Here is a 57671-nt window from a genome sequence, read left to right on the forward strand (position 1 = left end):
TTCAGCTTTGGCGGAGCACGCCATGCTTGAGGATCGTAATCAGCGTGTCGGCATAAGCGTCGGCGATATCGGGATCGGCCATATCCATGCCTGCCAGCGCACGCGAGTTGGCGCTTTGGGCGAACGGGCCGAGTGCGGCGTTGGTCGACAGGATGAAGGCAAAATGGGGGTCTATGCCCGCAGCCCGCCTTTCCCCGGTCAGCTGGTGAAACGGTTCCAGTGCGAAAGCGTAGGCCGGGCGCAGGTGCTTTTCGACCATCCAGTCATAGCGCGGACCGCCGGCGATCCCCGCCTGCATTACGAAACCGGCCAGATGCGGTATCCGCGCCGCTGTCCGCACGGTGGCGCGCACCTGGGCGTCAAGCCGGGCAACGGCGTCGTTCAGGTCCACGGCACCGAGCGCTTCTGCCATGGCGGCTTGCACCTGGCCGAACAGAAAGTCTGCCGCAGCCTCCCATAGCGCATCCTTGCTGCCGAAATAATGCCGGATCAGGCCGTGGGCGAGCGCGGCCTCGTCGGCAATGGCGCGCAGGGAGGCACCGTCAAAGCCAGCCCGTGCAAAGTGCGCCGAGGCGACCTCCAGCAACGCCCGGCGCTGATTTTCTCCGTCCGTATCCAGCTTCGCCGGGCGTCCCGGGCGGCGGGCCGGCTCCTGGCTTGATGCGGGCATAGCCGACATGGGGCGTTCCGATTTCTGGCTGGACACGGGCATTCTTTTAATTATACAGTCGTATAATAACAAGTCCGCCGGCCCTGACAAGCCCGCCGGGGCACGATCAGGCAAAAGCGTGGATAGACGGGGAGGGACAGGCATGCGGATCGGACCGTTCGGACCGGTAATTCTTTCAGTTTTCATGGTGCTGGCGGCGACCTTTGTGGTCGGGTGGCTGGCGTTTGACCGTTATGGCGACCGCATTCCCGGCCTTGTTCAGGACTGGCAGGATCCCATCGGGCCGTACCGGGAGATGGTCTGGGAGGCTGGGCCGGAGACCGGCATTGATCGCGGGGGCAGGCCGAACATCATCCTTATCGTGGCTGATGATCTGGGATGGAATGATATCACGCTGCATGGCGGCGTGGCGGGCGGCACTGTCCCCACCCCCAATATCGACCGGCTGGCGCGTGAAGGCGTCCAGCTCACCAATGCCTATGCGGCCAGCGGCACGTGCGCGCCCTCGCGCGCGGCGCTGATGACGGGCCGCTATCCCACACGTTTCGGCTTTGAATTCACGCCCATGCCCGCAGCCATGCCGGTGATCATCGGGCGGGCGCAGCGGCGGCAACCGCAAGACCCGCCATTTGTATTCACAGGTTCGGGCGGTCCGGCGCTCGACTTCGCCGAAATGGGCCTGCCCACCAGTGAGGTAGCCTTGCCGTCATTGCTGGCGCAGGGGGGATATCATTCGGTTCTGCTCGGCAAGTGGCATCTGGGTGGCGCCAACGGATCCGACCCGATTTCCCATGGATTTGACGAGAGCCTGGAGTTGGCTGGCCTGTTGTATGCGCCCGCCGGCGACGAGCGGGTTGTCGAGGCGCGCCAGGCGTTTGACCCGATCGACACGGTGTATTGGGCCGCTGGCCGGGCCGCCGTGAGGGAGGGGACAGGGCCGCGCTTTGAGCCCGATATCTACCTCACTGACTATTTCACCCGCGAGGCGGTGAGAGTCATCGAAACCAACCGAAACCGCCCGTTTTTCCTGTACCTGGCCCATTGGGCACCCCACTCGCCTCTGCAGGCGTCGGTGGAGGATTACGAGGCTCTGGCACATGTCGAAGACCACGCGCTACGTGTATACGGGGCCATGATACGTGCACTTGACCGCAGCGTTGGCGCCGTTCTGGACGCGGTTGATTCTGAAGGCCTGGCCGGCGAAACGATCATCATCTTCACCTCCGACAATGGCGGTGCCCACTATATCGGTTTGCCTGATATCAACCGGCCCTATCGCGGCTGGAAGGCGACGTTTTTTGACGGCGGGGTGCGGGTGCCGACATTCGTGCGTTGGCCGGGCGTGATCGAGCCGGGTGGCGAGATCGCGGGTCTGACGCAACATGTCGATCTGCTGCCGACACTGGCTTCTGTCGCCGGGGTGCGCATCCCGCAGGACCGGGTGATCGACGGGCGCGATCTGACACCCTTCCTGACCGGAACGGCGCAGGGCTCGCCCCACGACACGGCGTTCTGGCGCAGCGGTCACTACCGCGCGGTCATTCACCAGGGCTGGAAGCTCCAGATTGCGGATCGCCCCGATCAGGTCTGGCTGTTCGATCTGGAGCGCGATCCGGGCGAGCAGGACAATCTGGCGGAGCGCGAGCCCGAACGCGCCGCCATGCTGCGCGCGATGCTGGAAGCGCATGGGGCAGAGCTGGCCGAGCCGCTCTGGCCCTCCATCGTGGAAATGCCGGTCAATATTGACAGGCCGCTCGGACGGCCGCGCCAGGAGGAGGACGAGCATGTCTACTGGCCCAACTGATTGCTGGCGCGCGGCTACGCTCGGTGCCGCCCTGACCCTGCTCGCTGCACCTGCCTTCACGCAAGAACCGGGGCAGGTGCCAGAGCAGGCACAGGTCCCCGTGAGGCCGAACTTCCTGATCGTGATCCTGGACGATATCGGCTTCACCGATCTGGGTGCCTATGGAAGCGAGATGCGCACGCCGCATATCGACGCGCAGGCCGAGCGGGGGCTGATGTTCTCCGGTTTCCGGGTGGGGCCGACCTGTGCGCCCACGCGCGCCATGCTGATGACGGGGGTCGACAGCCACCGCACCGGCGTGCCGACGCTGGAGCACCTCATGCTGCCCGAGCAGCTGGGCCAGCCCGGTCATGAAGGGGAGCTCAACCAGCGCGTCGCCACCATTGCCGAGCACCTGTCTGCGGCCGGATACACCAGCCTGATCACCGGCAAATGGCATCTGGGCCGCTCACCGACCAGCCTGCCGTCTGCACGCGGATTTCATCGCAGCTTTATTCTGGATTCTTCGGGTGCCGACAATTGGGAGCACCGGACCTATCTACCCCACTACACCCACGCCGAATGGTGGGAGGATGATGCCCCGGTGGAGAGCCTGCCGGAGGATTTCTACTCCTCGGCTTTTCTCGTGGACCGGATGATCGACTATCTCGATGAGGTCGCGCCCGATCAGCCATTCCTCTCGGTTCTCTCCTTTCAGGCCAATCACATTCCGTTGCAGGCACCGCGCGCCTATGTGGAGCGTTATGACGGCGTCTATGACCAGGGCTGGGAGGCGCTGGCCGCCGAGCGTCACGCCGCTGCCATTGCGCTGGGCCTTGTCCCCGCTGATGTGCCCATGCCGTCCATGCCCGAGGGTCTGAGGCGCTGGTCGGATCTGCCGGCGCGCGAACGCAGGCTGAGCGCCATGAGCCGTCAGGTCGCCGCAGGCATGCTGGAGGCCGCTGACCATCATTTCGGACGCCTGGTGGAGCGCCTGCGCGAGACCGGGCGCTATGACGACACGGTGATCATCATCCTGTCCGACAATGGCGCGGAGTTTAATGATCCGGGCCGCAGCCGTGCCTTTTTCGGCTGGCTTGCCATGCAGGGCTATTCGCGGGACCCCGAGCGTCTGGGCGAGCGCAGGACCTATACCTGGATCGGGCCGGAATGGGCGGCGGCGTCCACCTCGCCCCTGTCCATGTTCAAGTTCCACGCCGGCGAGGGCGGGATGCGCGTACCGCTGATCATTGCCGGTGCAGGTGTCAGTGCAGGCGGGATCGCGCCAGCCTTCTCCACGGTCACCGATATTGCCCCGACCCTGCTTGATCTGGCCGGGGCGAGCCCGGTGGAGGGACGCGAACCCTTTGCCGGGCGCAGCCTGGCACCGCTCCTGTCCGGCGCGGCGGACCGCATTTACGGCCCGGAGGAAGCCATCGGTTTCGAGATGTCAGGCCAGTCCGCCTTGTACCGGGGCGATTACAAGCTCACCCGCAACATGCCGCCCTATGGCGACCGGCAATGGCGGCTGTTCAACCTGGCCGCTGATCCGGGCGAGACGCGCGACCTGTCGGCAGAACAGTCCGAACTGATGGCCGAGCTGATGGCGGCCTATGTTGCCTATGAGCAGCGAGTCGGCGTGCTGCCCGTACCGGCAGATTATGACGCCCAGCGCCGCCTCGACGCGATGGGGTGGCGCGCCTTCTACGTCAATAATGCGCTCGCCATCTGGCTGGCGGGACTGGTCTTGCTGGGGCTGCTGGGAGCCGGAGTGATGGTGCTGCGGCGGGGCAGGCAGGGGCGTTGAGGCGGGCGTCTGCCTGAGTCACGCTCCTTCACGCTTGCGCCGCCGCATAGGCGCTGGCCCAGGCCCACTGGAAGTTATAGCCGCCGAGCCAGCCGGTCACGTCGACGCATTCGCCGATGAAATAGAGCCCCGGCACAAGCCGGCTCTCCATGGTTTTTGACGAAAGGCCGCCGGTGTCGACGCCGCCCACGGTGACCTCCGCCGTGCGCCAGCCTTCGGTGCCCGCCGGCTTGATGGTCCAGCGCGACAGATGGGCCGTCAGAGCGTCGATCGCGCCGTGGGACAGATCGGCCATGCGCGCCACGTCCGCAATATCGCCGCGTGTCTGGAGCAAGGCCACCAGCCGGGCCGGCAACAGGGTTTCCATCGCGGTGGTCAGGGATTTTTTCGGGTTCTGCGCCTTGAAGGCGGTCAGGGCTGCATTGGCATCCAGTCCGGCCAGCAGGTCCAGCGTGACCGGTTCGCCCGCATTCCAGTAGGACGAGATCTGGAGGATCGCCGGACCGGACAGGCCGCGATGGGTGAACAGCATCGCTTCCTCGAACGCGGCGCGGTCATTGTGCGCGCGAACCGGGCAGGCAAGGCCGGAGATGGAGGCGAAATCTTCCTTGTCGCGGCCTTCAAACACAAAGGGGACGAGGGCCGGGCGCGGATCAATGATGGCGTGTCCGAACCGGCGCGCCACATCATAGGCGAAACCTGTCGCCCCCATTTTCGGAATGGACAGCCCGCCACTGGCGATGACCAGGCGCGCCGCGTCAATCACACCGCCTGACGTGATGACGCGGAAGCCGGCTCCGGTTTTCTCGATATCGCGGACAGACGTGTTGAGGCGAAGTTCGCCGCCCGCCGCCCTGAGCTCGCTGAGCAGCATGTCGATAATCGCACCCGACCGGCCATCGCAGAACAGCTGGCCCAGCGTCTTCTCGTGCCAGGTGATGGCGTGACGGGCGAGCTGATTGATGAAATCCTGCGGGGTGTAGCGTGCCAGGGCCGACTTGGCGAAATGCGGGTTGGCGCTGATGAAGTTTTGAGGCGCAGTGTGGATATTGGTGAAATTGCACCGGCCGCCGCCGGAGATGCGGACCTTCTCCGCGGGCTTGGCGGCATGATCGACGATCAGGACCCGCAATCCCGCTTGGCCCGCGCGCGCCCCATAGAACAGTCCCGCGGCACCGGCCCCGATGACCAGCGCGTCGCATGAGTTGGGTGTATCGGTGTTTGTCGCCATGGCGCACGCTGTCGGGCGTGACGCGCCGCCGGTCAAGGCCCTGGCACCGGTGGCGGCAACCCGTTGGTAATTTCAGGAACCGGCTGCCCTGCCGGGACCGGGTGGGCGAACATGGCCCGGCACATGAATCCTGCCGCCGTGCCTGAGGGTGTGACAGGGCCGCGCCATCCAGACACGTCAATCCTCTATCAAAACGCGTTCAAAAAAATATAAATCGTTCGCGAGTGGACATTTTTATATCGCGTTACCTAAACTGTAAAAATTAAAGCTCTTATGGAACGGTGTGGTCCGCTCCGGGTTGTTAGTCGAGTGTCCTTGAAAACAGGATGTACGAAAAACAGATGGAGATACCCATGAAGAAGTTTTTGCTCAGCACCGCCCTTGCCGCTGTCACCACTTTCGGCATGACCGCGCATGCCAGCGCCGCCCAGACTCCGGCGCAGGCGCAGGCCGACACCCGCGCGGCCGCCCAGTCCAACTCCAGCACATCCGTGCCGGCCTTCCTGTCCAGCTCGTTCACCGGCATGTCGGTCTATAATCTCGACACCGATACCGATAGCGCCACGGCGCTTCGTAACCGCAATTCGGATTCCGCATCGCCGCAGAACACCTCGCGCTGGACTCGTTCGGACACGTTCAGCTCTGATCGCGACGACTGGAATGATATCGGCAATATCAAGGATATCGTCATGACCCAGGACGGCGAGATCCACGGCATCCTGGTGGATGTCGGCGGCTTTCTCGGCCTTGGCGCGCATACCGTGCTGGTCGATATCGACGAACTGTATTTCGTGTCCGACAGTGACCAGACCGATGAGCTGGAAGACTTCTTTGTTGTGATCTCCATGACGCGGGACGAACTCGAAATCCTGCCCGAATGGAATGACGGCCTGCTCAGCGCCGGTTTCGGTACGCGCAACGGTACGGCCCAGGGCAGCGCCAGCATGCAGACCGAAATGTCGCAGACACACCGCACTTCGATGACGCCGGCCCAGACCCAGGCGACCCGCGCGCCGACCACGTCAACCTCCGGGATGACCGAGGGCAATAACGCCCGCATGGAGGCTGCTGACGCCCGCGCCGACGCCCGCGCCGAAGTCACGGCGTTGCGCGCCGAGCGTAGCGACTCTCCGAGCAATCGGTCCGAGGCTGAAGCCGAAGCGGTTGCCGAGCGCAATGAGCGCACAAACGCTCAGGCCGAAGCCGCTGAAGCCCGTGCGGAACGCGCCGCCGCCCAGGCCGAGACGACGGCAGCCCGCGAAGAGGCCGCCCGGGCTGATCGCGCCGAACGCGATGAAGCACGTTCGGATGCGGTGTTCGCCGACAATTACGAGATGCTCGGCACCGAAGAGCACACCGTAGATCGTTTGATGGGTGCTGATGTGTTTGACAATGCCGGCAACAAGGTCGGTTCGGTCAAGGACGTGGTCATCGGCGGCGACGACGATGTGCTCAGCCTTCTGGTTGATGTCGGCGGTTTCCTCGGGATGGGTGTGCACACCGTGAACCTTCCGATTGATGACGCCGAAATCGGCTGGAGCCAGAGCAATGACGACGTGCGTGTGCAGGTCTCCATGACCCGCTCGCAGCTCGAGGCCATGCCGGCCCACGAAAGCTAGTCTTTACTGCAGATCAAACGGCGAGGGGGTCCGCGCGAGCGGGCCCCCTTTGTCATTTGGGGTGCCATGGGGTCCGCGCGAGCGGGGCCCCTTTGTCATTTGGGGTGATCGTGTTTGCATTGAGCGCCATGGCGTTGGGTGCCGTGATCGCCGATAAGGCCATGAGCCATCCGGTCAGTTGAGAAAAAGGCCGCACAATCACTTGTGCGGCCTCGTCTCGTTTAGTGCAGGCTCAGGCTATTTGGCGTCGTGGTGCGGCATCGCCTTGAGCTGGTCTTTGGTGGCGTCCAGGTGGACGCGCACATCGTCACCGTCGGTCTTGCGAAGGACGGCGAGCTGGCCGAACGGGAGCTGGACGGAGTGGGCACCCATGCCGAGGAAGCCGCCGACATCGATGACGGCTTGGGTGATCTTGCCGTCCGGGCCGACCTTCAGATCGGTGATCGATCCGATGGAATTGTCGGTGCGGTCATAGACTTTCGCACTTTCAATGTCGGAGGCAGTGAGAGCATGGACCTCGGCCCGGTGATAACCATCGCGGGCGAACCCGAAGGCGCCGCCGTGATCATGTCCGTGCGGCGTGTTGGCTGGATGTGTCATGGGAAGTCTCCTTGATCCCGGGGGGCGGGATGATTGACGCAGGGGCCTCCTGCAGGGTTGTGGCCGGTTCGGCGAGCGGCGTCGCCGCGACCGGGGGGCGTTGCGCGGCTGGGATCGCTGCGAGCATGAGCCGGCCACAGACAAGAAACGCCGCAGTGCGTTGGACGTTCCCGCGCGAACACGGCGATTGGCGTCAGCGCTGCTACCCGGCACGGGGATCGATGTCAGCGCGCGCGGCGTGGTGCCATGTGGGCTGGCAAGAGCGCACCCAGGGAAACGCGGGCGCGCGACACTCGGCTTTTCACGGTGCCAATGGCGCAGCCGAGGCGAAGCGCGGCCTCTTCCTGGCTGTACCCGGCGGCACCCACCAGTGTCAGGGCCTGACGCTGGCTGTCGGGCAGGGCCGTCATGGCTTTCATCAACTCGGACAGCGCAACCGCGTGATCCTGCGAGGGCGGTTGAGACAGTTTCGCGGTCAGATGACCGTCCGCATCCTCGACCTCGCGCCGACGCTTGCGCACATCGCTGAGGAAGGTATTGCGAAGAATGGTGTGCAGCCAGGCGCGCAGATTGGTGCCCGGCGTGTAGCGGGCCCGGTTGGCCCAGGCCTTGGTCAGGGTCTCCTGCACCAGATCCTGTGCGCGATGCCAGTTGCGCGTCAGGCGGATCGCGTGCCGGCGCAGCTCGGGTGTTTGGGTTCGCAGCTGGTCGTGAAACGGGTGTGGCCCGGCCGGGCAGGCGGAAGGCGGCGGGGTGTGGGCGAGGGCATGCTTGGGTTTGGACATGACAGTGTCTTGGTTCATGGGGCCACTCTCTTCCTGAGGCTGAATGTCAGGCTAGCGCGCGCCCTGCCGCGGGCGGCTAACCTCGATCAGGCTGCCTTGGCAGAGGCCTGAGACCGGCTCTTTGCGCATCGGGGGGAGGGGTCTGTGAGCGCGCACCCCGTGACCTTCGCCGCGCGCGACCTAGAACGTGCTCATCAGGCCCTTCGGGTCAGGGAGCGCGTCATGGCCGACAACACACCGCGCGGCGTCGCCACGCCGTCAGGACGCATCAGCCGCACCGCGCGAGTGGCGGGCCTGGGCGTGGAGCTGGCCGGACGGGCGCTGATCACCGGTGCCGGTGCTCTGGCGCGCGGCGAGCCGTTTGCGCCGCGCGATCTGGTGCTGACGCCCGGCAATCTGAACCGTCTGGCCGACGAGCTGGCGCGCCTGCGCGGCGCAGCGATGAAGGCAGGCCAGCTGGTATCCATGGATTACGGGGCGGTCTTGCCGCCGGAGCTGGCTGGGCCGCTGGCCCGCCTGCAGGAGAGCGGTCCGCCCATGCCGCCGCGCCAGCTGCGCCGGGTGCTCGACCGGGCCTGGGGGCCGGGATGGATGGCGAAGTTCGAGCGGTTCGAGACCCGTCCCGCCGCGTCGGCCTCCATCGGCCAGGTGCATCGGGCGCGCCTGCGCGGCGGGCGTGATCTGGCTGTGAAGGTCCAGTTCCAGGGCGTGCGCGACAGCATCGATGTGGACCTCGACACGCTGGCCTTCATGGTGCGCCGGTCGGGCTTTTTGCCCAAAGGTGCTGATCTGGATCCATTCCTGGACGGCGTGCGCACGCGCCTGCACCGCGAGGCCGACTATGTCAGCGAGGCGGCGAGTTTGAAGGCCTATGCAGATGCGCTGGGTGCCGATCGCGACTTTCTCACGCCCGGTGTCCTCGAAGACCTGAGCGGCGAGAGCGTGCTGGCCATGGACTGGCTGGAGGGCGGGCCGCTCTCCACGCTGGACGGTGCCGATCAGGCCGTGCGCGACCGGGCGGCGCAGGCTCTGGTGCGGCTGACACTGCGCGAGGTCTTTGTGTTCGGCCTGATCCAGTCTGACCCCAACCCGGCCAATTTCCGCTTCCGCGCCGACGGCCGCATTGCCCTGCTGGATTTCGGGGCCACGGAAACCGTGACGCCAGAGCGCGCGGCGAGCCTGCTGATGGTATTGCGGGCGGGGCTTGCGGGCGATGATGCGGCGTTGGGCGATGCACTGACCCGGGCGGGTGCCATCGCCGACGTCCAGCCTGCGGAGGTGCGGGCCCGCGCCATAACCGCGGCACGGATGGCGCTGGCACCGCTTGGCAGTGCGGCCCCGTTCGATTTTGCCGGCGCCGGGCTGGTGGACCGCCTGCGCGAGGAGGGCACCGCGCTTCAGGCAGGCGGCTTCAACCACACCCCGCCGGTGGATTTGGCCTATATCCAGCGCAAGGTGGCGGGTGTCTATCTCATCGCCGCGAGGCTGCAGGCGAAGCTGGCGTTGAGGCCGCTGGTGGCGGACTGGCTGTGACGCGGCGCACTGGACGCCGCCGCGCCGATAGGAGAGGCTGAAGTGTCAACCAGACTGGACGCCTGACTCGCGAGGACTAGCGGCCGCATGGACAAGACACTTCTCATAGCGGCGGTCGTAATTGGCATGCTGGTGGCCGTGGGTGTCTGGCTGTGGACGCCGGATCTGTCGCGTGAGCGGCTGGAGGCGGCGTATTTGCGTTCTGCCTCGGACATGATGGACGTGGAGGGCGCGCGCCTGCATGTGCGTGTCGACGGGCCGGACGCCGGGCCTGCGCTCATCATGATCCACGGGTTCGGCTCAAGCCTGCACACCTGGGACGACTGGGCTGCCGCGCTGTCGGACCGGTACCGTGTGGTGCGGTTCGATCTGCCCGGCTCCGGCCTGTCGCCGCCGGACCCGACGGGCCGCTATGACGATGCGCGCGCGTTTGAACTCCTCCTTGGACTGATGGCCCGGCTGGGCATTGGCGAAGCGGCGATCATCGGCAACTCCGTCGGTGGCCGCATCGCCTGGTCGTTCGCCAGCGCGCATCCGGACCGGGTGTCGCGGCTGGTCCTGGTCGCGCCTGACGGTTTTGCCAGCTTGGGATTTGAATATGGCGAAGCACCGGAGATCGGCGCGGTAACCCATGCCATGCGCGTGATCCTGCCGCGCTTTCTGGTGAAGATGAATCTGGATCAGAGCTACAGCGATCCCGGCAAGCTCGAAGCCGATGTGGTGACGCGCTATCACGCGCTGCTGCGCGCGCCCGGTGCGCGCCTGGCCCTGATCCAGCGCATGGAGCAGACGATCTTGACCGACCCGCTGCCGCGCCTGCGGGCGCTGCAGACGCCGGTGCTTTTGCTCTGGGGCGAGGATGACCGTCTGATCCCGATGTCCAATGCGCAGGACTATCTGGGCGCGTTGCCGGACGCGCAGCTGACCGCATTGCCCGGAGTGGGGCACCTGCCCCAGGAGGAGGCGCCGGATATGAGCCTGGTTTCAGTCGACGCTTTTCTGCGCGCGTTAAGGGATGGCTCATGACCGGCGCAGGCTTGGGGAAGGGGCCTGACGCTGACGGTGTCACCGCGCCGGCGGTGCGCGAGCCGGTGGCGCGTCATCTGTGTACCGATTGCGGTGTATCGAGGATGGAGGACCCGAAAGCCTGCGGGCGGGCCTGCCAGTTCATCAAGCCGGACTATGAGCGCTTGGAAACGAAAGTGCATGGCCGCACCCGCGATCCGGCGCGTCCCGACGAGCTGCATTTCGGGCCCTTCCGCCGCATGGTTCGCGCTTCGCTGAAAGCCCCGCGTCCGGGTGCCCAATGGACCGGCATTACGACGCGCCTGGCCGAGCGCCTGCTGGAGCGGGACGCCGTGGATGTGGTGCTGACCATGGCACCGGACCCCGAGGACCGGTGGAAGCCGGTGCCGGTTCTGGTGACCAAGGCAGAGGGCATGGCGCAGGTGCGCGGCATGCGCATGGGCTATGCGCCGCTTCTGGCGCTGCTCGAACCGGTGCGCGAGCGTGGTTACAGGCGCGTCGCCGTCATCGGCATTCCGTGTCAGGTCTATGCGCTGCGCGAACTTGAGGAAGAGCTAGGCCTCGAGAAGCTGTATGTTATCGGTACCCCGTGCTCGGACAATACCACCACCGAGCGCTTCCATGATTTTCTGGCGCTCCTGTCCGACCAGCCCGGGACCATCACCTATCTGGAGTTCAGGGCCGATTATCAGGTGGAGCTGCGGTTCGAGAACGGGCAGGTCAAAACCATCCCCTTCCTGAAGCTGCCGATCTCCAAACTCCCGCCCGATTTCTTCCCGCTCACCTGCCGCACCTGCGTGGATTACACCAATGTGCTGGCCGACATCACTGTGGGTTATATGGGCGGGCAGGGCGAGCAATGGCTGCTGGTGCGCAATGAGACCGGCGAGGAACTGATCTCGCTGATCGAGGGCGAGGTGACGCTGGCCGAGCCGGGCTCGGCGGGCAAGCGCCAGTCAGCCGTCACGGGTTTCATTGCCAATACCGAGCGCGCGGCGGGCGGGCTCCCCTTGCGCGGCATGCCGGACTGGGTGCGGCCTCTGGTGGCCTGGCTGATGCCAAGGATCGGGCCGCGGGGCCTGGAATTTGCCCGCGCGCGCGTCGAGATGAAGGCGTCAGAGACGGTGCTGCACCTGCGCCGCCAGGAACAAAGGCGCATGAAGTCCATGATCCCCGATCATGTCTGGCGGCTGGTGGCACCCTATGGGCTCACGCCCGAGCCCGGCGAGCAGGCCGGCAATGATGCGGATGCCGCACAGGACGCGCCGCCAGATGTAGTCGGGTAGTGGCCGCCGCGCAGACTGGCCGCGCCCGTGCGCCGACCTATGTTCTGGCTGAGGCGATCAGCCACGCTTGCTTTTTTTCACGCGCGCCATAAGCGCCTGATGCGAGGTGGGCTTGATGATCACGGGCACTGACAGGGGGCTGACAAGCAATGAGTGTATTTCGGGCCATCTACACTTCCCGGCCCTTCGGATTCGACACCGGTCTGTTGCGCAGCGTCCTGATGGACGCCCGCCGCTGCAATACGCGCGACGGCATCACCGGTGCCCTGATCTGCCGCGCGGACATTTACCTGCAATGGCTTGAGGGTCCGGAAGAGCTGGTTCGCCGCACGCTGGAGCGCATCAAGCGCGATGACCGCCATCTCGAGGTCAAGCTTCATGTGGCCGAGACCGTGCCCGGGCGGGTGTTCGGCGAATGGGCCATGCTTCACGATCCGTCGACCACGTGGATATGGACCCAAGATGAGGTGACGGCGGGGGCCGCAGAGCGCGCAACCCCTGACGAGGTAACCGGCTTTTTCCTGAAGCTGCGCGAAGAAAGCCGGACGCCGGAAGCGGGCTGACGTGATCAGGCGGCTGTGTCCGAAGTCAGACCGGTTTTGTTGCAAAGCAACAGATGGACGGATGAACTCACGTAAGCTAGCGTTTACGAAAGTTTCGGCCTGCCCGGGCGGACCAGCCCGAATGTGGCGGGCAATAAAAAGCGCCGCCGGCCATTCTTGTCTGGCATAGGCGCGACCGGGGGGACGAGCTTTGACCAACAAGATTGCAGTGCCTCCTGTTGCCGCGCGCAATGAAGTCGTTGACGCCAAGGCCTGGACCGCCATGCGCGAGGCCTGCCTGGCGGATCCGGGTGCATTTCATGGCGCGCTGGCCAAGCGCCATCTGGCCTGGCTGATCCCCGATCAGGGCGAAAGTGGCGTCTGGGCGCAGCTCGACCGCGATAGCGGGACCTGGCGGGGATGGGATGCGGCGACAGCAGCGCCAGTGACGCTGGACCTGCCCGAAACGTTCGAGCCCTGGGATCAGGCGTTCAATGCCTCGGACGCGCCGAGCTGGCGTTGGTTCGAGGGCGGGCTGACCAATGCCGCCTTCAATGAGGTGGACCGCCATGTGCTGGCCGGTCATGGTGATGAAGCGGCGCTGATCTTTGAAGGCGACCGCTGGAACATGTCCAGCGATGGGGGGCGCGGCGGACCGGTGGACAGCTATCCGGTGTCGCGCAAGACCCTGCTTCTGGAGAGCGCCAAGTGCGCGCTGGCGCTCAAAGCGCTGGGCCTGAAGCCCGGCGACCGCATCGCGCTGAACATGCCCAATATCCCGCAACAGATTTTCTGGACCGAGGGCGCCAAGCGCCTGGGCGTGATTTACACGCCGGTGTTCGGGGGCTTCAGCGACAAGACGCTGTCGGACCGCATCGCGGACGCCGGTGCGCGCGTCATCGTGACGGCGGACGGCACGTATCGCAACGCGCAGCTGGTGCCGTTCAAGCCCAGCTATACCGACCCGGCGCTGGACAATTTCATCGCGGTTAGCGTCGCCAAGTCGATCTTGGCCGAAACCCTGGCGAACCCGGCGCTGCAGATCAGTGCCGAGGATGCTGCGCGCATCACCGCCGCCGTGGACGAGACGCTGGCGGGAGAAGTGACGGTGGAGCGATCCGACGTCATGCGCGGCGTCGGGCGGGCCCTGTCGGAAATGGGCCAGACCGGATCGATCAGCGCCCGGCAGGCTGCTGATCTGCGCATTGCGGCGGCGGCCGCGCTGGTGGATTCGCCCGCGCGCGCGGATACCGTCATCGTGGTGCGCCATACCGGCCAGGCGGAGCTCAACTGGACCGCGTCGCGCGACCGCTGGAGCCATGAGCTGACGGATGCCGCCGGCGACACCCTGCTCAAGGCCGCGCGCGCCGCCGGGTTTGATGTGGCCGATGAAGCGGCCCTGCTGGCGCTGCCCGATGGCGAGTTTGTGCGGGCGGTCTGGGCCGCGTCCAGGCCGCTGCCGGTGGACGCGGAATACCCCAATTTCATCATCTACACTTCGGGCTCCACGGGTAAGCCCAAGGGCGTGGTCCATGTCCATGGCGGCTATTGCGCCGGGATCGCGGCGACCATGGAGGTCGCGTTCGATGCCGCGCCGGGCGATGTCATGTTCGTGGTGGCTGATCCGGGCTGGATCACCGGCCAGTCCTATCTGATCGCCGGAGCGCTGCTGACGCGCGTCACCTCGATCATCGCCGAGGGCTCGCCGGTGTTTCCTCATGCGGGGCGCTTCGCCTCGATTATCGAGCGCCACAAGGTCAACATCTTCAAGGCCGGGGTTACCTTCCTGAAATCGGTCATGCAGGACCCGGAAAACCTCAACGACATCAAGACCTATGATCTGTCAGGCCTGAAGGTCGCCACGTTCTGCGCCGAGCCGGTCTCGCCCGCCGTGCAGGCCTTCGCCATGGAGCATGTGGCCCCCTGGTACATCAATTCCTACTGGGCGACCGAGCATGGCGGGATCGTCTGGACGCATTTCTATGGTGCGCAAGATTTTGCCCTGCGCCCAGACGCCCACACCTATCCGCTGCCGTGGATTGTCGGCGATGTGTGGGTGGAGGACGCCGGTGCCACCAAGCCGGACGCGGGCGCAGACGTGCTGACGCGCGGCGAGACCCAGGGTGCGCCCTGGCGGCGTGCAGACAAAGGCGAGAAGGGCGAGATCGTCATTGCGCTGCCCTATCCGTATCTGGCGCGCACGATCTGGGGCGACACACAGAATTTCGTGGTGGAATCCGACGGTCCCGGCGCGCGCGTGCAAGCGGGCTGGCGAGGCGATTCCCGGCGCTATGGCGACACCTACTGGCGGCGCTGGCGCGGGGCATGGGCCTATACGCAAGGCGATTTCGCCATTGCCCATGATGACGGCTCGTTCTCGCTGCATGGCCGCTCGGACGATGTGATCAATGTCTCGGGTCACCGTATCGGCACCGAGGAGATCGAAGGCGCGATCCTGCGCGACAAGGCGCTCGATCCCAACTCGCCCGTGGGCAATGTGCTGGTTATCGGCGCGCCGCACCGCGAGAAGGGCGTGACCCCGGTGGCCTTTATCACCCCGGCGGCGGGCGCGAAACTGACCCTGGACGACAAGCGCCGGCTCACAGACCTCGTTCGGACCGAAAAAGGCGCGGTCGCCGTGCCGTCAGACTTCCTGGAAGTGCCGGAGTTTCCCGAAACCCGTAGCGGCAAATATATGCGCCGCATGGTGCGCGCGATCGTGGAAGGCGGCGAGGTGGGCGACATCTCCACCTTGCGCAATCCCGAAAGCCTCGACGCCTTGCGCCGCGTGGTGGAGGACTGGGCGCGCCGCCAGAAGCGCTCTGAAGAGCAGGCTTTGTTCGAGCGTTACCGCTATTTCCTGGTCCAATACAACGCCGCCGCCAAGGGCAAGCGGGTGGCCACGGTCACGGTCAACAACCCGCCGGTGAACGCGCTGAACGAACGCGCCATCGACGAGTTGGCCACCATAGTGGAGCACTTGTCGCGCAAGGATGATGTGGCCGCCGTGGTGTTCACGGGTTCCGGCTCCAGCTCCTTCGTGGCGGGCGCGGACATTCGCCAGATGCTCGAGGAGGTCAACACGCTGTCCGAGGCGATGGCCCTGCCCAGCAACGCCCAGCTGGCCTTCGGGCGCATCGAAATGATGAACAAGCCTTGCATCGCGGCGATCCAGGGCCTGGCGCTGGGCGGGGGCATGGAGTTTGCGCTGGCGTGCCACTACCGCATCGCCGAGCCGACGGCGCGTTTCGGCCAGCCGGAGATCAATCTGCGGCTTCTGCCGGGCTATGGCGGCACGCAGCGTCTGCCGCGCCTGCTGGCCGACCGCAATCCGGAGACCGGCCTGCGCGATGCGCTGGACCTGATCCTGGGCGGACGCGCGATTGACGCCGGTGCCGCCCTGTCATTGGGTGCCATCGACGCCGTGGCGGACGGCCCAACAGATGCCCTGTCGCTGGCTCATGCTGCCGTGCGCGATTTCGTACGTGATCCCGATGGCAGCGCGCTGGGCCGGGCCTTCACTGAACGCCGCGCTGCCACGGAACGCTGGGCCAAGCCCGGCGAGGCCGATCTGGATGCGGCGCTGGCCGATGATTTCGTGCAGCGCATCCTGCGTCAGCTGGACTGGGCCGGGCGGGGCAAGGCGGGAGCGCGCGCGCTGGACGCCATCACCACCGGCTGGCGCTCGGGGATGGCAGAAGGTTTGCAGCGCGAGGCCGAGGCCTTCGCCGAAGCGATCATGGACCCCGAGGGCGGCAAGACCGGCATCCGCCTGTTCATGGACAAGCAGGCACCACCTTTGCCTGTTCGCCGCGATGGCGTGTGGATCGATGAAGCGCATGAACCGCGCAAGGCCGCGCTGATCGGGGACGGCGAGATGCTGGCGCTGGGCGCGCCCTTCTATCCCGGCATCACGCCGATCCCGCCCTACCAGCTGGCCTTCGGGATTGCGCGCGACCCTGAGACCGGCGCGCCGCGCTTCGGTCCGCCGGCCACGCACGAAAAGGAGCTGATCGTTCCGGTGCGCCTGCCCGAGCCCAATGAGGCGCTGGTCTACATGCTGACCTCGGAGGTCAATTTCAACGATAACTGGGCGCTAACCGGCATTCCGGTCTCGCCGTTTGACGGCCATGACGAGGACGTCCAGATCACCGGCTCGGGCGGTCTGGCTCTGATCGCAGCCCTGGGGACCGAGGCCAAGGCCGAAGGCCGGCTGAAAGTCGGTGACCTGGTCAATGTCTATTCGGGCACCAGCGAGCTGTTGTCCCCGGCGGCGGGCGAGGACCCGATGTATGCCGGCTTCGCCATCCAGGGCTACGAGACCAAGACCGGCAGCCACGCCCAGTTCCTCAATGTCCAGGCACCCCAGCTCCATGTTCCGCCTGCGGACCTGACGCTGGAGCAGGCGGGCGCGTATACACTGAACCTGGGCACGATCACGCGCTGCCTGTTCACCACGTTGCAGATCACGCCGGGCAAAACGATTTTCGTCGAGGGTGCCGCCACCGGCACCGGACTGGATGCGCTCAAAAGCAGCGTGCGCACCGGGCTGGCGGCCACGGGGCTGGTGTCCAGCGAGGACCGTGCGGACTTCATCAAGACCCAAGGTGCCGTTGGGGCTATCAATCGCAAGGACCGCGCAATCGCGGACGCTTTCACGCCGGTCCCCGACGATGCCGAAGAGGCCAGGGCCTGGGAAGCGGCGGGACTGCCGATCCTGGAACGCTACAAGGCCATGAATGATGGCAAGCTTGCCGATTATGTGGTGAGCCACGCCGGCGAGCGTGCCTTCCCCAGAAGCTTCCAGCTCCTGGCCGAGGGCGGCGCGCTGGCCTTTTACGGCGCGTCGTCGGGGTATCATTTCAGCTATATGGGCAAATCGGGCGAGGCCTCGCCCGCCGACATGCTGGCGCGCGCCGGCCTGCGCGGCGGGGAATCGGTGCTGCTCTATTACGGGGCGGGGTCCGGCGAGCTGGCCGATCCCAAGGGGCTGGAGATGATCGAGGCGGCGCGCCTGTTCAAGGCGCGCATCGCGGTGGTCACCTATTCCGACGCCCAGCGTGAATTCCTGCAATCGCTGGGGCTGGAAGATGCAGTCGAGGGTGTGATCTCTATTGAGGGCCTGAAACGCCGGGACGCTGATTTCCACTGGCCGCTCACCCTGCCGCGCCTGCCGGACGCCAAGACCGAGACCGAAGCGTTCAAGCGCGGCGTGCGCGACTACCAGCAGAATACGCTCAAACCCTTCGGGTCGGCGGTGGGCAGGCTGTTGCGCTCACCGGGCAATCCGCGCGGGGCACCGGATCTGGTGATCGAGCGTGCGGCGGTGGATACGCTGGGCGTCTCGTCTTCGCTGGTGCGCCCGTTCGGCGGCCGTGTGGTCTATGCCGAGGACATGTCCGGCCGGCGCTTCACTTTCTACGCTCCCCAGGTCTGGACGCGCCAGCGGCGCATCCTGATGCCCACCGCTTCGATCCTGGGCACGCATTTGTGCAACGCCTACGAGGTCACGGTCATGAACTCCATGATCGCGGCGGGCCTGCTGGACGTGACCGAACCGACCATGACCCCTTGGGAAGACCTGCCCAAGGCCCATCAGGCGATGTGGGACAATGCCCATTCGGGGGCGACCTATGTGGTCAATCACGCCTTGCCGGCGGCGGGTTTGCGCAGCCGGGACGAGTTGTTGGAGCATTGGGCAGCGGCCGGGGATTAAAGGCCGCCCGCCATACCGATTTTTTGAGTGACCAGGAGAGCTTTCATGGCCGGCAAGACCCGCGACGTCGCAGCGCCTCAATCCCGCTCCTCCGGCGCGGGCCGATTGGATGGAAAAACCGTCCTGATCACGGGTGCAGCGGGCAATCTTGGCAGTGAGATGGCGCGCCGCTTCGCCGATGAAGGGGCCACGCTGATCCTGACCGGGCGCACGCGCGACCGCATCGAGGCGGCATGCGCGGATGTGGTGGCCCGGACCGGCGTTCCCGCGGAGCGCGTTGCCCCTTTGGTGCTCGACGGTGGTGATCCGGGGTCTGTGCGTGCGGCGATGGACGAGGTTAAGGCGAAGTTCGGCCGCATCGACGTGCTGGTCAACAATGCCGGATCGGCTGGTCCCAAGCAGCCCCTGGACAATGTCCCGCTGTCGAAAGCCGAGATGGAGGCCAATGGCGATACCGAGACGGTCGGCGACGCCATGCGCAACATTCTGGCGGTCACCTGGAATCTGGCGCGCGCGGCGGCTGATCTGATGCCCGCGGGTGCAGCGATCATCAATATCTCCACGATTTTCTCCCATACGCGCTATTACGGTCGCATCGCCTATGTGGTGCCCAAGGCCGCACTGAATGCGCTGTCGCGGCAGCTGGCCAGCGAGTTCGGCGCGCGCGGCGTGCGGGTGAACACCGTGTTCCCCGGCCCCATCGAGAGCGAGCGCATCCGCACGGTCTTCGCGGCGATGGACAAGGTTCAGGGCAATGAGGACGGCGAGACCGCCGACTATTTCATGGGCCGCATGTCGCTACGCCGCAGCGTCGATGGCGCGCCGCCCGCGCGCACCCTGCCGACCCCGGCCGACATCGCCCAGACCTGCCTGTTCCTGGCGAGCGAGGATTCGGCTGCGCTCAACGGCGCGGAGATCGATGTCGCTCACGGCATGAGCGTGCGCAAGGAGTCGCGCTCCACCTACAAGACCCGGCCCTCCTTGCGGGCGCTGGATGGGGCCGGCCTGACCGTACTGATCGTGGCGGGCGAGAGCTGGGATGATGCGCTGGAGACGGCGCGCATCCAGATCGGCTGTGGCGCGCGTGTGCTTCTGGGCATGGCCCGTGAAGCCGACGTGGCACAGGCCAGGGCCCGCACCCAGGCGCAAGGCCTGGTCGACGGCCTGACCATTGTGCGCTTCAACCGCACCGAGCCGGAAACCATGGGCGAGACGCTGGACGCCTACAGTGTGCAGCACGGCCCGGTGACCAGCGCCATCGTGCTGCCGCTCAAGCCGGCGCAATACTTCGCCGGGGCCCTGCTCGACGCCGAAGACGCGACCGTGGACGAGTTCATGGATGTGGAGCTGGTGGGCGGTATCGCCATCGCCCGCGCCCTGTCGCGCTACTGGAAGACCCGCAGCGATCTTGAACAGCCGCCGCGCTATGTCTTCATGAGCAACGCCAGCGACGGCGCGGGCGATGTGTACAGCCAGGTGCTCACCGCCGCGATGACCCAGCTGATCCGCATCTGGCGCGACGAAGCACGCGTGGATGTGGAGGCAGGCCGCTTCCCCCATGCTGTATGGGGCAATCAGATTGTGCGCTTCTCCAATCGTGAGCGCGAGAATATCCGCTTCGCCGCCGGCCATGCGACCCGCATCGTCTTCAAGGAGCAGAGGATCGCCAATATCGATCTGCATGTGCCCGAGAAGATCGGCGAGGAGACCGGTGCCACCAGCGCCATGGTCGGCTTTGCCGAGAACATTACCGGCCTGCATCTGGGCAAGGTCGCCCTGATCACCGGCGGCTCTGCCGGGATTGGCGGACAGGTGGCGCGCCTGCTCGCGCTGGCCGGTGCCAAGGTGATGATGGTCGCCCGGCGCGCCAGCGAACTGGAAGCGGCGAGAGATCGCATCATCGGCGAGCTTCAGGATATCGGCTTTTCCGGCGTGGAGCGCCGGGTGCGCATCATGGCCGATGTGGATGTCAGTGATTTCGCGTCGCTCAAAACCGCGCTCGACGCCACGATCGCGGCGTGGGGCCGGGTGGACTATCTGATCAATAATGCCGGGGTCGCCGGAGCCGAGGACATGGTCGTCGACATGGACCTCGACGCCTGGCGCTTCACCCTCGATGCCAATCTGATTTCCAATTATTACCTGACACACCATGCGGCGCCGCTGATGAAGGCGCAGGGCGGTGGCTATGTGCTGAACGTATCGTCCTATTTCGGGGGCGAGAAGCTGCGCGCCGTGGCCTACCCCAACCGGGCCGACTACGCCGTCTCCAAGGCCGGCCAGCGCGCCATGGTGGAAAGCTTCTCGCAGTTTCTCGGCCCCGTGATCCAGCTAAATGCCATTGCGCCGGGCCCTGTGGATGGTGACCGCCTGTCCGGCGTGGGCGGCAAGCCGGGCCTGTTCCAGCGCCGGGCGCGTCTGATCCTGGAGAACAAGCGCCTCAACTCGGTCTATGCCGAGGTGATCAAGTCTGTGCGCGAGGGCGCGTCTGTGGCCACTGTGCTCAACCGGCTGTCGCACAATACCGCGGGCGTTCTGTCCCATGACATGCTGGCACCGGCTGGCCTGCGCAAGCTGGCGCTGAAAATCGCCCGGGAAGGCGATGGCGTCTGCACATGGGATCAGTACATCCTGACCCCGGCGCTGGCCGAACGTCTCCTGTCGCGCTTGCGTCTGGGCGGGTATCTGCTGGACGTGCCGGCCTGGCGCGACCTGCCCGGGGACAAGGCCAAGGGCGGCTGGCTGCGCATTACGCCGCCGGACGATGCGCCCTTCCTGCCGCAGGGCCTGATCAACAAGAACGCCGAGCAGATCGGAGAGGGCGTGTTATCCCAGTTGCATCTGGGCAAGATGCCTACCGAGGCCGATGTGGCCCAAGCGACGGTGTTCTATCTGGCTGACCGGGCGGTCAGCGGCGAGACCTTCATGCCGTCCGGCGGTCTGAATGTGGAGCGCTCCACGGTGGAGCGCGACATGTTTGGTGGGCCGCGCCCGGAACGTGTCGAGAAGCTGCGTGGCAAAACGGTCTGGTTTGCCGGTGATCATCTGGCCGACTACATCGCTGCGGCCTCCCAGCGCCTGATCGACGAATGCGGTGTGGCCGGGGTGGTCGTCCTGGCGCGCACCAAGGTGGGCGGCAAGGCGGTCACGGACATGATCACCGGCGAGGCGGCCAGGTCGGTCCATGTGGTCGTGTCCGGCGATATTATCGAGGATGCCATGGACACTGCGCTGGCCAAATGGGGCCGGCCCGCCACCGTGGTGTCGCTGCCCGGCGACGCGCTGCCCGACCGCCTGTTCGAGGATGATGCGCCGCTGACGCCTGAAGCCTTCAGCCAGGTGGTGGAGGACAATCTGACCCGGCATTTCCGGGTGTCGCGCAAGGCCTCTCTCTATGACGGGTGCCAGCTGGTACTGGTGTCGCCGGATGTGGCGGTGGGCGCCAATGCCCCGGCCCACGCCATCGCCAATTTCATCAAGACAACCCTGCACGCCTTCACGGCTACGCTGGCGGTGGAGAATGAGCGACTGGTGCACAATGTGCCGACCAATCAGATCAACCTCACGCGCCGCGTGCGCTCGGAAGAGCCGCGCAACGAGGAAGAGCACCAGGAAGAGCTGCGCCGCTTCGCCACGGCCATTTTGCTGGTCGGGGCACCGCTGCCCGATTCCCAGGATTCACGCTATCGCTCGCGCATCTATCGCGGCACGTCGATGACGGTCTAGGCAGGCGGCGCAGGGCCTTTAATCGGCCCGGGCGACCTCGATCATCACCTCGTTGCGCCGCATCGGGGTGGGGGTCCAGGGCGGGTTGTAGCGGGCATAGACCGGCTCGCCGATGATCTCGTAGCCCTCAGCCGCGAGGAAAGCGGCGAGCTCTTCAGCCTTGCGCGCAAAGCGTGACTCGTTTGGACCGCCCGAAAAGCGGATCGCGGCCAGGCGTCTGGCCGGTTGCTCGCGGATGATCACATCGGGGTCGTTGGGACGGGGCAGCGTCTCCATCGTCCAGCTTTCCGGCATGATGAACGCCACGCGCCATGTTTCGCCGTCGCCCGCTGTGCGGCTCTGCGTAACGGGAGAGGTCATGGCGATGCGCTCTGACCTGGACTGGATCACCGGGGTTGTCATGGCGATATTGGCGCTGCTGTCTTCGCCGGGTGCCTGATTGTCGCCGAAGATGAACCCGGCCAGCGGGCGGAAGCCCTGATTGCCGGCCCTGGTCATGTCGCCGCTGACTTCGACTTCCGCGAGGATCAGAGCGGGATAGTCACGAACCTCGATGGCACCCTGCGCGCGCACCAGCACATAGGACGGTTCATCAGAGGCTTTGGCTTGGGATGAGGCGGCGGTGACCATGATAAGGACCAGAATTGAGCGGAGCATGTGGATCATTGGCGATCTCCTAAACAAACCCCTTATACGTCAAACGCGTCCCGCCGGATCGCGTTCCGCAATCAATGCCCATGGGCACCCCACACCCCCAGAGCGGTGAGCAGAGCGAGCCCCCCCAGCAAGGCGGCGGCCAGATAGCGCCAGACGGGGCGGCGCAGCAGGGCCGCCATGGACGCTGCCCCGCCCGCCAGTGCAGTGAGGGCGGGAATGGTGCCGAGCCCGAACCCCGCCATCACCAGCGCGCCCTGAACTGGACTGCCGGTCAGGCCCGCATAGAAGGTCGCCAGATACACCATGGCGCAGGGGATCAGCCCCCAGGCAAGGCCCAGCCCGGCCGGGCCCAGCCGGTGGAGATGATGCAGCCGGCGCGTCATGGGCGAGAACAGCCGTCCGGCCAGCCGGCCGCCCGCGCCGCCGAACACAGGAATATCCAGCACCGAGAAGGCGGCGGCCATGAGTACCGCGGCGCTGAGCCAGCGCGCGATGGTACGTGCAAGGTCCGGCGGCTGGCTGTCGTGAAATCCCCATCCGATGGCACCCGCCGCTGCGCCCAGCGCGATATAGACGCAGACCCGGGCCACCTGCGCCTGGGTCAGCACCACAAGGCGCCGGCGTGCGCCCGTGCTGCCCGCGCCCTGAATGGCAATGGCCGCCGCGATGCCGCCGCACATGGCCAGGCAATGAACGCTCGCCGACAGCCCTGCGATGAAGCCCGCAAGCATGTCGAGTTCCAGCCGGCCCTCCAGGGCGGGGCCGATATCCATGCCGGGGTGGGTCACGCGTCAGCTGCTTTAGGCATACAAATATAACCTTTGCCGAGTTGCGTCCTGAAACTGTCAGGCCATGCTGACGCCGAGGCGTAAACCTAGCCGGACTGCATGGGCCGGCAAGATGAGACATAATGCCCTACTGCTATTGCGGATATTTATCCGCACAAGGGGTGTGAGTTTGAGTTCCGGCCAAGGAGGGGCGGATGACCACGGTCGCTGCAGGCAAGAAAACTGGTTTTGATTACAATGCGATGGTGGTGCTTGGCATCTGCATCGCGGGGGCAGTCTGGGCGATTCTGGCGGCTGCCATTGGTGCCGATGCGGCCATGCGCATCCATGCGTGGCTAATCCTGGCGGGCTTTCTGACCGGGATTCTGATCCTGGTCGGTGCCTATTCGAATGGCGGCGTGGACGTCGACAAGCGCGAGTACAACGAATCAATCGTGCGCTATGGCGTGATTGCGTCCATGTTCTGGGCCATTGTCGGCATGCTGGTAGGGGTGATTATCGCCGCCCAGCTCGCCTGGCCGACCCTGTTCCAGTTCGAAGCCTTCCCGCAGATCAATTTCGGGCGCCTGCGCCCTGTGCACACGTCGGGCGTGATCTTCGCCTTTGGCGGAAATGTGCTGATCGCCACCAGCTTCTACGTCGTCCAGCGCACCTCGCGGGTGCGCCTGGCGGGCGGGGTGTGGCCCTGGTTTGTTTTCTGGGGCTATCAGTTCTTCATCGTCATGGCGGCCACCGGATATCTGCTGGGCATCACCCAGTCGAAGGAATACGCCGAGCCCGAATGGTATGCTGATATCTGGCTGACGCTTGTGTGGGTCGCCTATCTCCTGGTCTTCCTGGTGACGCTGGCGCGGCGCAAAGAGCCCCACATCTATGTGGCCAACTGGTTCTACCTCGCCTTCATCGTCACCATCGCGCTGCTGCATGTGATCAACAATCTGTCCATGCCGGCCGACTGGTTCGGATCGCGCAGCTATTCGGCCTTCGCCGGAGTGCAGGACGCCATGACCCAGTGGTGGTACGGCCACAACGCCGTGGGCTTCTTCCTGACGGCCGGCTTCCTGGGGATCATGTACTACTTCATCCCCAAGCGCGCCGAGCGGCCGGTGTTTTCATACCGCCTGTCCATCGTGCACTTCTGGGCGCTGATCTTCATCTATATCTGGGCGGGCCCGCACCACCTTCACTACACCGCGCTGCCCGAATGGACGCAGACGCTGGGCATGACCTTCTCGATCATGCTGCTTATGCCCAGCTGGGGTGGCATGATCAACGGCCTGATGACCCTGTCGGGTGCCTGGGACAAGCTGCGCACCGACCCGGTCATCCGCATGCTGGTGGTGTCGGTGGCCTTCTATGGCATGTCGACATTCGAAGGCCCGGTCATGAGCATCAGGGCGGTCAACTCGCTCTCGCACTATACTGACTGGACCATTGGCCACGTGCACTCGGGCGCGCTGGGTTGGGTGGGCTTCATCTCCTTCGGGGCGATCTACTGCCTGGTGCCCTGGCTATGGAAGCGCAAGTCTATGTTCTCGCGCGCCCTGATCGAATGGCACTTCTGGCTCGCGACGCTTGGCATCCTTCTCTACATCACGTCGATGTGGGTGTCGGGCATCATGCAGGGCCTGATGTGGCGCGCCTATAACGAGCTCGGCTTCCTGGAATACTCCTTCATCGAGACCGTCGAGGCGATGCAGCCCTACTACATCATCCGTGCCGGGGGCGGGCTGCTGTACCTGGTCGGCGCACTGCTCATGGCCTGGAATGTCTACAAGACGATCCGGGGTGATGTGGCCGACGTCGAGGAAGTCGCCGCCCAGCAGACGCTCCAGAAGCCTGCGGAATAGGGGAAAAACACAATGGCCAAGAAACCCAATCCGATCTGGAACTGGCACAAGCGGGTGATGGAGAAGAATTCGCTTCTCCTCACTGTGGGCATTATCGGCGTCGTCTCCATCGGCGGGCTGGTGGAAATTACCCCGCTCTTCTATCTCGACGAGACGATCGAAGAGGTCGAAGGGGTGCGCCCCTATTCGCCGCTCGCACTGATGGGCCGGGACATCTACATCCGCGAGGGCTGCTACACCTGCCACTCCCAGATGATCCGGCCGCTGCGCGACGAGGTGGAGCGGTACGGGCATTACTCGCTGGCCGCCGAAAGCATGTATGACCGGCCGTTCCAGTGGGGGTCCAAACGCACCGGCCCGGACCTGGCGCGCGTGGGTGGCAAGTACTCTGATGAATGGCATCGCGATCACATGCGCGATCCGCGCTCGGTGGTGCCCGGCTCGATCATGCCGCCCTACGCCATGCTTGAGCGCACCCCGCTTGAGCTGGAGGTGATTCCGGGGCGCATGCGCGCGCTGCAGCGCCTGGGTGTGCCCTACACAGACGAGATGATTGAGCTGGCCATCGACGATGTGCGCACACAGGTCGATCCGTTTGCATCCGGCTATGACGCTTTCCTGGCGCGCTATCCCGGTGCCCCGGTGCGCAATTTTGATGGCAATGAGCGCGTGGTAACCGAGCTCGACGCCATGATCGCCTATCTGCAGGTGCTCGGTACCATGGTGGATTTCTCCACCTATGAAGCCGACGCCGACGTCAATCTGAGGTGACCGGCGATGTATGAAGCCCTTGCCAGTTTCGCGCAGTCTTGGGGCCTGGTCGCCTTCATGGCCTTCTTCATCGGGGTCATCGCCTACGCCGTCTGGCCGAAGAACCGCGAAAAATTCAATGCCGCCGCCCATTCGGTGCTGGACGAAAACGCTCGCCCCGCCGAGGCCGACAAACCGGCCGACACGAAGGAAGACCGCCATGGCTGAGCATGAGAAAATGCCTGTCGACGAGATCACCGGGGTCGAGACTACCGGTCATGAGTGGGACGGGATCACCGAGTTGGACAATCCGCTGCCGCGCTGGTGGCTGTGGATTTTCTACGCCAGCATTGTCTGGTCCATCATCTACATGATCTTCATGCCGGCCTGGCCCGCGCTTCCGGGCTTTGACGGCCACACGCGCGGCCTGCGCAATCACTCTGAACGTGCCAATGTGGCGGTGGCCATGAGCGAGCTGGAAGCGCGCCGCGGTCCGATGTTCGAGCAGTTGCAGCGCGTGGTCGATGACGGCGGTGTCACGGCCATTCTGGACGATGGCGATCTGTTGAACTTCACCCTGGCGGCGGGTCGCTCGGCCTTTGGAGACAACTGCGCCACCTGCCACGGCGCGGGCGGCGGCGGCGGTCTTGGCTATCCCAATCTACGTGACGACGACTGGATCTGGGGCGGCTCCTATGACGCGATCCGCCATACCATTGTGGGCGGCGTGCGCTGGGACGCGCATCCCGACACGCGCTTCTCGCAGATGCCGGCGTTTGGGCGCGACGGGCTTCTGACGCGTGACGAGATCAGCGCGGTGACAGATTATGTGATGACCCTGTCGGCGCTGACCGTGTCGGCAGACGCCGATCTGGCGCTGGGCAGCGAAATCTATGCGGCTCAGTGTGCCAGCTGTCACGGCGCTGACGGCCGGGGCGACACGACGCAGGGTGCGCCGAACCTGACCAATAATATCTGGCTCTATGGCGGATCGCGCGAACAAATCCAGGCCAGCATTCATCGCGGACCGTATGGTGCCATGCCGTCCTGGGACAACCGCCTGCCCGAACCGGTGATAACGGCGCTGGCGGCCTATGTGTATCTTCTGGGCGGTGGCGAGACGCTGGCGTCCATGGAGGAGGCGTCTCTCCCGGCGCCTCAGACCGGTCAGCCCGGCTAGCGGACGAAAGGCGCGCCGGTCGCCGGCGCGCGGAGGCAGGTCATGAACCTCATCCATAACAGGCCGGACGCCGGTGGCGACGCCGCCGAAGGCGTGGCGCGCAACGATGTCGAGGCCGTCAACGCTGCCGGTCAGCGCGACCTCTACCAGAAGCGCCAGCAGATCTATCCCAAGCTGGTCCATGGCAAGTTCCGCATGGCCAAATGGGTGTTTCTGGTGCTGGCGCTGGGCGTGTACTACCTGTTGCCCTTCGTGCGCTGGGACCGGGGCCCGGATGCACCCAGCCAGGCGGTACTGATCGATTTTCCCAACACGCGTTTCTATTTCTTCTTCATCGAAATCTGGCCCCAGGAAGTCTACTACATCACAGGACTGCTGATCCTTGCGGCGCTGGTACTGTTCCTCGTGACGGCCCTGTTTGGTCGGGTCTGGTGCGGCTATGCCTGCCCGCAAACCGTATGGACCGACCTGTTCATCGCCGTGGAGCGCCTGTTCGAGGGTGACCGCAACAAGCGTATCCTGCTGGATCGCGCGCCGATGAGTTTCAACAAGGCCTGGCGCAAAGGCGGCAAGCATGCCGTCTGGGTGCTCATTGCTGCGGCCACAGGCGGTGCGTGGATTCTCTATTTCCACGACGCGTTCGATCTCCTGCGCGATTTCTTCACCGGCCAGGCGCCACTGACAGCCTATCTGTTCTGTGCCGTCCTGACCTTCACCACCTACTCGCTGGCCGGCCTCATGCGCGAGCAGGTGTGCATCTATATGTGCCCCTGGCCGCGCATCCAGGCTGCGCTGACCGATCGTGAATCGCTCAATGTCACCTACCGCACCGACCGGGGCGAACCCCGCGGCCGCCATAAGAAGGGTGAGAGCTGGGAGGGCCGGGGCGATTGCATCGACTGCAAGGCCTGCGTGGCCGCCTGCCCCATGGGGATCGATATCCGGGACGGGGCGCAGCTGGAATGTATCGGCTGCGCGCTGTGCATCGATGCCTGTGATGACATCATGGACAAGATCAGCCGCCCGCGCGGCCTGATCGCCTATGACACTGACGACAATGTGACGCGGCGCAGCCAGGGCGAAAAACCCCGATTCAGCTTCATCCGGCCGCGTATCATCCTTTATGTAGTGCTGGTGATTGGGGTGAGCGCGCTGATGATGCTCGGCCTGAACACGCGCGATGAGCTAGGCCTGCACGCCGACCGGGATCGCAACCCGAATTTCGTCGTGCTGACCGATGGATCGGTGCGCAATACCTACACCATCAATGTCCAGAACAAGGCCTATGCGGACCGCGCGCTGCGCCTCGACGTAGCGGGTGATCCGGCGCTGCAGGTCCAGGTGCTGGGTGTGCGCGGGGAGACAGTGCTGGAGATCGGTCCGGACCGGACGCGCCTGTTCCAAGTCTTCCTGACTGTGCCGCCCGAGGCGGCGTTGCGCCATTCCATACCGGTGACCTTCACCATCACCGATCCGGCGACGGGCGAAACGGCCACGGCGGAAAGCTTTCTGGTGACGGGAGCTGCACCATGACCCGAAGCGAAGACACACCGACGCGCCGCCGCGAATTTCGTCTGACAGGATGGCATGTGCTGGCGATTCTGCTGGCCTTTTTCGGCGTGGTGTTCTCGGTGAACGGGTTTTTCATCACATCGGCGCTCACCACCTTTACCGGCGAGGAGGCGACGCGCGCCTATGTGCGCGGGCTGGAATACAATGCGGTGCTGGACGCACGCCGCGCCCAGGCCGAGTTGGGCTGGAGCGCCGCGGTCAATGTGGCTGACGGGCGCGTGCTGGTCAGCGTGACCGATCCTGACGGTGCGCCTGTGGGCGGACTGGACCTCTCCGGCGAGTTGCGCCGTCCAGGAGACCCGCTGCTGGACCGGCCGCTGACATTTTCTGAAATCCGCGCGGGCGTCTATGCTGCGCAGAGTGAAGATATGGTGATCGGCCGCTGGCTGGTGCGCGTCCGCGCGGCGGGCGATGACCCGTTCGAGCTGGAGCGCGATGTGTGGCTGCAATAGATGCCTCCTGGGCCGATGGCGAAGCGGCGGCCTTTGTGCGGGCCCAAGGCGATGACCGCGCCCTGGATCTGGCCGTTGAAGGGGCCTGGTGCGGCGCATGCATTGCCAAGATTGAAGGCGGTGTATCGCAGTTGCCGGGCGTGCAGCGCGCGCGGCTGAACCTGACCTCCGGGCGCCTGTCCATCAGTTTCAACGGCCCCGATGCGCTGGCGGACCGGATCGTCGAGGCGATCCGGGCCCTGGGTTATGGCGCGCGGCCCTATTTGCCTGAAACTGCAGCGGATGCGGTCACGGCGCAGGAAAAGAACCTGCTGCGTGCCATGGCGGTCGCGGGCTTTGCCACCGCCAATGTGATGCTTCTGTCCATCGCGGTCTGGTCCGGCGCTGGCGAGATGACCGCATCCACGCGCACGCTGCTGCACTGGGTGTCAGGTGCCATCGCCCTGCCGGCCGTGGCCTATGCGGCGCGGCCATTCTTTGCCAGCGCGTTTCGGGCGCTGAAAGCGCGCCGGGTCAACATGGACGTGCCGATATCGCTCGGCGTGTCGCTGGCCTGCGCGCTGTCGGTCTATGAGACCGTGATCGGGCATGGCGACGCGTATTTCGATGCGGCTGTGATGCTGCTCTTCTTCCTTTTGATCGGGCGCTATCTCGACATGCGCCTGCGAGCGCGGGCCGGGGCTGCGGCCCGGCGCCTCGCCGCGCTGGAGGCGCGCGCGGCGCGACGGGTGGAGCCCGACGGCAGTTTGCGCGCCGTGCCCGCCAGCGAGATCCGCCCGGGCGATCACTTGCTCATCTCCGCCGGGGAGCGCATCGCGGTGGATGGTGTGGTCAGCGAGGGCGAGGGTGAAGCCGACGCCTCTCTGGTGACCGGTGAGTCGGCACCGGTGGCGCTGAAAGCCGGCAGTCAGGTCTGGTCCGGCATGGTCAATCTGGGTGCGGCGCTGACCGTGCGGGCCACGGCGGCGCGCGATGACTCCCTTCTGGCGGAGATCACCCGGCTGGTGGAAGCCGGCGAACAGGGGCGGTCGGCCTATGTGCGCCTGGCCGACCGGGCCGCGAAAATCTATGTGCCGCTGGTTCACATCATGGCGTTCTCCACGCTGGTGGGCTGGTTCATCATCGCCCAGGAGCCGCGCCCGGCGATCATCAATGCGATTGCAGTGCTGATCATATCTTGCCCGTGCGCGCTGGCGCTGGCCGTGCCGGCGGTGCAGGTGGTCGCCTGCGGGCGGCTCTACAAGGATGGCGTGCTGGTGCGTTCGGGCGATGCCCTGGAGCGGCTGGAGCGGGTGACGGTTGTGGTGCTCGACAAGACCGGCACGCTCACCGAAGGCCGGCCGCGCCTGCTCAATGTGGATGGGCTGCCGGACGGCATCCTGGCGCTGGCCGCGCGCCTGGCGCGGGCATCGCGCCACCCGCTGTCGCAGGCGCTGGCCGAAGCCGCTGGCCCCGGCGAGGCGGCTGCCGGCGCGGTGGAAGTGCCCGGCCGGGGCGTCGAAGCCGAAATTGACGGCCGCCGGATGCGGTTTGGCTCAGGGCGCTGGATCGGAGCGCCGGCCCAGCCTGGCAGCACTGAGGGCGAGGGCGCTTTCGAGCTGGAAGCCTGGCTGCAGGTTGAGGGCAGACAGCCGGTGCGTTTTGCGTTTGCTGACCAGCTGCGCGCCGATGCGCGAGAGATGGTCGATGCCCTGCGCGCGCGCGGGCTGGAGCCGGAATTGCTGTCCGGTGACCGCGAGGCACCAGTGGCGGCGGTCGCGCATGCGCTCGGGATCACACGCTGGCGGTCCGGTCTGGCACCGGCAGACAAGACGACACGCCTGTCAGAACTCGCCGCCTCAGGCGAGCGAGCGCTGATGGTGGGTGACGGGCTGAATGACGCCCCGGCGCTGGCGGGTGCCTATGCGTCCATCTCCATGGGGTCGGCGGCGGACATTTCGCGTTCGGCCGCCGATCTGGTGATCCAGCGTGACCGGTTGAGCGCCATTCCGCTGGCGCTGGACGTGGCGCGCGCGGCGCGCCGCCGGGTGGATGAGAATTTCGCGCTGACGATTTTGTATAATCTGATTGCCGTGCCCATCGCGGTGCTCGGCTTCGTGACGCCGCTGGTGGCGGCAGTGGCGATGTCGGCATCGTCGGTGGTGGTGACGCTTAATGCCATGCGGCTTATGCGCCGATGACCTCGCTTTTGTGGCTCATTCCTCTGGCATTAATGCTCGGTGCGCTGGGGCTGCTGGCCTTTTTCTGGTCGATGCGCACAGGCCAGTATGACGACATGCAGGGCGCTGCCGAACGCATTCTCATCGATGATGACAAGCCGATTGTGGACAATGAGCCGAACGGCGCAGACGGCACCGCAGACGATGCGTCGGACAGGGCCGCTCCGCGTTAGATCCGGTACAATCTGATCAGGCGCGCTCGGCCGCTATCGCCTCGCGGGACGTGGCCGCCCGGGGAGCGAAATCCTTGTAGGCGCGCCAGCTGGCATGGGCGATCAGCGGGAAGGTGAAGGCCAGCCCGATCAGCAAGGCTGCCGAGCCGAGCAGGGTGATCACCGCAATCAGCCACGCCCAGGTCAGCATGACGCCGGGCTGGGCCTTCATGGCTTTCACACTGGCCGCGATGGCGGTGAAGGCGTCCACATCCTGATCGACCAGCATGGGAAACGAGATCGCCGAGATCGTGAAGGCACCCAGCGCCAGTGCGCCGCCAATAAGCGTGCCCACCACCAGAAGGGCGAGCCCCTGCGGGTCGGTGAGCAGGAAGGGCACGACATTGGTAATGGAAAAGTCAGAGCCGTGGGCAAACATGGCGAACAGGAATTGAGCCAGCCGCGCCCAGGCAAGGAAGAAAACCAGGAGCAGCACGCTCAGGAGCGCGAGCTGTGTGACCCGGCCCACGGCCATGGACCAGAAATCGAACAGGCGCGGCTTGCCACCGGCATCGCGCACCTGACTGATACGGTAGACGCCGATCGCGAAGGCGGGAGCAACCAGCGCAAAGCCCGCCACAAAGACCGGTGCCAGTCCGCCATAACCCAAAGCGGTGAGGCCCAGCGTGATCGCAACGCCGGCAAGGGTGAAGACCGCGCCATATCCCAGCGAAATGCCAGGTTCTGCCGCCAGGTCGGCCAGCCCGGCCTTGAGCCAGGCCCAGGGCGCGTCGCGGCGCACTTTCTCGATAATCACCATGTCCGCCTCCACCAGAACTGCACCGCGAGTCTCCGGAAAAGCCCTTCCAATTGCAAGGAGATTCTGCGAGGCGCGCGGTGATCTGTTCGCTGCCGGATGGCCCATAGGTGGGACCAGGGCGCGAGTGCGCTGCAACATAAGCGCTATCTATAGCCCTCATCAATATAAATGACTGAATGCCAAGGCGCTCTTTATGGTACGGTCCTCGCTGATGGTCACGCTGCACCCCTCGCAGGAAGACCGCTTGTCACGCAATCAACGACTCGGGAGAGGACAATGGACGGTAACAGCGCAGGCAAATGCCCCGTCATGCACGGCGGCCTGACTTCGGCGGGTTCGCCGGTCACGCACTGGTGGCCGAAAACGCTTAATCTGGACATCCTGCATCAGCACGACACCAAGTCCAATCCGCTGGGCAAGGATTTCGACTACCGCAAGGAAGTCCGGTCGCTGGACTTTGACGCGGTGAAGCAGGACGTGCACGCCCTGATGACGGACAGCCAGGAATGGTGGCCGGCCGACTGGGGCCACTATGGCGGTCTGATGATCCGCCTCGCCTGGCACGCAGCGGGCACCTATCGTCTTGCCGATGGCCGCGGCGGCGGCGGCACGGGCAATATCCGCTTTGCTCCGCTGAACTCCTGGCCGGATAACGGCAATCTGGACAAAGCGCGCCGCCTGCTCTGGCCAGTGAAGAGGAAGTACGGCAACAAGCTGAGCTGGGCCGACCTCATCCTTCTGGCGGGCAATGTCGCCTATGAATCCATGGGCCTGAAAACCTATGGCTTCTCGTTCGGCCGCGAAGACATCTGGCACCCGGAAAAGGACATCTATTGGGGCGCCGAGAAGGATTGGCTGCCGCCGAGCGAAAGCCGGTATGAGAATGTTGATGACCCTTCCACCATGGAAAACCCGCTGGCGGCGGTCCAGATGGGCCTCATCTACGTCAATCCGGAAGGCGTGAACGGCAAGCCTGATCCGCTGAAAACAGCCGCCCAGGTCCGCGAGACCTTCGCGCGCATGGCGATGAATGACGAGGAGACCGCAGCATTGACCTGTGGCGGTCACACCGTCGGCAAGGCCCACGGCAATGGCGATGCAGCCACGCTGGGCGCGGAGCCGGAAGGTGCCGGCCTTGAGACCCAGGGCTTCGGCTGGATGAACCCGAATCTCGGCGGCAAGGCGGCCAACGCCATTACGTCCGGTCTTGAAGGGGCCTGGACGACCGAACCAACCAAGTGGGACATGGGCTATTTCAAGCTTCTGTTCGGCTATGAGTGGGAAGTGAAGAGAAGCCCGGCCGGTGCCTCGCAGTGGCAGCCCATCAACATCAAGGAAGAGGACATGCCGGTCGACGCCACCGATCCGTTGGTGCGCCGCATGCCGATCATGACCGATGCCGATATGGCGATGAAGCTGGACCCCGCCTATCGGGCCATCTGCGAGAAGTTCATGGCCGATCCGGACTACTTCTCCGATACGTTTGCCCGCGCGTGGTTCAAGCTGACCCACCGCGATCTGGGGCCGAGGGAGCGCTATATCGGCCCGGAAGCGCCGCAGGAAGACCTGATCTGGCAGGATCCTGTTCCGGCGGGTTCGGCGTCCTACGACGTCAACGCCGTCAAGGCGAAGATCGCCGCGAGCGGGCTTTCGGTCTCCGACATGGTCGCCACCGCCTGGGACAGTGCGCGGACTTTCCGTGGCTCCGACCTGCGCGGCGGTGCCAACGGTGCCCGCATCCGTCTGGCGCCGCAGAAGGACTGGGACGGCAATGAACCGGCCCGTCTTGCCAGGGTGCTGTCTGTGCTTGAGCCGATCGCCAAGGACTCCGGCGTGAGCCTGGCGGACGTGATCGTGCTGGCCGGCAATGTCGGTGTGGAGCAGGCCGCGAAAGCCGCAGGCGTCACAATCGATGTGCCGTTCAGTCCCGGCCGCGGTGACGCCAGCGCCGAGCAGACCGATGCGGACTCCTTCAGCGTGCTGGAACCGGTGGCCGATGGCTTCCGCAACTGGCTGAAGAAGGACTATGCGGTCCAGCCGGAGGAAATGCTGCTCGACCGGGCCCAGCTGCTTGGCCTGACCGCGCCGGAGATGACCTGTCTTCTGGGTGGCATGCGCGTCATCGGCACCAATCACGGCGGCACGAAGCATGGCGTGTTCACGGACCGGGAAGGCGCTCTGACGACTGACTTCTTCGTGACCCTGACCGACATGTCCTACAGCTGGGTTCCCAAGGGTGCCAATCTCTATGACATCGTGGAGCGGCAGTCCGGCAAGACCCGGTTTACGGCCACCCGCGTTGATCTGGTGTTCGGCTCGAACTCGATCCTGCGCGCCTATGCGGAAGTCTACGCCCAGGATGACGCCAAAGCGACATTCGTAAAGGACTTCGTATCGGCCTGGACCAAGGTCATGAACGCTGACCGCTTCGATCTCGCCTGATCCGTTTTGGCCAATCTGCTATGGCGGCGCTCCGGTTTCACCGGGGCGCCGTTTCTTTTTGAGCTTGGCGCTGGCGGGGGCCGGGACGGGGTGTATGCTGCGCGCCAAAACATGACAGTCGGGGAGTGACATACAATGAACTGGAAACTTCTGGCGGCGGGTGCCGCTCTGGTCTGGGCGGGCGGATGTGAAAGCCTGCCGGCAGCCGCCAACTGGATGGGCGCGCGCGATGCGGCTCAAGAGGCCAGCAGCGAGACCTCGCCGGCGTTCGAGGCCGAAATTCTGCGCAGCGCCTATGGCGTGCCCCATATCATCGCCGCCGATCATGGCGGGCTGGGCTATGGCCTCGGCTATGCCGCTGCGCAGGACAATATCTGCGAGATCGCCGATCGGGTGGTGACGGTGCGCGGCGAGCGCGCGGCCTTCCTGGGTGCAGGATCGCAGAACGCCAACATCGCGTCGGACCTGTTCCATCGCGGCGCGGCCAGCGCGGCGGTGGTGGAAGCCTATCTGAACGGTCCGGGCGGTCATCCCGATACGCCCAGCGACGAGGCGCGGGCCTTCGTAGCGGGCTTTGCGGCAGGCATTAATCGTTATCTGAGGGAGACCGGTGTAGATGACCTGACCGATCCGCGCTGCCGCGGCGCGGCCTGGGTGCGTCCGGTGTCGGACATCGATGTCTGGCTGAGCGCGCTGATCGCCCCGTTCGGCAATCCGGTCTCCTCGATCGCTAACGCCGCCCCGCCTGCCGACCCGGTGCCGGTGACCGAGGCGCGCCTGGACCCGGATTTCGATGAGCCGGTGATGGGCAGCAACGCCTACGGCCTGGGGCGTGAGGCGACGCGCGGCGGGCGCGGCGCGCTGCTGGGCAACCCGCATTATCCCTGGAACGGGGCGTTGCGCTTTTACCGCTCCCACCTGATCATTCCGGGCGAGCTGAACGTGGTGGGCGCGGGCCTCATCACCACGCCGTTTCCCGGCATCGGCCATACCGAATACCTAGCCTGGACCCACACGGTCTCAACCGCACGCCGGTTCGGCTATTTCGAGCTGACCCTGGATCCGCAAGACCCCACCCGCTACCTCGTCGACGGCGAATATCGCGACATGACGCGCGAGGATGTGACGCTGGACGTGCTGGGCCAAGACGGCGCGCTGACGCCGGTCACCCGCACGCTCTATTCCACCGAGTTCGGGCCGCTGGTGGTCACCGGTGATCTGCCCTGGACGCGCGAGCGCGCCTATGCCCGCGCGGCACCCAGCGAGGGGTTGCGCACCATTGACCAGTATCTAGCGGTCTGGGCGGCGCGTGATGTGCGTGAACTGCACGATGCGCTGGGCCGCTATCAGGCGACGGCGTTCAATACAATCGCCGCCGACGCCTCGGGCGAGGCGTTTCACGGCGATATGGGCATGGTCCCGCACGTGACATCTGAGCTGATCGCCGCGTGCGCGCCCTCGCCAACAGCGCGCGGAGCCTGGGCGTCCTTGCGCATCCCCATGCTGGATGCATCGCGGCCCGAATGCCGCTGGGGCAGTGACCCGGACGCGACTCGTCCCGGTGTGTTCGGCCCGTCCAGCGCGCCGGCCATTTTTCGTGATGACTGGGTGGCCCAGAGCAATGACAGCCATTGGCTCAGCCAGCCGGCTGCACCCATGACCGGCTACAGCCCGATCTATGGCGACGAGACCGGCGCGCGCAGCCTGCGCACGCGGCTCGCGATCGACATGATCGAGCAGCGCCTGGCCGGCACCGACGGGCTAGGCGAGCCGGGCTTTGATCTCGAAACGATCACCGGGGCGATGTTCTCCAACCGCCACCATGGCGGCGAGCTGGCGCGCGATGACCTGGCCCGGTTGTGCCGCTCGGAGGGCGGGGCTGATCTGGCGCCGGTCTGTGCCGCGTTGGAGGGCTGGGATTTGCGCGTGGACCGCGACAGCCGGGGCGTGCTGCTGTTCAACCTGTTCGTCGAGGCAGGCGGGCTGAAATGGCGCCAGGGCTTCGACCCGGCCGATCCTGCGCGCACACCGCATACGCTGGATGTGTCCGACCCGGCCGTGCTGGAGGCCCTGCGCACGGCGGCCGGTCAGCTTGAGGCACTGGGGATTGCGCCGGAGGCTCGTCTGGGCGACGTCCAGGCGGAAATGCGTGGTGAGGAGCGCATCGAAATCCATGGTGCCACGCGCGGCATGGGTGTGTTCAACATGATCATTCCTGCTACGCCGCGCCCGCTGGTTGGGTCACAGCGCATCGTTCACGGGTCAAGCTGGATCATGGCGGTGGAGTTCACCGATGAGGGCCCGCGCTCGCGCGGCCTTCTGAGCTACTCCCAGTCCACCGACCCCAGTTCGCCTCACTATGGCGACCAGACGCGTCTGTATTCGGACAAGGGCTGGGACGAGCTGTATTTCGATGAAGCAGCGGCGCGGGCCAATGCCGTGTCGGCGCGCAGCTTGCGCGAATAGTAAAAGCCGGCCGGCCCCGCGCGGTCAGCGCGCGGGGCCGGGGCTTTGGCCGGGACTAGAGCTGGCTCAGCATATGGTCGGCGCTGGAGACTTCGAAGCCGCCGCCGGCTTCGACAAAAAGATGCTCGACCACACCGTCATTGACGACCATGGCGTAGCGCTGGGAGCGCGGACCCATACCGAACTTTGACCCGTCCAGCTCCAGACCGATGGCCGAGGCGAACTGGCCGTTGCCGTCGGCGAGCATAAGTACATCCTCGCCCGCGCCCTGATCCTTGCCCCAGGCCCCCATGACGAACACGTCATTGACCGAGGTGCAGGCGATCCGGTCGATGCCTTTGGCTTTCAGCTCGCCTGCCTTGGCGATGAAGCCCGGCAGATGTTTGGCCGAACAGGTAGGGGTGAAGGCACCGGGCACGGCGAACAGCGCCACGCGCTTGCCCTTGAAGGCGTCCGCCGTGGACATCGGTGCCGGGCCGTCCGCGGTCATTGTCATGAAGGTCACGTCAGGCAGGGCGTCGCCGGTCTTGATGGTCATGGGGCCTCCGAGGGGTTTGCGTCCGGCGCACACACGCGCCGCCTACTCATGCGAGATAAGCCGCAGCTGGGTGCCGCGCAAGGCGAAGCTGGCGGACCTGACTGGACAGACCCCCGTCCGGCGCGAGAGACTTGAGCCATGAGCCGCCCGCTGCCCCATACCGCCGCCGGTTATCTCGGCGGACGCCTGCTGATCGCCAGCCCGCTGATCGGCGACCCGCGCTTTGACCGCGCCGTGGTGTTCATGTGCGCCCATGGCGAGGACAGCGCGATGGGGCTGATCATCAATCGGCCAATGACCGGGCTGCGCCTGCGCGATCTTCTGGACCAGCTGGACGTGGCCGGGGCGGAGACGGCGCAGGACTGTCCCGTCCATGATGGCGGCCCGGTGGATCGTGACCGGGGCTTTGTCCTGCATACGCTGGATGTGACCTGCGGCCCGGCGACCTTGCCGGTGGGCGCAGGGCTGGGCCTGACAGCGACCCGTGAGATTCTGGACGCCCTGGCCTCGGGTGCCGCGCCGCGCCGCGCGCTCATGGTGCTGGGTTATGCCGGCTGGGAGGCGGGCCAGCTGGAGGACGAGATCGCGGCGAACGCCTGGCTGGTCTGCGATGCCGACGAGGCGCTGGTGTTCGAGGCTGATGACGAAGAGAAATGGGCTCGGGCCCTGAGCACGCTGGGTGTGACGCCGGAATACCTGACTGGTGCCTCGGGTCACGCATAACGCAGACGCAGGCAGTTGACGGGACGAACGAACGTTCGCATGAACTGCGACATGAGCGCTGCTGACACCCGCACCCGAATCCTGGATGCCGCCCTGGCCGCCTTGCCGGCGGAGGGGTTTGAAGGGCTGTCCATCGGGCGGCTTGCGACGCGCACCGGCCTGTCCAAGAGCGGTCTGTTTGCGCATTTCGGCGGGCAGGGCGCGCTGCAGATCGCGGTTATCGATGCGGCGGCGGCACGGTTTGAAGACAGGGTAACGCGCCCCGTGCTGGCTGAGGCGGACCCGCTGGAGCGGTTGCATTTGCTGGCAGCGCTCTGGCTGGACTGGGTCACGACGAACGGGCAGGGCCGGCCCTGTCCGCTGATGCAGGCAGCGATAAGTGCGCCGGGTCTGGCCGATGAGGCGGGCGATCATGCCAGGGACGTGCGGGCCCGCTTCCATCCTTTTGTTGCAAGGCTAGCGCGCCGAGCGGTACAGGCCGGCCAGCTGCGTGCTGGCACCGATCCCCAGCGCTTCGCCTTCCGCTTTGAAGCGCTCGGCCTTGCGGCCGGACTGCACGCCCTGAGCGAGGACCCGGCGCGTGTGCGCGCCTGTGCTCAGGCGGAATATGCCGCCCTGTTCGAGGACTGCGCCGTATGAGAATGATTGCGGTGAATCTGGCTGCGCGCCTGACCCCGCAGCGCTTTCGCGCCGAGGCGGGCCGGCGCTTCATCACGCCGCGCGTGCGCCGTCAGTCCGATACGGGCCGCGACTTTCTGCATCAGCTGGAGCGGGCTGAGTTTGACGGCCCGCTGGGCCGGCAGCGTGCCTGGACGGGCGGTCAGGGGCCGCTGGTGTTCTTCCAGCATGGCTGGGAGGCCGACAGTGCGGATCTGGCCACGCTGGCTGAGGCGGTGCTGGCGCGCGGAGCGCGTGTATGCCTGATTGATGGTCCGGCCCATGGCGAGAGCGAGGGATCGACCGCAACCCTGCTCGATTTCGCCGCCGGCATTGCCGCCGCCGCACGGGCGTTTGGTCAGCCGGACGCCGTCGCCGCCCATTCCATGGGATTGCCCGCAACCGTGATCGGCATGCGCCGCCATGGCCTGGCACCGGCGCGCGTGGCGGGGATTGCCGGGCCGGACGCCTTGCCCGCCAATGTCCGCTTCCAGGGCGGCCATATGGGTATGAGCGAAACGGCGATCCGGCGCTTGCTGGAGGCGGTGAGCTTCCGGCTGGGCGAGCCCGCAGACGGGCTGAGCGTGCTGCGTGAGGCCCATGCCCTGACCGCGCGGGCGCTGATTGTTCACGGGCGGGGCGATGTCATCACCCCGCCCGAGGCCGGCGAGCGCATTGCATCCGCCTGGCCGGGCGCTGAGCTTGCGATGTTTGACGGGCTGGGTCATCGCGCGGTGCTGCGCCACCCCGATGTAGTGGCGCGCGTCAGCGGCTTTCTCGCGCCCGATTAAAAAGCAGGTGTGGCGGGACGCCCGCCGAGGCCCTAGATAGGCCCTTATCAAGCCGCCTTGCGAAAGGGCCGTTCATGGCCGCTACCCGCGCCGCCCGCGACCTGACCAAGGGTCCGGTCTTCGGCCATGTTCTGCGCATGGTCATCCCGATGTCGTTCGGGATCGTGGCCATGATGCTGGTCGGCGTCGTGGACGCCTATTGGGTGGGACGGCTGGGCACAGCGCAGCAGGCTGCAGTGCAGTTCGTTTTCCCGGTCTCCATGCTGGTGACGAGCATCGCCATCGGGCTGGGTGCCGGGGCTGTGTCCGTGGTGGCGCGTGCCGCCGGGCGCGGCGATCACGGCCGGACCCGCCGGGTTGCGACCGACGCGGTCACCCTGTCGCTGATCGTTGTCGTCATCGTCGCCGCGCTGGGCGTCGCCACGATTGATCCGGTGTTCCGTGCGCTGGGTGCCACCGAAGCGATGATGCCGTTCGTGCGCGAGTACATGGTCATCTGGTTTGCCGGCATCGTGTTCATGGTCGGCCCCATGGTAGCGGGTAATCTGCTGCGGGCGCTGGGCGATGCGATCATTCCCAGCCTGATCATGGTCTTTGCGGCGATCATCAACATGATCCTGGACCCAATCCTGATCTTCGGCTGGGGACCCATCCCGCGCATGGAGGTGCAGGGCGCGGCTTGGGCTACGCTGATCTCCAACCTGGTGGTGTTCATCCTGGCCATGGGGATCATCATCTGGCGCGAAAAGCTCATCGACTTCTCTTTCCCGGGCTGGAGCGAGCTGGTCTGGAACTGGCGCGAGATCGCCCGGGTGGGTGTTCCGGCGGCCGGCTCCAACATGATCGGTCCGCTGGCCAATACCGCCGTGTTCGCCGCAGTGGCAGGCTTTGGCGAACCGGCTGTGGCAGGCCTCGGCGTCGGGATGCGGGTCGAGGCGCTGGCGATCATTCCGCTGTTTGCGCTGTCGGGCTCCATCGGGCCAATCACGGGACAAAATGGCGGTGCCGGGCGGATCGACCGGGTGCGCGAGGCGTTCGTCAAATCCTTCTTGTTCAGCCTGGGCTGGGGCCTGTTTGTGGCGCTGCTTCTGGCGGCGCTCAGTTCAATTCTCGCGCCTGCCTTCCTGCCCGGCGAGGACGGTCAGGACATGGCGCGTGCCTACTGGCTGATCGCGCCCTTCGCCGTGGCCGGCTATGGCGTGGCAATGGCAGCGGCGGCGGGGTTCAATGGCCTCGGCCGTCCACTGATGGGGGTGGCGGTCAACCTGTTCCGCGGCGTGGCCCTGGTGGCGCCGCTGGCCTGGCTGGGCGCGGTGCTGGGCGGGGCCACGGGCGTCATCTGGGGCGTGTTCGCCGCCAACATGATCGCCGGTATGGTGATCGCCGCTGTTGTGCTGCGCCTGTGTCCGCTGACCGCTGTGGATGCCCGCACCCGTCGGCCGGATCCGGCACCTAAAGCGCCGGACGCCGTATCAGACGCGCAGCCAGCTCCGCTTTATCGCTCAGATGCGGATGGGGATACGCGGTAAGCGCGTTGTCCGGCCAGATCCAGCGCGTGTCCGGCAAAAGCGCACGCATGGCGTCCAGGGCGCAGCCATAGGGTGGCCCGCCGGGCTCGTCCTTCTGCATGAACAGGGCGAACAGCGACCCGCCCGGCCGGAGGCTGGCATGCACCATGGCCTCCCAGTCCGCCCTCAGGCGCGGATGTATGGCGCACAGAAAGGTCTGCTCCCACACCGCGTCGAACGGCGTGTCCGGGCGGAAGGCCAGGGCGTCAGCCGCCATGAAGGTGCCGGTGAGTGCCTCCCGAGCGAAACGGTCACGCTGCCAGCCGATGGCGCTGGGGGCCAAATCGACGCCGGTTACGGCCAGACCCAGCCGGGCGAAGGCTTCGGGCTCGGCCCCGCGACCGCATCCGGGAACCAGAATGCGGTCGCCCGGTGTGAACGCGCCGGCTTCAGCCCAGTCCGCCAGAGCGGGGTGAACGCCGCCGCGCTCCCAAGGGGCGTCATTGGCGCGAAAGCGCGCATCCCAGTCCACGCCCGTCCGGTCTTCAGATTTCGATGTATTGGTCATTCCCGGTTCATGGCCCTCGCCACAGCGTGTGTAAATAGCGGGTCATCTAGCGGCTTCCCTGATTTCGGCGATGGCGGCTACACTGGCTGTCAGTTGGAGGCAGGCCAGGGGAGGGCGCGATGACGGTGTGGGCGCATGACGCGGCACCTGCCCCTGTTCGAACCGGTGTGCGCCGCCTGCCGCCCGCGATCCTGTTCGCCAGCGCGGCCGGTGTTGTGCTGGCCCTGTCAGGTCTGATGGTGCTGGCCAGCCTCAATGCTGCGCCGGACTGGTCGCAGGGCTGGCACCCGATCCGATCCCCGCTGGAGCTCGATGGCCGCTTCTGGGTGTCGGTGATGACCGGTGCCCTGGCTGCCCTCTCTTCGGCCTGGATTTGGTCGTTGAAGCCCTCCGACCCGGCGGTGCGCCTGTTTGCGCTTAGCGGCGCGGCGACCTTTCTGTTCTGCATGGGCGCGGCAGGCAATCTCTCAACCAGCGTGGTGCCCTTCGCGGCCGCCCTGTCCTTCGCAATGTCAAACGCTATCGGCGCTGTCGCCTTCGGTCTGGTGATGATCGCCCTGTTCGCCATCTACCCGGCCCGCCTGCCCGGCGCGGCGTGGTTGATTGCGGCCAGCGTGACGGTGTTCGGCAGCTGGACGATGGTCGCCGCCTTCGGTCCCCTGGACCTGTCCATCGCGGTTCAGCGGATCACGTTTCTGGAAATGCTGCTCATTGTCGTGGTCAGCCTGGCGCAGATCGTGGCGGCGCGGGGCGATCCGGTGCAGCGCGCCATTGCTGTGTGGCTGAGCGCCAGCGTGATCATTGGCGCGGGCGGGTTCATCGCCACGGTGGCTGCGCCTGTAACGTTTGGCGCCAGGCCGCTGATCCATCCCCAGTACGCCTTTGCCTTCTTCCTGATCATCTATGCAGGGCTGGCCGTGGGCCTTTTGCGCTACCGCGTGTTCGGGCTGGGGCGCTGGGCCTATCAGGTCCTGTTCACCGTCGCGGCGGCGATCATCGTGCTGGCGGTGGATGCGGCGCTGATCGTGATGCTGTCGCTGGACCCGGCGCGGGCCATTGGCCTGTCGCTGTTCCTGGTCGCCGTCGCCTATCTGCCCGCGCGCGCCTGGCTGTGGTCGCGCCTCTCGCAGCCCAGGCGCATGGATCAGGCCGCACTGATGCGCGCTGTGGCCGATGTGGCCCTGCAGCCGGGTGCTGATCAGCGCGCGCAGCGCTGGCAGGCCTTGTTGCGCGATCTGTTTTCACCGCTCGACATCACGCCGGCGTTGGCCGGCATGCGCGAGGGCGGGATCGAGGCCGATGGCCGGCGCCTGACCGCGCCGGCGCGCGCGGGACTGCCAGGGCTGGTCCTGCACGACAAGGACAAGGGCCGCGCCCTGTTCACACCGGAAGACTGGGACACGGTGCGCGAGCTGGGCTCGCTGGCCGACTATCTCGACGAAAGCCGGACCGCCTATGACCGGGGTGCCGCCTGGGAGCGCACGCGCATCGCCCGTGACATCCACGATCATATCGGCGCCCAGCTCCTGACCGCTTTGCATGTGCGCGAGGACAATCGCAAGGACGAGCTGATCCGCGCCACCATCGGCGATCTGCGCGATGTGATCCGCAATGCCGAAGGCGAGCCGGCACCGTTTGATACGCTGATGGCGGATCTGCGCGCGGAAACCGCCGACCGGCTGGAGGCAGCGGGGCTGGAGCTGGACTGGCAGATGGACACCGGGCGTGAAGACGCGCCGAACCGCGCCGCCATGCAGACATTGCGCGCGCTGGTGCGTGAGGCAGTCAGCAATGCCATCCGCCATGCCGCGGCCTCAACATTGACCGTCGCGCTGGCGCTGGACGGCGATGCGCTGACCCTGACCATCCGCGATGACGGGCGCGGGTTCGACCCGGACGCGGCCCGCGCCGGGCGCGGGCTGGACAACATGGCAGCGCGGGTTGAGGCGTTGGGCGGAAGCTTCTCGATGGACACAGGCCCGGGCGGATCGATCCTGCACGCGGTGTTTGCGGCGTTCAGATGAGCCGGCCTCAGGCTTCGCTCGGTGCCGACAGGCCTAGGCGCGCGGCATGCCAGGCGGCCTCGGCGCGCGAGGAGATGCCCAGCTTGCGGTAGACCGCCTTGATATGGCCGGCCACGGTCTGCTCGGCGATGCCCAGCGCGGCCGCGGTCTCGTGATTGCGCAGGCCCCGGCCGATATGGGCCAGCACTTCCTTCTCCCGCATGGTCAGGTCGCAATCGGGAGCCGCCGGCCCGGTGAGGCGGAAATGGTCCATGATGCGCCGGGCGATGGAGGGTGACAGCGCCGGCGCGCCCGCCAGCGTCTGACGGACCTGGCGGGTCAGCACTTCGGCGGGCTGGTCTTTGAGCAGATACCCGTCCGCGCCGGCGGCCAGCGCGCCCACGATGGAGGCGTCATCCCCCAGAATTGTTGCCACCACGCACAGCGTCCGGGGCGCATGGGTCTTGATGGCGCGCAAGACATCCACCCCGGATCCGTCGGGCAGCCCCAGATCCACCAGCGCCAGATCAAACACCTCGCGCCCCGCCAGTTCGCGGCCCTGGCGCACGTCCGGTGCCGTCGTGATCTGTGCGTCCGGGCAGGCGTCTGTCACCACATTGCACAGCCAGGCCCGGACGTCGGCAATGTCTTCAACGATCAGTACACGCGTCATGTGGGGCCTCCCGCGGACACCATGGCCGTTCCAGTATTGCCGTTCGCCCGCTCGCGCGCACCCCCCGGTTCAAGGGGGGCGGGTCAGGCGCGCCGGGCTGAGGCAATCCATAACGAAACTGCACACGTCATCAGGCACGGGCTGCACGCAGGCCGTCCCCTTGCCGCATGCAGCCCGCCTCAGGTGCAGTCCCCCCCTGGGCCTGCACGAAGAATACTGCAGGTGATCCGGGCGTCACGGCGCCCCCTGTTCAGGGGGGACAGTCTTGCCAGCCCGCAGCGCGCGCCGTACATCGGCTGCCATGCGGGTGTGGCGGAACTGGTAGACGCGCTGGATTTAGGTTCCAGTGGGGCGACCCGTGGAGGTTCGAGTCCTCTCACCCGCACCATCTTTACAAGTGCTCACGCCCGTCCGGGCGTTCGCGTCCTCGCTGACGCTGCGGGCGCGCGGTCGCGCTTGCGAACCCTGACGGGTTCGGTTTTCTGGTTCCTCTCGCTCCGCTCGGTCGGTCCTCGCTGACGCTGCGGGCGCGCGGTCGCGCTTGCGAACCCTGACGGGTTCGGTTTTCTGGTTCCTCTCGCTCCGCTCGGTCGGTCCTCGCTGACGCTGCGGGCGCGCGGTCGCGCTTGCGAACCCTGACGGGTTCGGTTTTCTGGTTCCTCTCGCTCCGCTCGGTCGGTCCTCGCTGACGCTGCGGGCGCGCGGTCGCGCTTGCGAACCCTGACGGGTTCGGTTTTCTGGTTCCTCTCGCTCCGCTCGGTCGGTCCTCGCTGACGCTGCGGGCGCGCGGTCGCGCTTGCGAACCCTGACGGGTTCGGTTTTCTGGTTCCTCTCGCTCCGCTCGGTCGGTCCTCGCTGACGCTGCGGGCGCGCGGTCGCGCTTGCGAACCCTGACGGGTTCGGTTTTCTGGTTCCTCTCGCTCCGCTCGGTCGGTCCTCGCTGACGCTGCGGGCGCGCGGTCGCGCTTGCGAATCCTGACGGGTTCGGGGATAGGCAGCGCGTCGCAACATGTGTGTTTTCGCGACACGCGCAGGCCCTGCGGTCCTGACTGACCCCCGTTGCGCACGGAAAATCCCCGTGACATAACGCGCGCTCGCTTCTAAAGCGGGCGTGACCGGACCGGCGCATCGCCCGCGCCTGTCTTAATGAACGCCTTGGCGCAATGCTGACGGCCCCCAAAATCACGAAGGCCCTTTACCTCATGAACGTCCAAGAGAAATCTTCTGAAGGTCTGTCGCGCACGTTCGAAGTGGTGGTCCCGGCCGCCGACCTCGAAAAGAAGCTCGCCGCCAAGATCGAGGAGATCCGCCCCGAGGTGCGCCTGAAGGGCTTCCGTCCCGGCAAGGTGCCTGCGGGTCATATCCGCAAGATGTTCGGCGCGTCGATCATGGGCGATATCCTTCAGGAAATCGTGCCCGAAGCGACACAGAAGACGCTGGACGAGCGCAATCTGCGCCCGGCCTCCCAGCCCAGCATCGAGGTTAGGTCCGACGCCGACGACGTCCTCAAGAAGGGCTCCGATTTCGCGTTCCAGATCGCCGTTGAGGTGATGCCGGAGTTCGAGCCGGTCGATCCCAAGACCCTGTCTGTGACCCGTCCCACGGCACCGGTGGGTGACGACCAAGTGGACGACGCGCTGGGCGAGCTGGCCCGTCAGGCCCAGGCCTATGAGCCCAAGGCCAAGACCGCCAAAGCCGCCGATGGCGACAAGCTGGTGATCGATTTCGTCGGCATGATCGATGGCGAAGCATTTGACGGCGGCACGGCCGAGGACGCCGAGCTGGTGATCGGCTCTGGCCAATTCATCCCGGGCTTTGAAGAGCAGCTGGTCGGCGTCAAGGCCGGCGACACGCTCGAGGTGAAGGTGACCTTCCCCGAGGCCTATCAGGCTGCCCATCTGGCGGGCAAGGCGGCGGTGTTCAATACCACGGTCAAGGAAATCCAGGAGCCGGCTGAAAGCGCCATTGATGATTCGCTCGCCGAGCGTCTGGGTCTCGAGAGCCTGCAGTCGCTCAAGGACCTGCTGGTCAAGCGCTTCGAAGCCGAGCACGCTCAGGCCTCGCGCATGAAGGTCAAGCGCGCTCTGCTCGACCAGCTCGACGCGGCACATGACGGTATTGACCTGCCCGGCCGCATGGTGGAGCAGGAATTTGAATCCATCTGGCGTGAAGTCGAACAGGCCATCAAATCGGGCGAGCTTGATGACGAGGACAAGGAAAAGTCCGAGGACGAGCTGAAAGCCGATTACCGCAAGATCGCCGAGCGCCGTGTGCGCCTCGGGCTGGTGCTGGCCGAGATCGGACGCAAGGCCCGTGTGGACGTCACCCAGGAAGAGATCGCGCGTGCGGTCAACCAGGAAGCAGGCCGCTATCCCGGCCAAGAGCGCCAGGTGGTCGAGTTCTACCAGAAGAACCCGGGTGCCCTGCAGTCCCTGCGCGCGCCGATCTACGAGGAAAAAGTGGTCGATTACATCCTCGAGCTTGCCGATGTGAGCGAGGTGGAGATCACCCGCGACGCTCTGTTCTCTGACGAGGACGAGGCTCCGGCCAAGAAAGCGCCGGCCAAGAAGAAGGCAGCCCCCAAGAAAGCCGCTGCCAAGGCCGATGCTGACGACGGTGCCAAGAAAGCCCCCGCGAAGAAGGCTCCGGCCAAGAAGGCCGCCGCCAAAAAGGACTAGCGGCTGCCATCGCCGGTTTGCGCTCCCGCACCCGCCGCCTAGAGTGGTGCAGCGGGCCATCCGGCTCGCAACGCCCATCCGAATGCACGGAGCCGAACATGCGTGACGACCCGCAGGACGTGATGATGAACCTGGTCCCCATGGTGGTCGAACAGACCGCGCGGGGCGAGCGGGCCTATGATATCTATTCGCGCCTGCTCAAAGAACGCATCGTCTTCGTGACCGGCGTGGTCGAGGATCACATGGCCTCCTTGATGGTGGCCCAGCTGCTGTTTCTCGAATCAGAGAATCCGAAAAAAGAAATCGCCATGTACATCAACTCGCCTGGCGGGTCGGTGAGCGCGGGCCTGGCGATCTATGACACCATGCAATACATCCGCTGCCCCGTGGCGACAGCCTGTGTCGGCATGGCCGCCTCCATGGGCTCGCTGCTGCTGGGTGCCGGCGACAAGGGCATGCGATTCGCCACGCCGAACGCGCGAATCATGCTGCACCAGCCCTCCGGCGGGTTCCGCGGCAACACGGCTGATATCGAGCGTCACGGCGAAGACATCCTGAAAATCAAGCGGCGGATGAACGGTATTTACGTCAAACACACCGGCCAGGATCTGGCTGTGGTGGAGAAAACACTCGACCGCGACACCTTCATGGACGCTGAAGAGGCCCTGAAATTCGGCCTTATCGACCATGTTTACGAGAAGCGTGGCGGGCCTGAGGTCGCCGGATCTTAAGACTATTTCCCCTAAAGTGAGCCGGACCCGGGCTGCGCAAAAGCGGCACGGTGCAGTTTTGCGCGCTTGATCGCAGGCGCGCGCGTGTGTTCGTATGGGCGATGGAAACGTTTCGCTAAGGTCCGGCCCTGATCTTGCTTGAGACGCAAACGCGCGACTCAAGCTGGCCCGGACCGGGCCTGGCGCGCGTCGCGCAGAGGGGCTGAATGTGGATTGTATGATCCGCACGGCGAAGCCGGACCGACTGGAGCAGGCATGACCAAGGCGACAACAGGCGACGGAAAGAGCACGCTGTACTGCTCGTTCTGCGGCAAAAGCCAGCATGAAGTCCGCAAGCTGATCGCCGGACCGACGGTGTTCATCTGCGATGAATGCGTCGAGCTGTGCATGGACATCATCCGCGAGGAGAACAAGACCTCACTGGTGAAATCCAAGGAAGGCGTGCCGTCTCCACAGGAAATCTATCAGGTGCTCGAGGATTATGTGATCGGCCAGGGCCACGCCAAGCGCGTGCTGTCGGTGGCGGTGCACAATCACTACAAGCGCCTCAATCACGCCGGGCAGAATGGCGATGTCGAACTGTCCAAATCCAATATTCTTCTGGTCGGCCCGACAGGCTGCGGCAAGACACTGCTGGCCCAGACGCTGGCGCGCATCCTCGATGTGCCCTTCACCATGGCTGACGCCACCACGCTCACCGAAGCGGGTTATGTCGGTGAAGATGTGGAGAATATCGTCCTGAAGCTGCTGCAGGCGGCCGACTACAATGTCGAGCGTGCCCAGCGCGGCATCGTCTACATCGATGAGATCGACAAGATCAGCCGCAAGTCCGACAATCCGTCCATCACCCGCGACGTGTCGGGCGAAGGCGTGCAGCAGGCGCTGCTGAAGATCATGGAGGGCACTGTGGCCTCCGTGCCGCCCCAGGGCGGGCGCAAGCATCCCCAGCAGGAATTCCTGCAGGTGGACACCACCAATATCCTGTTCATCGTGGGCGGTGCCTTCGCCGGGCTGGAAAAGATTATCTCGCTGCGCGGCAAGGGCTCAGCTGTCGGATTCGGTGCCGATGTGCGCGATCCCGATGCGCGCCGGCAGGGCGAAGTTCTCAAAGAGGTCGAGCCCGATGATCTCCAGCGCTTCGGGCTGATCCCGGAATTTGTCGGCCGACTGCCGGTTATCGCCACCTTGGAAGATCTCGACGAGGCCGCGCTGATCCAGATCCTGACCGAGCCGAAAAATGCGCTGGTGAAGCAATACCAGCGCCTGTTCGAGATGGAGGGCGTCGGCCTGTCCTTCACCGAGGATGCGCTGGCGGCGATCGCCCATCGCGCTATTGCCCGCAAGACCGGCGCGCGCGGGCTGCGTTCGATCATGGAGGGCATTCTGCTCGACACGATGTTCGAATTGCCCGGCCTCGACGGCGTTGAAGAAGTGGTGGTCAACGCCGAAGTGGTCACCGGCGCGGCGACCCCGCTGCACATCTATTCCAAGAAGCACCAGGCCCAGGCCGCCCCGCAAAAGGGTGCCTGAACCGGCCTGACGTCATAAAGAGAGCTTTCAGGCGGCGGTCCCTCAAAGGTCCGCCGTCAGCTTTCCAGCTCCACATCCCAGTAGAGATAATCGAGCCAGCTTTCGTGCAGGTATTTGGGCGGAAAGCGGCGGCCTTGCGCCTGCAGCTGATGCATGTTCGGCCGCTCGGCCGGCCGGTGCAGGGGCATCTTGGCCTCACGCGGCGTGCGTCCGCCCTTTTTCAGATTACAGGGCGCGCAGGCGGTGGCGATATTGTCCCACGTGGTGCGCCCGCCATAGGCGCGCGGGATCACGTGATCGAAGGTCAAAAGGTCCAGCTTGTCCGTACCGCAATACTGGCACCGGAAACCGTCGCGCAGGAACAGGTTGAAGCGGGTGAAGGCCGGCGGGCGGTCCTGGCTGATATAGTCACGCAGCGCCACCACTGAGGGTGCCGGCAGGGAGACGCTGGGCGAGCGGATCAGCGTGTCATACTCCGACACGATGTCGACGCGCTCCAGGAACACCGCCTTGATGGCTTCCTGCCAGGGCCAGGTGGACAGGGGATAGTAGGAGAGGGGCTGGTAGTCCGCGTTCAGGACCAGACAGCGCAAGTCTTCAGGAGCGGTTCTGAACACCCGCATCACACCCTCTCGACGGGCGGATCGCGCGGGGTGTCCGCGACAGTCAACGGGCCAGTGGCCCCGTATGATGCCAAAGGCGTCCTGAAGACGCGTCTCCTTCACAGCAGACGCCGGTAATCGTTGGACGAATCACCGGCGCGATCCTTTGGTCGGGCGCACTCTAACCGAGGTCGTGTTACACGCCTATGACAGTGCGCTGACAGGTCTTTGATTATATGGGGACGAGGCTCGCCTTAAACCAGCTTGCCGGCGAAGGCGTCCTTCAGGAAGCGCCCGCCAAGCTCGAGACCGTCCGGCCCGATGGAGTGGGGTATGCCGCCGGAGATGTGAAACTCCGCCCCGTGGCCTGCCGCCGCCAAACCCTGCGCCGCCATCAGCGTCATGCCCACGGGCAGCACCTCGTCCTGATCGCCATGAATAAGCAGGATGGGCGGTTTGCAGGTCATTTCCTGCGCCAAGCGTTCCGGCCCGGCCAGCGCGCCCGAATAGCCCAGGATCGCAGCGGGGGCGGTGTCGCGGCGCAGGCCCGCGTGCAGGGCCATCATCGTGCCCTGGCTGAACCCGATGATCGCCAGATCCGATGGCTGCAGCGCCCATCGGTTCAGTTCCGATTTCAGGAATTGCTCGGCGCTGGCATGGGCGCTGCGCACGCCCGATTCCATCGCCACCGGGTCCAGGCGGCTGATGGGAAACCACTGATATCCGCCGGGATAGCCCGGCACGGGTTCGGGGGCGTTGGGGCTCGCCCAGGCCACGTCCGGGAAGTCGGGTGCCCAGGCTTGCGCCAGGCCCGCCAGGTCAGCGCCATTGGAGCCATAGCCGTGAAACAGCACGACCAGCTTCTTCGCCTTGCCGCCGCGGGGCGGAATGCGCGGTCCGTCAATCAGGATCATGGAAAGCAGCAGGCCTCTGTCAGCAGAAACAATCAACTGGGATCATAGCGCGCCCGCGGGCGGTGCGAACCCCGCGGCTGCGCGCGGGCTTGCCGGTCCGCGACAGCCGCGGACGCTTGCGGTAGCATCTTGGCATGACCGGTTTTATCACCCGTTTCGCGCCGTCGCCCACGGGGCGATTGCATCTGGGCCACGCGTTTTCGGCGCTGACGGCGTTTGACGCGGCGCGGGCGGCAGGGGGCGTGTGCCTTCTGCGCATCGAGGACATCGACCTGACGCGTTGCACGCCGGACTTCGAGGCAGGTGTTTACGAGGATCTGGCCTGGCTGGGGCTGGACTGGCCCCGGCCTGTGCGCCGACAGAGCGATCATTTGCCTGAATACAGCCGCGCGCTGGGGCGGTTGGCGCGCGATGGTCTCGTCTATCGCTGCTTCAAGACCCGCAAGCAGATCGCCGAGGAGATTGGCCGCGCCCCCCATCACCCCGGCGAAGGGCCGGAGGGGCTGATCTATCCCGGGCCGGACACGCCCTTGAGCGAGGCGGAGGAAGTTGACCGCCTGGCGCGCGGCGAGGCCTATGCCTGGCGGCTGTCGCTGAAGGCCTGCCGCGAGGCTCTGGGCGCGCGCTATGACGCGCTGACCTTCATCGAGGAGGGCGAGGGGCCCGAGGGCGAGCATGGCGCGATCGCCGCGCGTCCGGACCTGTTGGGCGATGCCATCCTGGCGCGCAAGGATGTGGGCGCGAGCTATCACATGGCCTGCGTCCATGATGACGCGCTGCAAGGCGTCACCCATGTGATCCGCGGGCACGACTTGTTCTTCGCCACCCATCTGCACCGGCTGTTGCAGGCCTTGCTGGATCTGCCCGTGCCGGTCTGGCACCACCACCGCCTGCTGACCGACAACACCGGGCGCCGCTACGCCAAGCGCGACCGGTCCCTGACACTGGAGGCTTTGCGCCAGGCGGGGGTCACGCCGGAGGATATCCGCGCGCGGGTGGGGCCGGGCTGATCGCCAAGCAGCCCGCGCGCCTTGCCCTGACGGGCGGGTCAGCGTCTATTGGGGGTGGTGAGATCACGTGTATGGACGACCCCCCATGGCCCTGTGGCGCGACGATAATCAGGAGCTGGTGCTGTGGGGCGAGGGCGTGCGTCTGCGCCCGCCTCATGCCGATGATTACGAGGCGTGGGCCAAGTTGCGCTATGCCAGCCGCCCCCATACCGAACGCTGGGAGCCGGCCTGGGCCGAGGATGAGTTGACGCGCTCGGCCTACAAGCGCCGCCTGCGCCGATATCAGACAGATCTCGACAACGGGACGGGCTATCCGTTCTTTGTGTTCCGCCATGACGATGACGTGCTGGTGGGTGCGTGCAATCTCAACAATGTCCGGCGCGGCGTGCTCCAGGCCGCGGATCTGGGATACTGGATCGGCACGCCCTATGTGCGCCGCGGTCATGCCCGGGCGGCGGTGCGCCGCGTCGTCGGCTACGCCTTTGCCACCTTGCGCCTGCACCGTGTCGAAGCGGCAACGCGGCTGGAGAATCACGCCTCGCGCGCCCTCTTGGAATCACTCGGCTTCACCCATGAAGGCCGGGCCCGCGAGTTTCTGAAAATCCATGGGGCCTGGCGCGATCATGACCGGTTCGCGATTTTGGCAAGTGATCCGATCCGATGAGCGAGGCAGCGTTCAGGTCAGCGGCTCTCGCTGCCGGCGCGCTGGCGCTGGAATGGGACGCGGTTACGCAAACGCTCACCCTGTCAGGCGACGCGAGCGCCATGGGCCTGGCCGGCGTGGCCGGGGCCGGTTGCCTGGCGGCGCTGGGCGAGCGCCTGGCACCGGGTGACCGGGCTGCGCTTGGAGCGCTCGGCGCGGCCCGCGAGCTGGACGTGCGCCTGCGCCTGGTGGGTGAGGACCGGCGCCTGCGGCTGGTGCGCCTGATCGGAAAAAGCGAAGCGGGGGTCTGGCGCGGCCTGATCCTGCCAGCCGGTGTGACGCCGGAGGACGGGCTTGAGCGCCTCGACCTGGAGGCCGATTTGTGCGCGGCGCTGGACACCGGCGCGATCACTGCCCATCACCAACCCATTGTATCTCTGGCCGGCCGGCACCTGGCCGGGTTCGAGGCGCTGGCGCGCTGGGTGCGCCCTGATGCCAGCGTCATGCGCGCCGATGATTTTGTGCCGCTGGCGCTGGAGCTTGGCCTCGCCGGTCAGATCGGGACGGCTGTGCGCGCAGCGGCGGCGGCCGATGCCGCCGCCTGGCGCGCGCTGGTACCGGACGCCAACGCTTTGTTCGTCGCCGCCAACGCTACGGCGGGCGAGATTTGCGATGCCGGTTTTGCCGATGCGCTGATCGCGACCGTGGAGGCGGCGGGCCTGCCTGCCCGCGCCTTCAAGCTGGAGATTACCGAAACGGAAATCATGCGCGATCCCGATGCCGCCGAACGGGCCATGCAGGCGCTTAAATCGGCCGGGTTCTCGCTCGCGCTGGATGATTTCGGGACCGGATATTCCTCGCTGGCCCGGCTCGACCGCTTTCCCTTCGACACGGTCAAGGTCGACCGCTACTTCGTGCGCGCAGCAGGCGCGGATGCGTCGGCGCGCGCCATCATCTCATCGGTGGTGCGCATCGCCCACAGCTATGGCATGGGCGTCGTGGCCGAGGGCGTGGAAACCGAAGCGGACGCGGTTTTGTGCGCCGAGCTAGGCTGTGATCTGGCCCAGGGCTTCCGCTTTGCGCGCGCCCTGTCCGGCGACGCGGCGGGGGAAGCGGTGGTGAGCGGCGTGGCGGGGCGGTTCCTCGCGCCCGTTGCCTGACCGGTCAGGTTTCAGCGGCGTCCACCGGACCGTTCAGAGTTTTGATTGCGGCGCGCGCCAGGGCGTCGGCGCGCTCGTTCTCGGGATGGCCGGCATGGCCCTTGACCCATTCCCAGACGATCTCGTGGCGGGCCGTGGCTGCATCGAGCCGCTTCCAGAGGTCCTCGTTCTTCACCGGCTTCTTCGCTGAGGTCTTCCAGCCATTGGACTTCCAGGCGTTCATCCAGCGCATCACACCGTCGCGCACATAGGTGGAATCGGTCACCAGCCGCACCCGGCAGGGGCGCTTTAGCGTTTCCAGCGCCACGATCGCGGCCATCAGCTCCATGCGGTTATTGGTGGTGTCTGCCTCCCCGCCGGACAGCTCACGCTCCCTGCCGGCATACTCCAGCAGCGCACCCCAGCCGCCGGGGCCCGGATTGCCTGAACAGGCGCCGTCGGTGTGGATGACGACGGTCTGGCTCAAGCCACTTCCCGGGGTAGTTTGAACACCACATCCTCGCGCGCCACGGTCACTTCGCGAATGGTGATTGCGTAGCGCCCGGCCACCGCCGCGATCAAATCCTCAACCAGGTCCTCGGGCGCGCTGGCACCTGCGGAGACGCCCAGCGTGGTGACTCCGTCCAGCCACGCCCAGTCAATCTCGTCAGCGCTGGGGACCAGATGCGCGGCGCGGGCCCCGGCTTTGAGCGCCACTTCGACGAGGCGCACCGAGTTGGATGAGTTGGCCGCGCCCACCACCAGCACCAGGTCTGCATCCGCGCCGATCGCCTTGACCGCCGCCTGGCGGTTGGTGGTGGCGTAGCAGATGTCTTCCTTGTGCGGCGCAGCCATGGCGGGAAAGCGCGCCTGCAGGGCGCTGACAATCTCGGCGGTGTCATCCACCGACAGCGTGGTCTGGGTCACGAAGGCAAGATTGCCCGGATCGCGCGGGGTGAAGGCTTGTGCATCCGCTACGGTCTCGATCAGGTGAATGGCGCCATCGGGCAGCTGGCCCAGCGTCCCGACCACTTCGGGGTGGCCGGCATGGCCGATCAGCAGAATTTCCTTGCCTGCCTTGTGATGGCGCTCCGCCTCGACATGGACTTTGGAGACCAGCGGGCAGGTCGCGTCGACATAGAGCAGATTGCGCCGGGCAGCCTCGTGGGGCACGCGCTTGGGCACGCCATGGGCGGAAAACACGACGGGGCGGTCATCGGGGCAGTCGTCAAGCTCCTTGACGAACACCGCGCCCATGGTCTTGAGCCGGTTGACCACATGCTTGTTGTGCACGATCTCATGGCGCACATAAACCGGCGCGCCATAGCGCTCCAGCGCCTTCTCGACGATCTGGATCGCCCGGTCCACGCCGGCGCAGAAGCCGCGCGGGGCGGCGAGCAGAACGGTCAGGGCAGGTTTGGCGGTCATCGCAGTCCTCTGTCAGCCGGCGCGGGCGGGCGTTGCCCTTCGCGCGCGCGCGTCGTAGAGACGTCTACCAGACCCGGCCCGCCCCGCAAGGGTGCGCCGGACGAAGTCATCGGCGGCGCCGCCCGGCGCCGCGCTCTCAGGTCCGGGACTTTTCGTCATGCGTTTCGCCGTCATCAGCCTCGCCGCCGCCGCCCTGACCCTCTCCGGCTGCCAGGGAGTGCGGAACTCGCTGAGCGGACCGCAACCCAATCCGGGACCCTGCCCGAACGCCCTGTCGCTCTATGACGCCCACCGGATCGTCAATTTCGCCGGCCCGGACATCGTCTACGGCAATGTGGGCTTTACCGGTGAGATTCTCAATGTGGTCAGCAGCTGCACCTATGATGACCGGGCGGCGACCCCGATCGACATGGAGATGGGCATGCGCCTGGGCTTTGGCCGCGGCCCGGCAGCGATCGGCGACAGCGAGACCTACGAGCTGTTCATCACCGTGGTGCGCCTGGACCCTCAGCGTAATTTTATGGCTGTGATCCACCGGGAAAGCTTTCAGGTCACGGCAAATTTTCCGGCGGGCGTTGACCGGGTCGAGATCGTCGAGGAGTTCTCGTCGATCCGCATTCCGCGGGTGGAGCGGGACACTTCGGGCGTCAATTTCGAGGTGCTGGTCGGCTTCGAACTGACCGACGAGCAGCTGGAGTTCAACCGGTCTGGCATGCGGTTCCGTGTCAATGCCGGTCAGGACGGCTAGAGCGCGCCCATGACGTCCCTTGTTGAAGACCTGACCGGCGCGGTCTCGGCCGCGTTCGAGTTGGCGGGCCTGCCGCCCGAGTTGGGCGGTGTGATCGAAAGCGACCGCCCCGATCTTGCGCCGTATCAGTGCAATGGCGCGCTGGCGGCCGCCAAAGCGGCCAAGGCCAATCCGCGCGCACTGGCAGCTTCCATCGCCGAGCACCTCAAGGCTTTGCGGCCTGACCTGAGCGTTGAAATCGCCGGGCCGGGCTTCCTCAATCTGATCCCGCCTGCATCGCTTTACGCCAATCGGGCGCAAGCGCTGTCCGCTGATCCCCGCACCGGCGCGCGCCTGGCACCCGATCCGCTGCGGGTCGTCATCGACTTTGGCGGCCCCAACGTCGCCAAGCCCATGCATGTGGGCCATCTGCGCTCCAGCGTGATCGGCGACAGCCTGCAGCGCCTCATGCGCTTTCTTGGACACAGTGTGACCAGCGATATCCATCTGGGCGATTGGGGCCTGCAGATGGGCCAGCTGATCACCGAGCTGGAAGACGAGCAGCCAGATCTTCCTTACTTTGACGCCGGATTTTCAGGACCTTATCCGGAGGCCGCGCCGGTCACCATTGATGATCTGGCCCGGCTCTATCCGCAGGCCAGCGCCAAGGGCAAGGTCGACCCGGCGCGCCAGGAGCGCTCGCGTCACGCGACGGCAGAGCTGCAGGCCGGCCGGCCGGGCTACCGCGCGCTGTTGCGCCATTTCATCTCGGTGTCGATTGCGGCACTGAAAGTGGATTTCAATGATCTCGGCGTGCATTTCGACCTTTGGAAGGGCGAGAGCGACGTCAATGACCGGATTGCCGGTATGGTCGCCGATCTTCGAAAGCGCGCGATTGCTGAAGAGAGCGATGGCGCACTGGTGATCCGGGTGGCGCGTGAGGATGACAAGAAGGATCTGGCGCCCCTCATTCTGGTCAGCTCGCAAGGCTCGGCGCTCTACGCCACCACCGATCTGGCCACCATTCTGGAGCGCCGCCGCGAGCTGGATCCCGACCTGATGCTTTACGTGGTCGACCTGGGCCAGTCGGACCATTTCGAACAGGTGTTCCGCGCCGCTGTTCTGGCGGGCCTGGC

Annotated in this window: 46 protein-coding genes and 1 tRNA gene (1 of these 47 only partly in view); 33 read left to right on the forward strand and 14 right to left on the reverse strand. The window is 65.8% G+C overall.

Annotation, left to right across the window (positions count from 1 at the left end; all coding sequences use genetic code 11):
- Position 1: 1 nt before the first annotated feature.
- Entirely contained in the window at positions 2–679 is a 678-nt protein-coding gene (locus tag L2D00_00285) for a TetR/AcrR family transcriptional regulator (GenBank protein WBQ13141.1), read from the reverse strand.
- 133 nt (positions 680–812) lie between these two features.
- Here L2D00_00285 and L2D00_00290 point away from each other — a divergent pair, with 133 nt between their 5' ends.
- Positions 813–2474: a sulfatase-like hydrolase/transferase gene (locus L2D00_00290; protein WBQ13142.1), complete on the forward strand. Its 1662-nt coding sequence runs from the start codon at positions 813–815 to the stop codon at positions 2472–2474.
- Positions 2455–4260, forward strand: a complete 1806-nt coding sequence (locus L2D00_00295) for an arylsulfatase (protein WBQ13143.1) — start codon at positions 2455–2457, stop codon at positions 4258–4260. Before L2D00_00290 ends, L2D00_00295 begins: the two co-directional genes overlap by 20 nt.
- A gap of 28 nt (positions 4261–4288) precedes the next feature.
- On the opposite strand, the gene L2D00_00300 is transcribed toward L2D00_00295, so the two are convergent.
- A complete protein-coding gene (locus L2D00_00300; protein WBQ13144.1) occupies positions 4289–5491 on the reverse strand; it encodes an NAD(P)/FAD-dependent oxidoreductase in 1203 nt (400 codons plus the stop codon).
- Between the two features lie 353 nt (positions 5492–5844).
- Here L2D00_00300 and L2D00_00305 point away from each other — a divergent pair, with 353 nt between their 5' ends.
- A complete protein-coding gene (locus L2D00_00305; protein ID WBQ13145.1) occupies positions 5845–7110 on the forward strand; it encodes a PRC-barrel domain-containing protein in 1266 nt (421 codons plus the stop codon).
- A 237-nt stretch (positions 7111–7347) separates the two neighbouring features.
- Here L2D00_00305 and L2D00_00310 read toward each other — a convergent pair whose 3' ends face one another.
- Complete coding sequence (locus L2D00_00310) at positions 7348–7710, reverse strand: PRC-barrel domain-containing protein (protein ID WBQ13146.1); 363 nt, start codon at positions 7708–7710, stop codon at positions 7348–7350.
- A gap of 224 nt (positions 7711–7934) precedes the next feature.
- Complete coding sequence (locus tag L2D00_00315) at positions 7935–8513, reverse strand: sigma-70 family RNA polymerase sigma factor (protein ID WBQ13147.1); 579 nt, start codon at positions 8511–8513, stop codon at positions 7935–7937.
- Between the two features lie 204 nt (positions 8514–8717).
- On the opposite strand from L2D00_00315, the gene L2D00_00320 reads away from it, so the two are divergent.
- The 6 genes from L2D00_00320 to L2D00_00345 all read left to right on the forward strand — a co-directional run bounded on the left by L2D00_00320 (position 8718) and on the right by L2D00_00345 (position 22324).
- A complete protein-coding gene (locus L2D00_00320; protein WBQ13148.1) occupies positions 8718–10028 on the forward strand; it encodes an AarF/ABC1/UbiB kinase family protein in 1311 nt (436 codons plus the stop codon).
- Positions 10029–10115: 87 nt separating this feature from the next.
- A complete protein-coding gene (locus tag L2D00_00325) occupies positions 10116–11054 on the forward strand; it encodes an alpha/beta fold hydrolase (protein ID WBQ13149.1) in 939 nt (312 codons plus the stop codon).
- Positions 11051–12340 carry a Coenzyme F420 hydrogenase/dehydrogenase, beta subunit C-terminal domain gene (locus tag L2D00_00330; GenBank protein ID WBQ13150.1) on the forward strand — a complete coding sequence of 430 codons (1290 nt, stop codon included), beginning with the start codon at positions 11051–11053 and terminating at the stop codon, positions 12338–12340. The genes L2D00_00325 and L2D00_00330 overlap by 4 nt, the downstream gene beginning before the upstream one ends.
- Before the next feature lie 149 nt (positions 12341–12489).
- A complete protein-coding gene (locus L2D00_00335) occupies positions 12490–12903 on the forward strand; it encodes a BLUF domain-containing protein (GenBank protein WBQ13151.1) in 414 nt (137 codons plus the stop codon).
- Positions 12904–13111: 208 nt separating this feature from the next.
- On the forward strand, positions 13112–18598 hold the full coding sequence (locus tag L2D00_00340) for an AMP-binding protein (protein WBQ14518.1): 5487 nt from the start codon (positions 13112–13114) through the stop codon (positions 18596–18598).
- A gap of 45 nt (positions 18599–18643) precedes the next feature.
- Positions 18644–22324: an SDR family NAD(P)-dependent oxidoreductase gene (locus L2D00_00345; protein WBQ13152.1), complete on the forward strand. Its 3681-nt coding sequence runs from the start codon at positions 18644–18646 to the stop codon at positions 22322–22324.
- Between the two features lie 18 nt (positions 22325–22342).
- Here L2D00_00345 and L2D00_00350 read toward each other — a convergent pair whose 3' ends face one another.
- Positions 22343–22990: a heme-binding protein gene (locus L2D00_00350; protein WBQ13153.1), complete on the reverse strand. Its 648-nt coding sequence runs from the start codon at positions 22988–22990 to the stop codon at positions 22343–22345.
- Between the two features lie 62 nt (positions 22991–23052).
- On the reverse strand, positions 23053–23769 hold the full coding sequence (locus L2D00_00355; protein ID WBQ13154.1) for a sulfite exporter TauE/SafE family protein: 717 nt from the start codon (positions 23767–23769) through the stop codon (positions 23053–23055).
- Between the two features lie 194 nt (positions 23770–23963).
- On the opposite strand from L2D00_00355, the gene ccoN reads away from it, so the two are divergent.
- Genes ccoN through ccoS form a run of 8 tightly spaced genes read left to right on the forward strand, consistent with a single transcriptional unit; the run spans position 23964 to position 31965 of the window.
- A complete protein-coding gene (gene ccoN, locus L2D00_00360) occupies positions 23964–25619 on the forward strand; it encodes a cytochrome-c oxidase, cbb3-type subunit I (GenBank protein ID WBQ13155.1) in 1656 nt (551 codons plus the stop codon).
- Between the two features lie 12 nt (positions 25620–25631).
- Positions 25632–26390: a cytochrome-c oxidase, cbb3-type subunit II gene (gene ccoO / locus L2D00_00365; GenBank protein WBQ13156.1), complete on the forward strand. Its 759-nt coding sequence runs from the start codon at positions 25632–25634 to the stop codon at positions 26388–26390.
- 6 nt (positions 26391–26396) lie between these two features.
- On the forward strand, positions 26397–26597 hold the full coding sequence (locus tag L2D00_00370) for a cbb3-type cytochrome c oxidase subunit 3 (protein ID WBQ13157.1): 201 nt from the start codon (positions 26397–26399) through the stop codon (positions 26595–26597).
- Positions 26590–27549, forward strand: coding sequence for a cytochrome-c oxidase, cbb3-type subunit III (ccoP, locus tag L2D00_00375; GenBank protein ID WBQ13158.1), 960 nt, complete (start codon positions 26590–26592; stop codon positions 27547–27549). The genes L2D00_00370 and ccoP overlap by 8 nt, the downstream gene beginning before the upstream one ends.
- Positions 27550–27591: 42 nt before the next feature.
- On the forward strand, positions 27592–29082 hold the full coding sequence (ccoG, locus tag L2D00_00380) for a cytochrome c oxidase accessory protein CcoG (protein ID WBQ13159.1): 1491 nt from the start codon (positions 27592–27594) through the stop codon (positions 29080–29082).
- Positions 29079–29573 (forward strand): FixH family protein, encoded by a 495-nt coding sequence (locus L2D00_00385; GenBank protein ID WBQ13160.1) that lies wholly within the window; start codon positions 29079–29081, stop codon positions 29571–29573. Before ccoG ends, L2D00_00385 begins: the two co-directional genes overlap by 4 nt.
- Positions 29561–31753: a cadmium-translocating P-type ATPase gene (cadA, locus tag L2D00_00390; protein ID WBQ13161.1), complete on the forward strand. Its 2193-nt coding sequence runs from the start codon at positions 29561–29563 to the stop codon at positions 31751–31753. The genes L2D00_00385 and cadA overlap by 13 nt, the downstream gene beginning before the upstream one ends.
- Entirely contained in the window at positions 31750–31965 is a 216-nt protein-coding gene (gene ccoS, locus L2D00_00395; protein ID WBQ13162.1) for a cbb3-type cytochrome oxidase assembly protein CcoS, read from the forward strand. Before cadA ends, ccoS begins: the two co-directional genes overlap by 4 nt.
- A 16-nt stretch (positions 31966–31981) precedes the next feature.
- Here ccoS and L2D00_00400 read toward each other — a convergent pair whose 3' ends face one another.
- A complete protein-coding gene (locus L2D00_00400; GenBank protein WBQ13163.1) occupies positions 31982–32764 on the reverse strand; it encodes a DUF2189 domain-containing protein in 783 nt (260 codons plus the stop codon).
- 276 nt (positions 32765–33040) lie between these two features.
- On the opposite strand from L2D00_00400, the gene katG reads away from it, so the two are divergent.
- A complete protein-coding gene (gene katG / locus L2D00_00405) occupies positions 33041–35206 on the forward strand; it encodes a catalase/peroxidase HPI (protein ID WBQ13164.1) in 2166 nt (721 codons plus the stop codon).
- Between the two features lie 135 nt (positions 35207–35341).
- Positions 35342–37672, forward strand: coding sequence for a penicillin acylase family protein (locus L2D00_00410; GenBank protein ID WBQ13165.1), 2331 nt, complete (start codon positions 35342–35344; stop codon positions 37670–37672).
- Positions 37673–37727: 55 nt separating this feature from the next.
- On the opposite strand, the gene L2D00_00415 is transcribed toward L2D00_00410, so the two are convergent.
- A complete protein-coding gene (locus L2D00_00415) occupies positions 37728–38210 on the reverse strand; it encodes a peroxiredoxin (protein WBQ13166.1) in 483 nt (160 codons plus the stop codon).
- Positions 38211–38348: 138 nt separating this feature from the next.
- Here L2D00_00415 and L2D00_00420 point away from each other — a divergent pair, with 138 nt between their 5' ends.
- The 4 genes from L2D00_00420 (at position 38349) to L2D00_00435 (ending at position 41910) form a co-directional block, all read left to right on the forward strand.
- Entirely contained in the window at positions 38349–38933 is a 585-nt protein-coding gene (locus tag L2D00_00420) for a YqgE/AlgH family protein (protein WBQ13167.1), read from the forward strand.
- Positions 38934–38984: 51 nt separating this feature from the next.
- Positions 38985–39572, forward strand: coding sequence for a TetR/AcrR family transcriptional regulator (locus L2D00_00425; protein WBQ13168.1), 588 nt, complete (start codon positions 38985–38987; stop codon positions 39570–39572).
- Positions 39569–40381 carry an alpha/beta hydrolase gene (locus L2D00_00430; protein ID WBQ13169.1) on the forward strand — a complete coding sequence of 271 codons (813 nt, stop codon included), beginning with the start codon at positions 39569–39571 and terminating at the stop codon, positions 40379–40381. Before L2D00_00425 ends, L2D00_00430 begins: the two co-directional genes overlap by 4 nt.
- A gap of 74 nt (positions 40382–40455) precedes the next feature.
- The gene (locus tag L2D00_00435) at positions 40456–41910 is read left to right on the forward strand and encodes an MATE family efflux transporter (GenBank protein WBQ13170.1); all 1455 of its coding nucleotides are present in this window, start codon (positions 40456–40458) and stop codon (positions 41908–41910) included.
- Here L2D00_00435 and L2D00_00440 read toward each other — a convergent pair.
- Positions 41834–42457 (reverse strand): TPMT family class I SAM-dependent methyltransferase, encoded by a 624-nt coding sequence (locus L2D00_00440; GenBank protein ID WBQ13171.1) that lies wholly within the window; start codon positions 42455–42457, stop codon positions 41834–41836. The genes L2D00_00435 and L2D00_00440 overlap by 77 nt on opposite strands.
- 119 nt (positions 42458–42576) lie before the next feature.
- On the opposite strand from L2D00_00440, the gene L2D00_00445 reads away from it, so the two are divergent.
- Complete coding sequence (locus L2D00_00445) at positions 42577–44481, forward strand: ATP-binding protein (protein ID WBQ13172.1); 1905 nt, start codon at positions 42577–42579, stop codon at positions 44479–44481.
- A 7-nt stretch (positions 44482–44488) separates the two neighbouring features.
- Here the strand turns inward: L2D00_00445 and L2D00_00450 are convergent, their stop codons facing one another.
- On the reverse strand, positions 44489–45133 hold the full coding sequence (locus tag L2D00_00450) for a response regulator transcription factor (protein ID WBQ13173.1): 645 nt from the start codon (positions 45131–45133) through the stop codon (positions 44489–44491).
- 303 nt (positions 45134–45436) lie between these two features.
- On the opposite strand from L2D00_00450, the gene L2D00_00455 reads away from it, so the two are divergent.
- The 4 genes from L2D00_00455 to clpX all read left to right on the forward strand — a co-directional run bounded on the left by L2D00_00455 (position 45437) and on the right by clpX (position 50072).
- Positions 45437–45521, forward strand: a tRNA-Leu gene (locus L2D00_00455).
- 814 nt (positions 45522–46335) lie between these two features.
- A complete protein-coding gene (gene tig, locus L2D00_00460) occupies positions 46336–47811 on the forward strand; it encodes a trigger factor (protein ID WBQ13174.1) in 1476 nt (491 codons plus the stop codon).
- A 98-nt stretch (positions 47812–47909) separates the two neighbouring features.
- A complete protein-coding gene (locus tag L2D00_00465; GenBank protein ID WBQ13175.1) occupies positions 47910–48542 on the forward strand; it encodes an ATP-dependent Clp protease proteolytic subunit in 633 nt (210 codons plus the stop codon).
- A 255-nt stretch (positions 48543–48797) separates the two neighbouring features.
- On the forward strand, positions 48798–50072 hold the full coding sequence (clpX, locus tag L2D00_00470; GenBank protein ID WBQ13176.1) for an ATP-dependent Clp protease ATP-binding subunit ClpX: 1275 nt from the start codon (positions 48798–48800) through the stop codon (positions 50070–50072).
- Between the two features lie 56 nt (positions 50073–50128).
- Here clpX and L2D00_00475 read toward each other — a convergent pair whose 3' ends face one another.
- Together L2D00_00475 and L2D00_00480 are read right to left on the reverse strand one after the other, a co-directional pair.
- Complete coding sequence (locus L2D00_00475) at positions 50129–50695, reverse strand: HNH endonuclease (GenBank protein ID WBQ13177.1); 567 nt, start codon at positions 50693–50695, stop codon at positions 50129–50131.
- A 233-nt stretch (positions 50696–50928) separates the two neighbouring features.
- Positions 50929–51588: a dienelactone hydrolase family protein gene (locus L2D00_00480; GenBank protein WBQ13178.1), complete on the reverse strand. Its 660-nt coding sequence runs from the start codon at positions 51586–51588 to the stop codon at positions 50929–50931.
- A gap of 134 nt (positions 51589–51722) precedes the next feature.
- On the opposite strand from L2D00_00480, the gene gluQRS reads away from it, so the two are divergent.
- From gluQRS to L2D00_00495, 3 genes are all read left to right on the forward strand, one after another.
- Positions 51723–52598 (forward strand): tRNA glutamyl-Q(34) synthetase GluQRS, encoded by an 876-nt coding sequence (gene gluQRS / locus L2D00_00485; protein ID WBQ13179.1) that lies wholly within the window; start codon positions 51723–51725, stop codon positions 52596–52598.
- Positions 52599–52683: 85 nt separating this feature from the next.
- A complete protein-coding gene (locus tag L2D00_00490; protein WBQ13180.1) occupies positions 52684–53262 on the forward strand; it encodes a GNAT family N-acetyltransferase in 579 nt (192 codons plus the stop codon).
- A complete protein-coding gene (locus L2D00_00495) occupies positions 53259–54401 on the forward strand; it encodes an EAL domain-containing protein (GenBank protein WBQ13181.1) in 1143 nt (380 codons plus the stop codon). The genes L2D00_00490 and L2D00_00495 overlap by 4 nt, the downstream gene beginning before the upstream one ends.
- Positions 54402–54405: 4 nt before the next feature.
- Here the strand turns inward: L2D00_00495 and rnhA are convergent, their stop codons facing one another.
- Both rnhA and ispH read right to left on the reverse strand, forming a co-directional pair.
- Positions 54406–54867 (reverse strand): ribonuclease HI, encoded by a 462-nt coding sequence (gene rnhA, locus L2D00_00500; GenBank protein ID WBQ13182.1) that lies wholly within the window; start codon positions 54865–54867, stop codon positions 54406–54408.
- The gene (gene ispH / locus L2D00_00505; protein ID WBQ13183.1) at positions 54864–55808 is read right to left on the reverse strand and encodes a 4-hydroxy-3-methylbut-2-enyl diphosphate reductase; all 945 of its coding nucleotides are present in this window, start codon (positions 55806–55808) and stop codon (positions 54864–54866) included. Before ispH ends, rnhA begins: the two co-directional genes overlap by 4 nt.
- A gap of 157 nt (positions 55809–55965) precedes the next feature.
- Here ispH and L2D00_00510 point away from each other — a divergent pair, with 157 nt between their 5' ends.
- Both L2D00_00510 and argS read left to right on the forward strand, forming a co-directional pair.
- The gene (locus L2D00_00510; GenBank protein WBQ13184.1) at positions 55966–56556 is read left to right on the forward strand and encodes a hypothetical protein; all 591 of its coding nucleotides are present in this window, start codon (positions 55966–55968) and stop codon (positions 56554–56556) included.
- A gap of 9 nt (positions 56557–56565) precedes the next feature.
- Positions 56566–57671 carry the 5' portion of an arginine--tRNA ligase gene (gene argS, locus L2D00_00515; protein ID WBQ13185.1) on the forward strand. It continues 658 nt past the right edge of the window, so the window shows 1106 of its 1764 coding nt (coding positions 1–1106); it begins with the start codon at positions 56566–56568; its stop codon lies off the right edge, out of view.

Source organism: Hyphomonadaceae bacterium BL14, from assembly GCA_027627705.1.
GTDB lineage: Bacteria > Pseudomonadota > Alphaproteobacteria > Caulobacterales > Maricaulaceae > Oceanicaulis.

Bases quoted from the DNA above. Each gene is read 5' to 3' on its own strand.
- L2D00_00285 (WBQ13141.1), bottom strand. From the start codon at position 679: ATGTCGGCTATGCCCGCATCAAGCCAGGAGCCGGCCCGCCGCCCGGGA.
- L2D00_00290 (WBQ13142.1), top strand. From the start codon at position 813: ATGCGGATCGGACCGTTCGGACCGGTAATTCTTTCAGTTTTCATGGTG.
- L2D00_00295 (WBQ13143.1), top strand. From the start codon at position 2,455: ATGTCTACTGGCCCAACTGATTGCTGGCGCGCGGCTACGCTCGGTGCC.
- L2D00_00300 (WBQ13144.1), bottom strand. From the start codon at position 5,491: ATGGCGACAAACACCGATACACCCAACTCATGCGACGCGCTGGTCATC.
- L2D00_00305 (WBQ13145.1), top strand. From the start codon at position 5,845: ATGAAGAAGTTTTTGCTCAGCACCGCCCTTGCCGCTGTCACCACTTTC.
- L2D00_00310 (WBQ13146.1), bottom strand. From the start codon at position 7,710: ATGACACATCCAGCCAACACGCCGCACGGACATGATCACGGCGGCGCC.
- L2D00_00315 (WBQ13147.1), bottom strand. From the start codon at position 8,513: ATGAACCAAGACACTGTCATGTCCAAACCCAAGCATGCCCTCGCCCAC.
- L2D00_00320 (WBQ13148.1), top strand. From the start codon at position 8,718: ATGGCCGACAACACACCGCGCGGCGTCGCCACGCCGTCAGGACGCATC.
- L2D00_00325 (WBQ13149.1), top strand. From the start codon at position 10,116: ATGGACAAGACACTTCTCATAGCGGCGGTCGTAATTGGCATGCTGGTG.
- L2D00_00330 (WBQ13150.1), top strand. From the start codon at position 11,051: ATGACCGGCGCAGGCTTGGGGAAGGGGCCTGACGCTGACGGTGTCACC.
- L2D00_00335 (WBQ13151.1), top strand. From the start codon at position 12,490: ATGAGTGTATTTCGGGCCATCTACACTTCCCGGCCCTTCGGATTCGAC.
- L2D00_00345 (WBQ13152.1), top strand. From the start codon at position 18,644: ATGGCCGGCAAGACCCGCGACGTCGCAGCGCCTCAATCCCGCTCCTCC.
- L2D00_00350 (WBQ13153.1), bottom strand. From the start codon at position 22,990: ATGATCCACATGCTCCGCTCAATTCTGGTCCTTATCATGGTCACCGCC.
- ccoN (WBQ13155.1), top strand. From the start codon at position 23,964: ATGACCACGGTCGCTGCAGGCAAGAAAACTGGTTTTGATTACAATGCG.
- ccoO (WBQ13156.1), top strand. From the start codon at position 25,632: ATGGCCAAGAAACCCAATCCGATCTGGAACTGGCACAAGCGGGTGATG.
- L2D00_00370 (WBQ13157.1), top strand. From the start codon at position 26,397: ATGTATGAAGCCCTTGCCAGTTTCGCGCAGTCTTGGGGCCTGGTCGCC.
- ccoP (WBQ13158.1), top strand. From the start codon at position 26,590: ATGGCTGAGCATGAGAAAATGCCTGTCGACGAGATCACCGGGGTCGAG.
- ccoG (WBQ13159.1), top strand. From the start codon at position 27,592: ATGAACCTCATCCATAACAGGCCGGACGCCGGTGGCGACGCCGCCGAA.
- L2D00_00385 (WBQ13160.1), top strand. From the start codon at position 29,079: ATGACCCGAAGCGAAGACACACCGACGCGCCGCCGCGAATTTCGTCTG.
- ccoS (WBQ13162.1), top strand. From the start codon at position 31,750: ATGACCTCGCTTTTGTGGCTCATTCCTCTGGCATTAATGCTCGGTGCG.
- L2D00_00400 (WBQ13163.1), bottom strand. From the start codon at position 32,764: ATGGTGATTATCGAGAAAGTGCGCCGCGACGCGCCCTGGGCCTGGCTC.
- katG (WBQ13164.1), top strand. From the start codon at position 33,041: ATGGACGGTAACAGCGCAGGCAAATGCCCCGTCATGCACGGCGGCCTG.
- L2D00_00410 (WBQ13165.1), top strand. From the start codon at position 35,342: ATGAACTGGAAACTTCTGGCGGCGGGTGCCGCTCTGGTCTGGGCGGGC.
- L2D00_00415 (WBQ13166.1), bottom strand. From the start codon at position 38,210: ATGACCATCAAGACCGGCGACGCCCTGCCTGACGTGACCTTCATGACA.
- L2D00_00420 (WBQ13167.1), top strand. From the start codon at position 38,349: ATGAGCCGCCCGCTGCCCCATACCGCCGCCGGTTATCTCGGCGGACGC.
- L2D00_00425 (WBQ13168.1), top strand. From the start codon at position 38,985: ATGAGCGCTGCTGACACCCGCACCCGAATCCTGGATGCCGCCCTGGCC.
- L2D00_00430 (WBQ13169.1), top strand. From the start codon at position 39,569: ATGAGAATGATTGCGGTGAATCTGGCTGCGCGCCTGACCCCGCAGCGC.
- L2D00_00435 (WBQ13170.1), top strand. From the start codon at position 40,456: ATGGCCGCTACCCGCGCCGCCCGCGACCTGACCAAGGGTCCGGTCTTC.
- L2D00_00440 (WBQ13171.1), bottom strand. From the start codon at position 42,457: ATGACCAATACATCGAAATCTGAAGACCGGACGGGCGTGGACTGGGAT.
- L2D00_00445 (WBQ13172.1), top strand. From the start codon at position 42,577: ATGACGGTGTGGGCGCATGACGCGGCACCTGCCCCTGTTCGAACCGGT.
- L2D00_00450 (WBQ13173.1), bottom strand. From the start codon at position 45,133: ATGACGCGTGTACTGATCGTTGAAGACATTGCCGACGTCCGGGCCTGG.
- tig (WBQ13174.1), top strand. From the start codon at position 46,336: ATGAACGTCCAAGAGAAATCTTCTGAAGGTCTGTCGCGCACGTTCGAA.
- L2D00_00465 (WBQ13175.1), top strand. From the start codon at position 47,910: ATGCGTGACGACCCGCAGGACGTGATGATGAACCTGGTCCCCATGGTG.
- clpX (WBQ13176.1), top strand. From the start codon at position 48,798: ATGACCAAGGCGACAACAGGCGACGGAAAGAGCACGCTGTACTGCTCG.
- L2D00_00475 (WBQ13177.1), bottom strand. From the start codon at position 50,695: ATGCGGGTGTTCAGAACCGCTCCTGAAGACTTGCGCTGTCTGGTCCTG.
- L2D00_00480 (WBQ13178.1), bottom strand. From the start codon at position 51,588: ATGATCCTGATTGACGGACCGCGCATTCCGCCCCGCGGCGGCAAGGCG.
- gluQRS (WBQ13179.1), top strand. From the start codon at position 51,723: ATGACCGGTTTTATCACCCGTTTCGCGCCGTCGCCCACGGGGCGATTG.
- L2D00_00490 (WBQ13180.1), top strand. From the start codon at position 52,684: ATGGCCCTGTGGCGCGACGATAATCAGGAGCTGGTGCTGTGGGGCGAG.
- L2D00_00495 (WBQ13181.1), top strand. From the start codon at position 53,259: ATGAGCGAGGCAGCGTTCAGGTCAGCGGCTCTCGCTGCCGGCGCGCTG.
- ispH (WBQ13183.1), bottom strand. From the start codon at position 55,808: ATGACCGCCAAACCTGCCCTGACCGTTCTGCTCGCCGCCCCGCGCGGC.
- L2D00_00510 (WBQ13184.1), top strand. From the start codon at position 55,966: ATGCGTTTCGCCGTCATCAGCCTCGCCGCCGCCGCCCTGACCCTCTCC.